At 59.0% G+C, this 57,671-nt stretch carries 42 protein-coding genes (2 of these 42 cut by a window edge); 16 read left to right on the top strand and 26 right to left on the bottom strand.

Features of this window, described 5'->3' with window-relative positions:
• From tssF to QQJ86_RS00855, 10 genes are all read right to left on the bottom strand, one after another.
• Positions 1–1,579: the 5' portion of a type VI secretion system baseplate subunit TssF gene (gene tssF / locus QQJ86_RS00810; protein ID WP_284318991.1), read on the bottom strand. Its footprint begins 305 nt before the window's first position; 1,579 of the gene's 1,884 nt are visible here — the first part of the coding sequence; it begins with the start codon at positions 1,577–1,579; its stop codon lies beyond the left edge, outside the window.
• Complete coding sequence (gene tssE, locus QQJ86_RS00815) at positions 1,579–2,082, bottom strand: type VI secretion system baseplate subunit TssE (RefSeq protein WP_284318992.1); 504 nt, start codon at positions 2,080–2,082, stop codon at positions 1,579–1,581. The genes tssF and tssE overlap by 1 nt, the downstream gene beginning before the upstream one ends.
• 13 nt (positions 2,083–2,095) lie before the next feature.
• Positions 2,096–2,890 (bottom strand): type VI secretion system accessory protein TagJ, encoded by a 795-nt coding sequence (locus tag QQJ86_RS00820; RefSeq protein WP_284319034.1) that lies wholly within the window; start codon positions 2,888–2,890, stop codon positions 2,096–2,098.
• 455 nt (positions 2,891–3,345) lie between these two features.
• The gene (locus tag QQJ86_RS00825; RefSeq protein ID WP_284318993.1) at positions 3,346–3,849 is read right to left on the bottom strand and encodes an Hcp family type VI secretion system effector; all 504 of its coding nucleotides are present in this window, start codon (positions 3,847–3,849) and stop codon (positions 3,346–3,348) included.
• Positions 3,850–3,926: 77 nt separating this feature from the next.
• A complete protein-coding gene (gene tssC / locus QQJ86_RS00830; protein WP_284318994.1) occupies positions 3,927–5,420 on the bottom strand; it encodes a type VI secretion system contractile sheath large subunit in 1,494 nt (497 codons plus the stop codon).
• 6 nt (positions 5,421–5,426) lie between these two features.
• On the bottom strand, positions 5,427–5,930 hold the full coding sequence (tssB, locus tag QQJ86_RS00835; RefSeq protein WP_284318995.1) for a type VI secretion system contractile sheath small subunit: 504 nt from the start codon (positions 5,928–5,930) through the stop codon (positions 5,427–5,429).
• Positions 5,931–6,426: 496 nt separating this feature from the next.
• Positions 6,427–6,990: a hypothetical protein gene (locus QQJ86_RS00840; protein ID WP_284318996.1), complete on the bottom strand. Its 564-nt coding sequence runs from the start codon at positions 6,988–6,990 to the stop codon at positions 6,427–6,429.
• Positions 6,987–7,436: a glycoside hydrolase family 24 protein gene (locus QQJ86_RS00845; RefSeq protein WP_284318997.1), complete on the bottom strand. Its 450-nt coding sequence runs from the start codon at positions 7,434–7,436 to the stop codon at positions 6,987–6,989. Before QQJ86_RS00845 ends, QQJ86_RS00840 begins: the two co-directional genes overlap by 4 nt.
• 214 nt (positions 7,437–7,650) lie before the next feature.
• The gene (locus QQJ86_RS00850) at positions 7,651–7,869 is read right to left on the bottom strand and encodes a hypothetical protein (RefSeq protein ID WP_284318998.1); all 219 of its coding nucleotides are present in this window, start codon (positions 7,867–7,869) and stop codon (positions 7,651–7,653) included.
• 103 nt (positions 7,870–7,972) lie between these two features.
• Entirely contained in the window at positions 7,973–8,236 is a 264-nt protein-coding gene (locus tag QQJ86_RS00855; protein WP_284318999.1) for a metal/formaldehyde-sensitive transcriptional repressor, read from the bottom strand.
• A 49-nt stretch (positions 8,237–8,285) separates the two neighbouring features.
• Here QQJ86_RS00855 and dmeF point away from each other — a divergent pair, with 49 nt between their 5' ends.
• Positions 8,286–9,227, top strand: coding sequence for a CDF family Co(II)/Ni(II) efflux transporter DmeF (gene dmeF, locus QQJ86_RS00860; protein WP_284319000.1), 942 nt, complete (start codon positions 8,286–8,288; stop codon positions 9,225–9,227).
• A gap of 91 nt (positions 9,228–9,318) precedes the next feature.
• Here dmeF and QQJ86_RS00865 read toward each other — a convergent pair whose 3' ends face one another.
• Entirely contained in the window at positions 9,319–9,588 is a 270-nt protein-coding gene (locus QQJ86_RS00865) for a hypothetical protein (protein WP_284319001.1), read from the bottom strand.
• A 425-nt stretch (positions 9,589–10,013) separates the two neighbouring features.
• Here QQJ86_RS00865 and QQJ86_RS00870 point away from each other — a divergent pair, with 425 nt between their 5' ends.
• Positions 10,014–10,538, top strand: coding sequence for an FHA domain-containing protein (locus QQJ86_RS00870; RefSeq protein ID WP_284319002.1), 525 nt, complete (start codon positions 10,014–10,016; stop codon positions 10,536–10,538).
• 10 nt (positions 10,539–10,548) lie between these two features.
• The gene (locus QQJ86_RS00875) at positions 10,549–12,252 is read left to right on the top strand and encodes a protein kinase domain-containing protein (protein ID WP_284319003.1); all 1,704 of its coding nucleotides are present in this window, start codon (positions 10,549–10,551) and stop codon (positions 12,250–12,252) included.
• A 79-nt stretch (positions 12,253–12,331) separates the two neighbouring features.
• On the opposite strand, the gene QQJ86_RS00880 is transcribed toward QQJ86_RS00875, so the two are convergent.
• Complete coding sequence (locus tag QQJ86_RS00880; RefSeq protein ID WP_284319004.1) at positions 12,332–13,261, bottom strand: tetratricopeptide repeat protein; 930 nt, start codon at positions 13,259–13,261, stop codon at positions 12,332–12,334.
• Between the two features lie 570 nt (positions 13,262–13,831).
• On the opposite strand from QQJ86_RS00880, the gene QQJ86_RS00885 reads away from it, so the two are divergent.
• From QQJ86_RS00885 to QQJ86_RS00910, 6 genes are read left to right on the top strand one after another with little or no spacing between them, the layout of a single operon-like run.
• Positions 13,832–14,296 (top strand): type IV pilin protein, encoded by a 465-nt coding sequence (locus QQJ86_RS00885; RefSeq protein WP_284319005.1) that lies wholly within the window; start codon positions 13,832–13,834, stop codon positions 14,294–14,296.
• Positions 14,293–14,898, top strand: coding sequence for a pilus assembly FimT family protein (locus tag QQJ86_RS00890; protein ID WP_284319006.1), 606 nt, complete (start codon positions 14,293–14,295; stop codon positions 14,896–14,898). Before QQJ86_RS00885 ends, QQJ86_RS00890 begins: the two co-directional genes overlap by 4 nt.
• Positions 14,895–15,380: a PilV family protein gene (locus tag QQJ86_RS00895; protein WP_284319007.1), complete on the top strand. Its 486-nt coding sequence runs from the start codon at positions 14,895–14,897 to the stop codon at positions 15,378–15,380. Before QQJ86_RS00890 ends, QQJ86_RS00895 begins: the two co-directional genes overlap by 4 nt.
• The gene (locus QQJ86_RS00900; RefSeq protein WP_284319008.1) at positions 15,370–16,491 is read left to right on the top strand and encodes a PilW family protein; all 1,122 of its coding nucleotides are present in this window, start codon (positions 15,370–15,372) and stop codon (positions 16,489–16,491) included. The genes QQJ86_RS00895 and QQJ86_RS00900 overlap by 11 nt, the downstream gene beginning before the upstream one ends.
• 11 nt (positions 16,492–16,502) lie before the next feature.
• The gene (locus tag QQJ86_RS00905; protein ID WP_284319009.1) at positions 16,503–17,102 is read left to right on the top strand and encodes a pilus assembly PilX family protein; all 600 of its coding nucleotides are present in this window, start codon (positions 16,503–16,505) and stop codon (positions 17,100–17,102) included.
• A 53-nt stretch (positions 17,103–17,155) separates the two neighbouring features.
• Positions 17,156–21,178 (top strand): pilus assembly protein, encoded by a 4,023-nt coding sequence (locus QQJ86_RS00910; RefSeq protein WP_284319010.1) that lies wholly within the window; start codon positions 17,156–17,158, stop codon positions 21,176–21,178.
• A 303-nt stretch (positions 21,179–21,481) separates the two neighbouring features.
• Here the strand turns inward: QQJ86_RS00910 and QQJ86_RS00915 are convergent, their stop codons facing one another.
• From QQJ86_RS00915 to xylA, 7 genes are all read right to left on the bottom strand, one after another.
• A complete protein-coding gene (locus QQJ86_RS00915) occupies positions 21,482–22,222 on the bottom strand; it encodes a GH12 family glycosyl hydrolase domain-containing protein (protein WP_284319011.1) in 741 nt (246 codons plus the stop codon).
• Between the two features lie 858 nt (positions 22,223–23,080).
• On the bottom strand, positions 23,081–24,697 hold the full coding sequence (locus tag QQJ86_RS00920) for a family 43 glycosylhydrolase (RefSeq protein ID WP_284319012.1): 1,617 nt from the start codon (positions 24,695–24,697) through the stop codon (positions 23,081–23,083).
• Between the two features lie 157 nt (positions 24,698–24,854).
• On the bottom strand, positions 24,855–25,997 hold the full coding sequence (locus tag QQJ86_RS00925; protein ID WP_284319013.1) for a sugar ABC transporter permease: 1,143 nt from the start codon (positions 25,995–25,997) through the stop codon (positions 24,855–24,857).
• A gap of 174 nt (positions 25,998–26,171) precedes the next feature.
• Positions 26,172–27,704, bottom strand: a complete 1,533-nt coding sequence (locus tag QQJ86_RS00930; RefSeq protein ID WP_284319014.1) for a xylose ABC transporter ATP-binding protein — start codon at positions 27,702–27,704, stop codon at positions 26,172–26,174.
• 10 nt (positions 27,705–27,714) lie between these two features.
• Positions 27,715–28,716 carry a D-xylose ABC transporter substrate-binding protein gene (gene xylF / locus QQJ86_RS00935; protein WP_284319015.1) on the bottom strand — a complete coding sequence of 334 codons (1,002 nt, stop codon included), beginning with the start codon at positions 28,714–28,716 and terminating at the stop codon, positions 27,715–27,717.
• A gap of 182 nt (positions 28,717–28,898) precedes the next feature.
• Positions 28,899–30,383, bottom strand: a complete 1,485-nt coding sequence (xylB, locus tag QQJ86_RS00940) for a xylulokinase (protein ID WP_284319016.1) — start codon at positions 30,381–30,383, stop codon at positions 28,899–28,901.
• Between the two features lie 8 nt (positions 30,384–30,391).
• On the bottom strand, positions 30,392–31,705 hold the full coding sequence (gene xylA / locus QQJ86_RS00945; RefSeq protein ID WP_284319017.1) for a xylose isomerase: 1,314 nt from the start codon (positions 31,703–31,705) through the stop codon (positions 30,392–30,394).
• Between the two features lie 175 nt (positions 31,706–31,880).
• Here xylA and QQJ86_RS00950 point away from each other — a divergent pair, with 175 nt between their 5' ends.
• On the top strand, positions 31,881–33,062 hold the full coding sequence (locus tag QQJ86_RS00950; protein ID WP_284319018.1) for a XylR family transcriptional regulator: 1,182 nt from the start codon (positions 31,881–31,883) through the stop codon (positions 33,060–33,062).
• Between the two features lie 84 nt (positions 33,063–33,146).
• Here the strand turns inward: QQJ86_RS00950 and QQJ86_RS00955 are convergent, their stop codons facing one another.
• Positions 33,147–34,382 (bottom strand): MFS transporter, encoded by a 1,236-nt coding sequence (locus tag QQJ86_RS00955; RefSeq protein ID WP_284319019.1) that lies wholly within the window; start codon positions 34,380–34,382, stop codon positions 33,147–33,149.
• Between the two features lie 129 nt (positions 34,383–34,511).
• Positions 34,512–35,897 (bottom strand): porin, encoded by a 1,386-nt coding sequence (locus QQJ86_RS00960; protein ID WP_284319020.1) that lies wholly within the window; start codon positions 35,895–35,897, stop codon positions 34,512–34,514.
• 350 nt (positions 35,898–36,247) lie between these two features.
• Between QQJ86_RS00960 and QQJ86_RS00965 the strand changes: the two genes are divergently transcribed.
• Complete coding sequence (locus tag QQJ86_RS00965; protein WP_284319021.1) at positions 36,248–38,905, top strand: PAS-domain containing protein; 2,658 nt, start codon at positions 36,248–36,250, stop codon at positions 38,903–38,905.
• 162 nt (positions 38,906–39,067) lie between these two features.
• Here the strand turns inward: QQJ86_RS00965 and QQJ86_RS00970 are convergent, their stop codons facing one another.
• The 5 genes from QQJ86_RS00970 to QQJ86_RS00990 form a co-directional block, all read right to left on the bottom strand.
• The gene (locus QQJ86_RS00970; RefSeq protein ID WP_284319022.1) at positions 39,068–39,718 is read right to left on the bottom strand and encodes a response regulator; all 651 of its coding nucleotides are present in this window, start codon (positions 39,716–39,718) and stop codon (positions 39,068–39,070) included.
• 235 nt (positions 39,719–39,953) lie between these two features.
• Positions 39,954–42,470, bottom strand: a complete 2,517-nt coding sequence (locus tag QQJ86_RS00975; RefSeq protein WP_284319023.1) for a beta-glucosidase — start codon at positions 42,468–42,470, stop codon at positions 39,954–39,956.
• 191 nt (positions 42,471–42,661) lie between these two features.
• The gene (locus QQJ86_RS00980; protein ID WP_284319024.1) at positions 42,662–44,278 is read right to left on the bottom strand and encodes a DUF5597 domain-containing protein; all 1,617 of its coding nucleotides are present in this window, start codon (positions 44,276–44,278) and stop codon (positions 42,662–42,664) included.
• A gap of 216 nt (positions 44,279–44,494) precedes the next feature.
• Complete coding sequence (locus tag QQJ86_RS00985) at positions 44,495–46,717, bottom strand: WD40/YVTN/BNR-like repeat-containing protein (RefSeq protein ID WP_284319025.1); 2,223 nt, start codon at positions 46,715–46,717, stop codon at positions 44,495–44,497.
• Positions 46,718–46,913: 196 nt separating this feature from the next.
• On the bottom strand, positions 46,914–49,808 hold the full coding sequence (locus QQJ86_RS00990) for a TonB-dependent receptor (RefSeq protein ID WP_423372983.1): 2,895 nt from the start codon (positions 49,806–49,808) through the stop codon (positions 46,914–46,916).
• A 1,563-nt stretch (positions 49,809–51,371) separates the two neighbouring features.
• On the opposite strand from QQJ86_RS00990, the gene QQJ86_RS00995 reads away from it, so the two are divergent.
• From QQJ86_RS00995 to QQJ86_RS01015, 5 genes are all read left to right on the top strand, one after another.
• Positions 51,372–52,472, top strand: a complete 1,101-nt coding sequence (locus QQJ86_RS00995; RefSeq protein WP_284319027.1) for an undecaprenyl/decaprenyl-phosphate alpha-N-acetylglucosaminyl 1-phosphate transferase — start codon at positions 51,372–51,374, stop codon at positions 52,470–52,472.
• Positions 52,473–52,524: 52 nt separating this feature from the next.
• Entirely contained in the window at positions 52,525–53,451 is a 927-nt protein-coding gene (locus QQJ86_RS01000) for a glycosyltransferase family 2 protein (protein ID WP_284319028.1), read from the top strand.
• A gap of 11 nt (positions 53,452–53,462) precedes the next feature.
• Complete coding sequence (locus tag QQJ86_RS01005; protein WP_284319029.1) at positions 53,463–54,521, top strand: EpsG family protein; 1,059 nt, start codon at positions 53,463–53,465, stop codon at positions 54,519–54,521.
• A complete protein-coding gene (locus QQJ86_RS01010) occupies positions 54,518–56,011 on the top strand; it encodes an asparagine synthase-related protein (protein ID WP_284319030.1) in 1,494 nt (497 codons plus the stop codon). Before QQJ86_RS01005 ends, QQJ86_RS01010 begins: the two co-directional genes overlap by 4 nt.
• A 205-nt stretch (positions 56,012–56,216) precedes the next feature.
• A protein-coding gene (locus QQJ86_RS01015; RefSeq protein WP_284319031.1) for an asparagine synthase-related protein crosses the window boundary here: on the top strand, positions 56,217–57,671 show its 5' portion. Its footprint extends 21 nt past the window's final position; the window shows 1,455 of its 1,476 coding nt (coding positions 1–1,455); it begins with the start codon at positions 56,217–56,219; the stop codon falls past the right edge of the window.

Below are 57,671 nucleotides of genomic sequence, written 5' to 3' on the forward strand. Positions count from 1 at the left end.
AGTACAAGGTCAGCATTTCGCGCAAAGCGGCCGCGCCTTCCTCGCCGCCTTCACCTAACAGCGATACGTAATTGAGCTGCAGGTGGCTGAGCAGCCGCCACGCAGTCTCGCCATGTGCAGCGGGCGCGCGAGGCTTGGTGGGACCGGCCACGCAGCGAATGGACGCCACCGGCGCACCGGTTTCCAGCGTGAAATCGGTTCGCGATTTACCCACCGGCATCTGCAGCGGAAGATCGCGATTGGTGCACATCAGCATCATGCCAACTTGCCGCAACTGGGTTGAGTACGGCGCGTCGTTGGCGTCCACCAACGACATGAATATTTCACTGCCAACGTAACTGGATCGTGCCCCCTGCAGCTTCTGCCGCGCGGATAACAATCGTGGTTCGCGCCTCAAGGTATAGAACGCAGCGTTGCCGCTGTGCCACACGCGCTCGTCGCAACCGTAGAAAGGTTGGAACCGTTGTTCGGGCTCCTGCCTGTCGCCAAAGCCTTCCACTTGATGGACGCTGTGCACCTCGAAATCCATCGGCCGCGTGCGATCGGCCAGCACGTGGTATTCGGTTTTGCCTTGTTGCAGATGAATGCGGTCGGCGCGGCGCGGAAACAAATTGATGGCCGGCGTGCAGAACAGGCGGAAATTGCTGGTGTCGACGGCGTTGTGCAGCCGAGTGACACTGCGATCGAAGAAGATCGTGAGATCAAACTCGGTGGCCTGCGAACGTGAGAGCACCTGCTTCAAGCCGGTGAATACGGCGAACAGAAAGCGCTCCGGGCAGGAGAAATATTCCTGCAGCAGGCGATAGCCGCTGAAGGAACGGTCGGAATACGGCAGCAAGGCCTCGTCGTCGGCAAAGCCCTTGTCGCGAATGGCCGATGCATCGAAGTGTTCGACCAGCATGCCGCTTGGACTCGGCATCCGCACCACAAAGCCTTGCGCGTTGCCCAACAGTTGCTCATACAGCCGCTTGGGCAATTCGTCGGCGCCAGCAATGAAGATCGGCAGTTCGTCCATCGCCAGCATGTTGGCTTGTGCGCCGGCGGTGATGACGAATTTCAGGCGCAGGCCAGCGCGCACCGTCTTGCCAGCCGGGATAGGCACACTGGCCGCGGCAATGGCGGCCGGTGTTTCAAAGTATTTGGCTTCAACCAGTTCCAGCGGCCACAGGGTGACATCGTGCGCGGTGCGGTATTCGCAGGCGGTGCGATCGTCGTTGGCGATCAGACTGCGCAACGCGGTATTGCGCGCAACGGTGTAACCGGTAGCCAGCGCACTTTCTTTCGTATCAGGATTCAGCTGCACCACCGCCATCGATGGAATCGGTGCCAGGTAGTGCGGGTAAATCATCTCCATCAGGTGTTGCGTGAACACCGGATACTGCGCGTCGAGCTTCAGCTGGATGCGTGCTGCCAGGAAGGCAAAACCCTCCAGCAGGCGTTCCACATACGGGTCGGCGCACTCGAAGCCTTCCATGCCGAGGCGGCCGGCAATCTTGGGATATTCGCGCGCGAATTCCGCGCCCATCTCCCGGACGTGTTGCAGCTCGCGGTTGTAGTAGCGCAGCAGTCGCGGGTCCATCAGCCAAAGCTCTCCGAAACGTTGAACTTGCCCGTTTCCAGGTCCACTTCAGTCTTGAGATAAAGATTCAACGGAATCGGCTGCGCCCACATCTCCGATTCGATGTTGAACGTAAGCGATTGGTGATCCATGCGCTTGAGATCGGCATTGACCACCACGCGCAAGGTGTTCGCCGTAAGCCGTGGCTCGAACGCCAGGATGGCGTCCCTGATCTGCCGCTGCAGCACTTTGGGATCGACACCTGCCACGGCCGAGCCGGTGAGATCGGGAATGCCAAAATTGAGCACCGAACGAGCCACGTCCGGATAATCGGCCAGTTGGTCGTCCAACCCCAGGTTTACGCAATTGAGCAGCCAGGAGATATCGCGCGCCACGCAATCGCGCAGCCGCGTGGCGGAAATCACGCGCTTCTCGCGGCTCTCTTCCTTTCTCGCCGGTTCGTCATCGGCCAGCCGATCAAGCAATGAGGGCTGCAGGCGTTCCTGGGTGGTCAGCTCGGCCATGTGCAGAGCCCGGTTAGGTATTAAAGGAAATGGTGCGGATATCCAGCAACGGATATTCGCCGGCATCCGTCGCCAGCATGCGCTGGCCGGATCCCACAAAGTATTCGTTGCCGAGGTCAACCCATTCGGTCTTGCGCGCGAGCACTACATCGCTGTCCTGAGCACGCTCCGAACCCGGATAGCGACATGGCACGAAGCCGATTGCTTCACCGCCGTTGCTCCAGGTGATCTGCACTGGCGCCCAAACCTTGTCGCGCAGATCAGTTGGTGCTTCGAACTTCAATTCGCGAATGCGTGCAAACGGAACCCACGAATAGCCGCCGTTGACGACGACTTCCAAACACGGGCCAAAACGTGGATCTGCATCGGCAAGCCACTCGAATGGCACCCCATCGATGTTGCCACTTACCGCTTCGGCTTCTTCGAAGGCTTGATCGCGCAGCGGCAACGCCTGTGCATAACGCCCCTCCCCGATCAGCTTCAGCGACTGCAGCAGCAGCGCGAGCCATTGCGCAGGTTCGCCGATCACCAATGGCGCACGTGCGCCGCTGATCACAGCATTGCGTTCCAACTCACCTTGCAGGGCGCGGCTGTATGCGCCAACCATCAGCGTATTGCCAGGATCCAGTTCGCCGCTCACCTTTAGCTGCGTTTGCGCACGCTCCCACTGCCCCAACAGCGACAGCAGCTGAAACAGAAACACTCGCGCCTTTGCATCGGCTGGATTGCCACGCACCTGCGCGGTCAAACCCTGCAACGCCTCGTCGAGGCGGCCTTCTTTCAGCATGTTTTCGGGAGTCATGTCCAGGAGCCTGTTCACGATCTTTTCGTAGCCCGCGTTGCTTCTGAGCGGGAGCCAGGGAACAGCGCGCGGCGCAGCGCCTGACTGGCTGTCTGGTCAAGCCGCGCGCTGTTCCCTGGCTCCCGCTCAGAAGCAACCCATAGGGCCGCACCCGTTTGAGTGCAGGGCGGCGTCCTCACTCGCTCATGTATCGACATACACCTCACTCGTTCCTCCTTGCCCTGCACTCAAACGGGTGCGGCGCGGGCCACGAAAAGATCGTGAACAGGCTCCTACCCTGCATTCCGGAAGGACAGGGATTTTTGGCGAAGTAAACCCCACTGCCCTCCCATGCATGCAAGGGAGGGTTAGGGTGGCGTTGCTCGAAGCTCGTGGGTAGATCGAGCTTCGCGCAACGCCACATGTCGCCAGCAAAATCCCCGGCAGCTGTTACCGAGGTCAGTACAAAAGCCGGATCAGGCTTAAGCCTTGGCGACCTGCTGCATGTCGAAGGTGAAGTCCTTCGTGCCGCCGTCCTTGCCGCCCTTGTCGTCCTGCGGCTGGAACGAGTACTTGAACTTGCCGAAGTGCAGCGTGACGTTCTCGGTGAGGCGATCCTCGCCACCGCTGCCGCCGGTGGACACGGAGGTGACCAGCACGCCTTCGCTCAGCTCGATGGTGAGGAAGTCGGTCTGCTCGCCGGTGGCGTTGGTCACATACAGTGTGGCCTTTTCAATGCGCGCACCGGTGGCGCAAGCCTGCAACAGAGCGTTGGAGCAACCGTCCACGTACTTGGTGACCGAAATGTCCTGCACGTGAGCCTTGCCGCCACTGGCTGAACCTGCACCGGAGTGCAAATCGCCGGTGTTGCTCACGCCCCACGACCAAGCCAGGATCGGCACTTCGCCCTTGTGCTTCTTGTGATTGGAAGCACCCTTGACCTGAACACTGCCGCCCTCAAACTTGATATGCATGTCGAATGCCATGAAACCTCTCCTCGGTTACCTGATTGATGATGGCTACCGCCACACTGGCGGCTCCTTTTACAGCACTACTTCCTGATTCAAGCCTTCGCCGCCGACGGCAGACGCGAGACCAGGCGCAACGACACGGTCAAACCCTCAAGCTGGTAATGCGGCTTGAGGTAAAACTTCGAACTGTAATAACCAGGCGCGCCTTCGACCTCTTCGACCACCACTTCCGCCGCCGAGAGCGGCTTGCGCGCCTTGGTTTCTTCGCTGGAGTTCTGCGGATCACCATCGATGTACTGGCTGATCCAGTTGGTGAGCCATTTTTCCACCGACTCGCGGGTGCTGAACGAACCGATCTTGTCGCGCACGATGCACTTCAGGTAATGCGCGAAACGGCAGCAGGCGAACATGTACGGCAGGCGCGCAGCCAGTGCCGCATTCGCTGTGGCGTCGGGGTTGTCGTATTCCTCAGGCTTCGCCAACGACTGTGCGCTGATGAAGGCTGCCATGTCGGAGTTCTTGCGATGGACCAGCGGCATCAGGCCCATCTTGTCCAGCTCCGCCGAGCGGCGGTCGGTGATGGCGATTTCGGTGGGGCACTTCATGTCCACGCCACCGTCGTCGGTCGGGAAGGTGTGCACGGGCAAACCTTCCACCGCACCGCCGGATTCGATGCCGCGAATGCGCGAGCACCAACCGTATTCCTTGAATGAGCGGTTGATGTTCACCGCCATCGCGTAGGCGGCGTTTTGCCAGGTGTACTTGGACGAGTCGGCGCCGGTGGTGTCTTCTTCGAAATCGAACTCGTCAATCGGGTTGGTCTTGGCACCGTACGGCAGACGGGCCAGCGTGCGCGGCATGGCCAGGCCGAGGTACTTGGCGTCATCCGATTCGCGCAACGAACGCCATGCGGCGTAATCGGGCGTCGAGAAGATCTTCGCCAGATCACGCGGGTTGGCCAGCTCGTTCCAGTTGTCCATGGCCATTAGCTTGGAATCGGCGGCGGCGATGAACGGTGCATGCGCAGCGGCTGCGACCTGGGAAATGCCGGCCAGCAACTCGACGTCCGGCGGACTGTGATCGAAATAGTAGTCACCGACCAGGCAGCCATACGGCTCGCCGCCCAGCTGACCGTATTCCTCTTCGTAGACCTTCTTGAAGATCGGGCTCTGGTCCCACGCCGTGCCCTTGTAACGCTTGAGCGTTTTGCCAAGTTCCTTCTTGGAGATGTTGAACACGCGGATCTTCAGCAGCTGATCCGTCTCCGTGTTGTTGACCAGGTAATGCAGGCCGCGCCAAGCGCTTTCCAGCTTCTGGAAATCCGGGTGGTGCATGACCAGGTTGAGCTGCTCGCTGATCTTGCGATCCAGCTCGGCGATGTAGGCATTGATGGTTTGGGTGACATCATCAGAAACGATGTCCGCCTTGTTCAACACCTGCTCCGCCAGCGTGCGCACTGCGGATTCCACTTCCTCGCGCGCGCGTTCGCTCTTGGGCTTGAATTCCTTGCTCAGCAGCGCGGCGAAATCGCCGGCTTCAAGGGTCTGTACGGCACCGCCTTGTTCGGCCAGTTTCTCAGTTGCCATGACTGCTTACTCCCCTTCCGGCTTCGGCGCAGATGCCAGCGATTGCAGCAATGCCGGATCGTTGATGGCCTGGGCGATGAGTTTTTCCGCGCCGGCCTTGCCGTCCAGATACGTGCCGAGGTTGGCGAGCTGGGTGCGCGCTTCGAGCAGCTTGGCGACCGCTCCCACCTTGCGCGCGACAGCCGCAGGCGAGAAGTCGTCCATGCTTTCGAAGGTGATATCGACATTGAGGTTGCCTTCACCGGTCAAGGTGTTGGGCACCGCAAAGCTCACGCGCGGCTTCATGGCCTGCAAGCGGCTATCGAAGTTGTCGACATCGATTTCCAGCGCTTTGCGTTCCTCGATCGCTGGCAGTTCGGCGTTGTTGGAGCCGGACAGGTCGGACATGACGCCCATGACAAAAGGCACCTGCACCTTTTTCTGTGCGCCATAGACCTCGACGTCGTATTCGATCTGCACACGAGGCGCGCGATTTCGCGCGATGAATTTCTGACTACTTTGTTTTGCCATACGACGTCTCCTTGTAAAGGATCAAAAACTACAGAGGTACTGCAACATTCGAATCCACCCACCGGGTCCGGCGGTTTACAGCCAAATGACAGACGTGAGTCACCCGACGGAGCAAACTTTGCAACCGACATCCGAGGTGAAACAAAGCGGCTAACGCGGCTCCCCCCGGGGCCTGCATAGCAAAGGAGGACGCACCGTAACCGCCGCAGAGTCATGCGTTACGACGCGTAAAAAAAGAGTCCCTGTTACCCGCCTAAATTTATGCTTAATCACACCAACTGGCAACGCTTATCTGCGCTGTGAAAATCTGGTGAAAACCCGTCGACATTTCCGGCATATTTACGACAACCCCCTGATTAATCACGAATACCTTTTCGAGATTTTGATCTCACCTGACGCGTCTAATCGCCGATGTCTTGCAACGGCGCGCCATCGCCACTAAAGCCCCTGATCACAAGCTTGCCCATGATGAAAACGCATCGATGGAACACCATCATCACTGGTTGGCCGAATCATCAATGCCCTGCAATGGTATGGGCTGGTCCTCGTAGCGCCCGAGACCCATCCGTTTCATCAGCGCCGACATACGCGGTCCGTCATGAGGAAAACCCGCAGTGAGTTCCTTGCCTTGTGGATCGAACAGGCGCCCCCATTCACGCGACGTACCCTCGCAATCGGGGCGCAAATCGCTTTCCGTACAGACATAAGACACATAGATGTATGCCTTGCCGTCGGCAGACATCAGGCACGTCCAACCGCTCACGGCCGCATCCAAAACCTGTGTGTTTTTCAGGAATGGCTGGCGCAATGGACGGCCATCGTGGTGCAACCCAATGGAACCATTCGATCCGGGCCGCTGCATCGTGATGCGCTGCGAAAGCGGCTGGAAGTCCTGGTCTGGCACGTCGAGATACACCGTTTCGACCGTCAGGCTGGCACCACCGCAGCTCAGGTGACCGGTAGCTGTGATTCGTTTGGGCGCCGCAGGTTGAGGACTCGCATGCACGCAACCGGCAGCGAGGATGGCGACCAGAAATATCAGAGAACGTCGCAGCCTCATGACTTGCGCGCTTCATTGGCATACTTGGAAAAGAGCGTTCGTGCCTCATCCATGGTCATTTTCGATTGCGAACCACCGGGTAGCGATGTCCATTCCTTGCGCAGCAGAGGAATCGCCAGATCGATGTCCCCCTGTTGCACGTAACCAAGCGCGTGACGACTGCGTAATTTCTCGACGGCCAGCTTGTCCTGCGATGCCTTGGAAAAATCGGTCACGATGCCGCGCTCCCTCGCTTCTTTCCATGTCGCGTACAGAATCTGATACGCGCCGGCCGCGGTCGAGGTACGTCCCCACGCAGTCACGGCCTTGTTCGGATGCTTGCTGGTATCGGTGAAACGCTGCTGACCGCCGTACAGCAGAAAATAAACGTCGTCGCTATCGGAATGGTGTTCCGCGAAGCGGATCAGCCTTAAAAACGCGGCTACGTAGATGTCATCGTCGGTCATATCATCCCTAACAAACCACCCAGATGCTTTCGTTGCAGACGGTCGACGGCCGAGGCAACAACAGCTGCGCCACATTCCTTACGCAGGATGCGGACTGTACCGACAAACGAAAAAGCAGCGCAAGTACCTACACGCTTGTGCGCCACCTCTCGCCAAATTCAATGCACGACAGTCGACAACTTTGCCCGAGCTGATGCACTGCCGTCCCGAAATACTACGTCTCGGGTACGTAACGATGGTTTTTCACCATGGACGGATCGACCTCAAGCGGTCGCGAGAAATCGGCGACTAGCAAGCCTTCGGAACTGAAGTGTTCGCGCTCGAGGGCTTCCCAGGTAAGCCAGACGTTGGAATGTTCGGAGCCCGAGCCGACGGATGACGAACGAGAGCGGCAGGGATAAACGGTCATGGTGGGCTTGATGCGTGTCTGCATAGGCGTTTCCCATCAACATGAAACACCCGGCCAGTCGGGCCGGACGAAGCATGGAAGTTACCGCGACCTGCGTGTGAATTACCAGCATCCACGGGCACAACACTTATTTAAGGTAGCTCCTGAGCACGGCCACAACCGGCGCAAGTTCTTCCGCCTGTTCCGCGTGATCTATCTGCAGGTGTGAACGCAAATGCCCTTCCAACACTTCCAGGATCAAGCCGTTCACCGCCCCGCGCACGGCTGCAAGCTGCTGCAGCACGGCGCCGCACTCGGCCCCCTCGGTAAGCGCACGCTCGAGCGATTGCACTTGCCCGCCAATGCGGCGAACGCGCGTCAGAAGTTTTTTGTCCTGTTTTACGTGCGACATTTGGCCCCCTCGATATACTGGGGTCCAGTATAAGCCCGGAGAGGGTTCGGTGAACGATACATTCGATCTGGCGCACAGCCACCAATTCAACCAGGGCAACGTTCGCGGGGAAAAACGCACCCGCGCCGTCGTACTGATCACAGCGGCCATGATGGTGGTGGAGATCGTCGGGGGCTATGCGCTGAATTCCATGGCCTTGCTCGCCGACGGCTGGCACATGAGTTCGCATGCCTTGGCGATGGGCATGTCGCTGCTTGCTTACGTGCTGGCCAGACGCTATGCCAATGATCCGCGTTTTACGTTTGGCACGTGGAAAGTGGAAATCCTTGGCGGGTTCAGCAGCGCACTGATGCTGGCGGTGGTGGCAGTGTTGATGCTTTATCAGTCGGTGGAGCGGCTGCTGACGCCCGGACCAATCCATTACGACGAAGCCATCGTCATCGGCGTGCTCGGCTTGATCGTCAACGTGGCATGCGCATGGCTGTTGCGCGACGAGCACGATCATCATGGACATGATCATCACGAACATGGCCATGAACATGCCCACGTGCACCACCACGGTCATCACGATGTGAATCTTCGATCCGCGTATATCCACGTGATCGCCGATGCCGCCACGTCACTGCTTGCTGTGATAGCGCTGCTGGGCGGCAAGTTTTACGGCGCCGCCTGGCTTGATCCGGTGATGGGTGTAGTCGGTTCGTTCCTGGTGGGACGCTGGGCGGTGAGTTTGCTGCGCGAATCAGGACGGATCTTGCTGGATGCGGAAATGGACGCGCCGGTCGTGCAGGAAATTCGCGAAGTCGTGGCGGAACAATTGCCCACCGCGCGAATCTGTGATCTGCACGTGTGGCGCGTCGCACGCGGAAGCTACGCGTGCATCCTGGGCATCGTTACCAACGAACCCGTGTCGCCTGCCGAAGTGCGTGAGCATCTTTCGATTCACGAGGAACTGGTGCACGTGACAGTGGAGATTCAAAAGGCCGCGTAGGTTTGCATCCCAACCGACAAAGGCGTGCGGATATCCCTAAAAAAGCCGCGCAGTCCATTGCGCGGCTTTGTATCCAAACACTACATATCCATTAATGCTTGCCGTGACTCTTGGTGGTATGGCTCTTGCCGTGCGTCGCGCCGGTTACGCCCTTTCCTTTGGCCTTGCTCTGCGCTACATCGCTCACCGCTGGACCTACGCGGGTATCGCTCGACTTCGCCTGGGCGGCTGCGGCCGATACCGTGTCACCGTGGCTATCCCGATTCATTCCACCGCCTGTGCCATGGCCGTGCGATTGCGGCGCAGCAAATGCGCTTGTTGCAAAGCCGAATGCCAGGGCGGCAAGAAGCATGGTACGCATGATGATGCACCTCAGTTGGATGGATACCGCTCAAGCGGCGGACCAACGGTAAGACCAGGAAGCTCGCCGGCAGCTGAATTTTTGAGGCGGCGGCTGAACGTCGGGCAGTCGGGCGTATATGTCAGCGTGGCGTAAGCCTCCCCATCTGTCATCGTGGCCCAAATCGACAGCGATTGGTCCCTTGTTGCTCTTAGTGATGTGCGTCCCATTCCGTTATCTTTTTTTACGCATCATCGGATGCCATGTCTTGTTGCCTAGGAACCAGCAAGTTCATGGCATCCGATGATTTTTACTTTTTTGGTCGTTCCGCTCAGGGGCGTACAGCATTGCGGCAGCGCACAGTCCACCCGCCAGCGGCGGACTGGCCGAATGTTCCATTACCCGCGATTTCGCTATAGTTCGCCCCGCAACAGGGGATTTTTGGGATGTCTATGAATACTGGCCAGCCGCAATCCACAGAGGACGGCAGGCTCCGCGCAGGGCCGCAGGGCACGCAATTGCTGTCCGCCGCGGAAATGCAACAACTGGCTTTGGAAGAAACACTTGCCTCAAATGGCCGGGCTTCCTCGCACAAGCCGGTACTGGAAGGTACCCAGGGCTCGCTCAAGGGCAGCCGCTTCACCTTGCTCCAAGGCCGCCAAACCATCGGCCGGCGCGGTGACAACAACATCGTCGTCAACGATCCCAGCGTGTCGGCCACGCATGCCTGGATCATCAATCAGCACGGCCATTACGTGCTGATGAACACACTTTCCACCAACGGCACCTTCGTCAACGACAAACGCATTCACGAAACGGTGCTGACACATGGCGACCGGGTGCGTTTCGGCCAGGCCGAATTTACCTTCCTGACCCACGAGCAAGGTTCGTCGGCACGACGCTATATATATGTCGCAGCCGCGTTGCTGGGACTGGCCGCGCTGGCGGGTGCCATCTGGTGGATGGTCTAACCGCACGCGCATGAGCCAGGCCACGCCGGCTACGATCGGGCGTTATCGCATCGACGGCATCCTCGGCGAAGGAGCCATGTCGATCGTCTATGCCGGCTTCGACCGGGAAATCCAGCGGCAGGTGGCGATCAAATGCCTGCACGACAATTTCGCCGACGATCCCGACTACCGGAAGCGCTTCCTGGTGGAGGCGCGTGCCGCCGGACACCTTACGCATCCGCACATCGTCACGATCTTCGACACGGGCGAAACGGAGGACGGCCGTCCTTACATTGCCATGGAGAAGTTGTCCGGCGAATCGCTCGCCGACCGCGTGGCATCACAAGGCCTTCCCCCGACATCGGTGGTACTGGAACTGGTCGGCCAGCTCGCGGCGGCATTGCATTACGCGCATTCGCAAGGCGTGATCCATCACGACATCAAGCCCGACAACGTCATGCTGCTCGACGGCTGGCGGCACGTGAAGATCGCGGATTTCGGCATTGCCGAACGCCGCTCACCGCGCGCCCGGCCATCCGGTGCGGCGCTGGGAAAGATCGGCGGCACGCCGAACTATATGTCGCCCGAGCGTTTGCGCGGCGAGCGCGCCGGCGCCAGCAGCGATCTGTTTTCGTTGGGCGTGGTGCTGTTCTGGCTGGTCACCGGCCGGCTTCCATGGACCTATTCCGGTGACGTGCAACGCTTTCTGAGGCAACGCCAGCGGCTGCCCGAACCACCGATCAAGCCGCACGACCCGTCTACACCGCCGATCCTGATCGACATCATCCGCACGCTGATGGCACCGTTGCCGGATGCGCGTTATCAATCCGGCGCCGAAGTGGCGGAAGACTTGCGCCTGGCGCGACGCAGTTATGAGCGATCGCGTGAAGAACTGCCCCACCCTCGCCTGCAATCGTTGGGACTGCGCTGGGCGAGCGTGCTTGGCGCCACCGTGGTAGCGGTCCTGCTGCTCGGCATGTTGGCCATTTACGGCAAGCAGCACGTGGCCGTTACCGGTCTAGCGGAGGACTTCGGCAGTTCACTGGGACAGATCATTGCGCGCAGCGCTGCCGAAAACATCGTCATGGGCGACCATGCCGGTACACGCGCACTGGTGCAAGACATGGCGCGCAACGAACAGCTCGATTACCTCGCCATTGCCGATCGCGACGGCAAGATCATCGCCAGCACCCAGACTGGCGAAAACGATCAGATCTTGCCTGCAGCAACGGGCGACGCGCAGCAACAGATGCTCAATGGCATCACCAGCTACCGCGCGCGCCTGGAAGGCACGCATGGTTTGCAAAACACACTCGTGTTCGACGTGCCAGTGCGATATCAAGCCAAGGTCGTGGGTCGCTTACGACTTGGTGTGAGCCAGGTGCCCTTGCAAGCTGCGCAACACACAACCATTGGCGTCATCGCCTTGGTATTGCTGACAACCCTGGCGTCGGTGCTCGTTGCCGCTTACTGGCTTTTCCGGCAGTTACGCGGCTCGCTTGATCTGCTCGTTGCATCACTGCTGCGCGTCGCGCGCGGTGATTATCAACATCGCATCCGCATCGTTCGCCGCGACGAACTGGGCCGGTTGTTCGCTGCATTCAATCTGATGGGCGAAACGCTTGGCACGCATCGCGATGCGCACGCCGCACCTGAAGTGGTTCACAAGCACGAGCCAGTGAAAGCGCAACCGACGCAGTTGCTGGTTGTGCCAAGCGCGGATGAAAAAGCGTGAAGCTTGTAGGCTGGGATGCCAATCCCAGCATCGCGATCTATGTATGCACGGCAAGGTTGGGGTTTGCACCCCAACCTACTTAATACTGTTGCAGCCGTTGCTTGAGCTCCAACGCCCGCGTGCGATAAACAACCGCCGGCTCGTACCCCGGATCAACCACCAGGATGCGATTCCACAACGCAATCGCCTGGTCCAGATGCTGATCCAGATAAAACACCATGGCCTGCTGATGCGAATTGGCCACCCAAGCCCGGCTTAAGGCCGCGAAGGTAGGGTCCGAAGACTTCAGCTGCGGATTCAAGGTCAGCGCCTGATCGAACAACGCCAGCGCCTGGTCATGATGCCCTTGCCGATACAGGGCAATGCTTTGGTTTTCCAACTGCTGCGCGCGCAGCGTTGGCGGTACAACCACCGGTGCTACGGGTTCGGCGAGAACTGCTGCAGGAGCGCCACTAGGACTGGAAGATGGCGTAGGCGTCGCTGCAACCTCGGCACCATTCGATGACGCGGGCATCTGCAAGGTGGAGCCCACGCGGATCAAGGCGGGATTGGTCGAACCGTTGTAGCGCGCAAGTACCAGGAACAGATTCGGGTCGCCCAGATATTTGGCGGCCAACGTGCTGTACGACTCTCCCGACTGCACCACGTGCGGACTGGATACCGTGCCGAGCGCCTGTTTCGGGTCTTCGGTCAGCTGACGCAAAAAGAACTGCGCGGAGCGATCATTCGGATGATCCTGCAGATACTGCCGCAGCGCCTTCTCACCTTCCGCGTAGTGACCGTTTTGCAAATCGCGGTTGATGATCGCCGAGAGCGACAACCGTGACGAGGTTTCGCCGGAGACGGTTTCCGAGGTGGCAGATGTCGCACCGTGTACAGTGGTGGACGGTTCGCTACCCTTCGGCTTAAAGCTCACCTTTGCGCAACCACCCAACAAAACCACGCCTAGCAAACCGACTGCCATCGCCCAGGCGCGCACTGAGATAAAGCGAGCTTCCCTATAAATCATTGATCTTCCGTCACCCTGTTCAGACGCTGATTTGCCCCGCCGCACGAGCGACTGGGTTGCACAAATTAAGCCAGTCCCCGAACTCCTGCAAACCTAGTCCGGGACAAGGCTAGGATGCGTGAAGGCGGAATCATGGCTATCGGCGGCCAGGCGGGCCACTTGAGAACCCGCACCACGCCCAACCCCTTACCGAAAAATGAAGCAGTTCGCATAGGTTGAAGTGCAAACCCCAACCTACGTGACTGCACAAACCTGTCCGCAGCATCGCACTCACAGCTATCAATGGCCTTTCGTGCCAAGCGCGCAGCGTGCTATCGCCGAATCGAATGCAGGACAAATTCCACACAGGCCATGTGCAGCAGATCGCGACAACATCGCATTGTCCTGAATTGACAAAGAGTTTGTCCCTTCCAGCGATAGATGCTGCGCCTGCAAAACCGCATGATCAGAACACCATTCGCGAAAGAACGGATGGTGCAGACATCAGACGGATCATTCGAGCGCGCTTGCGCTCTTTCGACGCGACTTTCCGGAGCTTTGCACAGGCTCCAAACCGTACAGGGGCGGTCCATGGGCACACGACGCACGCACCGCGCGCAGGCAACAGGTTTTACCTTGATCGAGCTGATGATCGTAGTGGCGATCATCGCCATTCTTGCGGCGATTGCCATACCGACCTATATGAACTACATCACGCGCGGGAAGCTGACCGATGCGCAGAACATGCTGAGTTCGCTGCGCGTGCAGATGGAGCAGTTCTATCAAGACAACCGCCAGTACGCCAGCACCTCCAGTGCGACAGTCTGCGGCGTATTCAGTCCCACCGCGCCCACGTCGAAGTACTTTACTTATAGCTGCACGCTAAACGGCACGACCGGCTACGTCATCACGGCAACCGGCGACACCGGCACCACCGTCGCCAACTTCAGCTTCACCATCGATAACAACAACACCCGCGCCACCACCAGTGACAATGGCTGGTATACCGGCTCGATGACCAATTGCTGGGTCACCGCCAAGGGAACCTGCCAGTGACAACGTCAGGCCAGCGCGGCGTAAGCCTGATCGAGCTGATGGTCACCGTGACTATCTTGGCGATTCTCCTCGTGCTGGGTATTCCAAGCTTCCAGCAATGGACGTTGAACACGCGCATACGCACTGTCAGTGAATCCATCCAGAACGGTTTGCGGCTGGCACGCAATGAAGCTGCGCAGCAGGCTGCCTATGTACGTTTTCAGTTGAACTCCGCCGGCAACTGGCAGGTATGCGTGCTGCCTTCGAGTTCGGCCAGCGCATCGGACTGCAGCAACGCATCCAGTGTCGTGCAAACCTGGAACTCAACCGATGTCGGCAGCAGCGTGCAAGTGGGCGCTTCCACAGCCGTCAATAATGTCGCGGCTGGCACATTCGGTAACGCCACGATTACGGGCGGCGTGCCAGCAGGCATTACCTTCAATGCGTTGGGACGGCCGACGGCCTATGGCAGCAGCTCAGTGCTGCGCATCGATGTCACCGCCGCGCAGGCTTCCATGCAAGCCACCAGCCGGCGATTGGTGACCCTTATCTCGACCGGCGGCATGGTCAACATGTGCGACCCCGCCTTCCTCATGAAAAACAATCCGATGGGGTGCCCATGAAATCCGTGCACAAGCATGTGCGCATAGCCCTGACGCAACGAGGCATCGTGCTGATCGATGCGTTGGTGGCGATCGTGATCTTTTCTGTCGGCATTCTTGGCATGGTGGCGCTGCAGGGCTCAGCCATCGAAATGACCGGCTCTTCCAACTATCGCATCAACGCGGCGTTGCTGACCGACCAGGTCATCGCCCAGATGTGGGCTACCACGCCCTCTCAGTTGGCCACGCTGTACCAAGGCAAGCAGGGTAGCGGCGGCACCAGTTACGTGACCTGGTTTACCAACGCCGATTGCTCCACCAAACCATCCGTGACCGGCTGCCTACCTGGCATCAAGACCAACCCGCCCACGATCACTGTCACTCCAGAGACCTTCTCCGATTCCAGCAATACGCAATACCTGGTGACGGTCACCCTCTATTGGCAAGCCCCCAGCGACAACAGCGTGCATCAATATGTATCCACGACAGCCATTGGCCCGTAAGCGCCCGCATCAACAAGGCTTTTCGCTGATCGAGCTGATGGTGGGCTTGGTGGTAAGCATGCTCTGCATGCTGGCGATCATGGCGGCCTTTGCGGTGTACGAAGGCAAGAAGCGCACGACTACCACCACCAACGACGCTCAACAGAATGGCAGCTATGCCATGTACGTGTTGGAACGTCAGTTGCGTACTGCCGGTGCAAGCATCGTGCAGGGTTACAACTATGGCGTGTGGGGTTGTCCGGTCACGGCGTACACGAACGGAACGCAAACCTTGCCGATCTCTGGCGCCCTGCCCGCGCCGTTTAAATCGTCCGGCTGGCCTGCCAGCACACTGCTGATGCCCGTGCTCATTGCCTATGGTGGCGGCAGCACACCGGACACCATCGGTGTGGTAGGTGGCAACCCGGCCATGCAGGTGTTCAAGATTCCGGTCACCAGTGTTCCCTCTACCAACAGCGTGGCGGTGAGCAACAGTTTGGGGATTCTTAGCGGTGACTACGTACTAGGCGTGCTCTCCAATGGTAACTGCGCGCTGGCGCATGTTCCGGCGGCAACACCGACCACGCAGGTGGCTGGCACCACCTTTACGCTCGACACTACGAACAGCCCGCCGAATGGTTTGCAGACCGCAAACTATCTGTTCGATTTCGGCTCCTCGCCGGCGTTTACCTTGTTCGGCATCGATACGTCCTCGCTCAACCTAGTGTCGTATGACTTGCTGCAGCGCCCGGTGAACGGCAATGCCGCCGCAGTCACGCCGCTGGCTGAAGGCGTCGTGCAAATGAAGGCGTTGTACGGCGTGCAACAAGCAGGTTCCAGCTCGGTGCAATGGGTGCAACCAACCGGCACCTGGTCGATCGCGACGCTGACCGCCAGCGCCAGCGCAGCGTCCAATGCGATGAAACAGATCAAGGCCATTCGTGTAGCCATCGTGGTGCAAAGCCGGCTACCGGAGCGCAGTACCGACTATACGAGCGGCCAGCCCACGCTGACCTTGTTCCCGGATCTTCCGAGCGTGCAATACATCGTCACCACCAGCACGCAGTACCGCTACAAGGTGTACGACACCACCATTCCGGTGCGCAACGCACTGGTTGCCAAGTACTACTAGGCCGGTACGCCATGAACATCTTTCCTATTTCATTGGTTTCGCGTTTTCGGCAACACGGCATGATCTCCACACTGATGGCGCTGATCGTGCTGGTGGTGTCATTACTTGCAGCCATGGCGCTGATGCGTTCGGTGGATACCAGCAACACCGTCGCCGGCAGCCTCACCTTTCGCCAGGCTGCGCTGCAAGAAGCCGAGCAGGCTTATGTGGATGCTCAGCAGAAGATCACCTTCAGCCAGCCCACCAGCGACAACGACAAGGCCAGTCTCGGTTATTACGCGGAACCGCAACCGGCGACGGCGCGCTCTGCCGGCGACATACCCAATGTGCTGGTGAACCTGGACACCGGCAACGTCGGCACGGTGGCCAAACAGAACACCAACGACGATGACATTTATTACGTCGTGGAACGGCTGTGCCAAAGCTCAGGGACCGCTACCGCGGCCAATTGCATTGTGGCGGGGGCATCAGCGCTGGGCGGTGACTCCTCCAATCAGACGTCGGATCAATTGACACCGTTCAACAACGGCTTCAGCGCCCCGTTCCGCCTGACCGTGCGTGTGAACGGCAGGAAGGGAACGGTCGCTTACGTGCAAAGCATCCTGCGCTGAAGTCGCTCACCTATATGTCCCCACGTAAGCCCTCTCATTCTTCGGAAACGGCCATGCTCAAGTCTCTCAAGCATTTTCGTCTCAACGGCAAACTGCTCGCAGGCATGATGGCCTTGACGGCATGTGGCAACGTGATGGCGGGTAGCACCACGTTGTCGGATATTCCGGTTTACAGCACGTCCAACGTGCCGGCCAATCTGATGCTGGCACTATCGGTGGAATACCCCACCGGCACGGTAGGCGCCTATACGAACTCTTCGGGCTACTCGTCCAGCAACACGTACATCGGTTATTTCGATCCGACCAAGTGCTACGACTATGACAGCAATACGGGTGCGGGCTATTTCGTTCCGGTGAATACGTCTGGGCCGGTGTGCACCGGGCACTGGAGCGGCAATATGCTCAATTGGGCCTTGATGACCGCGCTGGATGAGTTCCGCCAAGCACTGACCGGTGGCAACCGCTCCATCGATAACAACGGCCTCACAGTGCTGTTGCGCTCCAACCTCAACGCCACGCAGAGTTCCACTTCGAATTTTCCGGTCAAGTGGCTCGGCGTGAACGGCCGGTTCTCCAACGTATCGCCATCTACCGTGATCGGCGACACCAATTATGCTTCGTTGGGTCTGGTCTACCTGAGATCGGCTGGGCAAGGTACCACTTTTATCATTTCCAACAACAAGTCCCTCAACAATAGCGGCACAAACAGCGACGGCGTACCGAACATAGCGACAACCTATAACGCAGCCGTGCAGGTATGCGTTCCCGGCATGCTGGAGAGCAATTGCAATGCCGCGCATCAGTCGAGCGACTATGTCGGCGCGGGGATGTACAACAAGCCGGAAGGACTGATCCAACAGAACTACACCAAAGTGCGCGTGGGTGCCACGGCGTACGTATTCCAGGATGGCTATCTGCATCCGAATGGTGTGGTACGCGCGATGCTGCGCGACAACGGCCCGACCTCCTATAACGGCTATGGCGCGCGTCAAACCAATTCCTATACGGAATGGAATCCCAAAACCGGCATTTTCAATACCAATCCGGATGCTGCCGACTCGGTCTACGGCTCCGCGCCCGGCAGCGTGGCCTTCACCCAAAGCGGTGCGATCAATTACCTCAACAACTTCGGCTACAACGGGACTTACGAGTTGCACGACACCGTGGCCGATCTGTACTGGGCCACGCTCGCCTATTACATGCAAGTACCGCTGGATGCCAGCTATACCACTGGCTTGAGCCAGAGCAACAGTGTGGATCCGACCTTCCCGGCGTTTAGCGGCATGCCGGCCAACTCGTCGAACCATCCCACCGTCAACGACCCGATCCAGTACACGTGCCAGAACAATGCCATCGTAGTGATTGGCGACTCGCACACGTGGTACGACACTCGCGTGCCCTCCTCCGCACCGGCAAGCAACAATGGTTCGCCGGGCACACCGCTTGGCGCCATGAACGCGGGCGGCACTGTCGCGACATCACTGGATGCCTCCAGCTACGTCACCAAGCTCGGCAATCTGCCGCTAGTCGAGGCGCAAGGCAGCACGCCTGCTTCGAATACGATGGCGCAATATCTCAACACCTCCTCGCTAGGCACCATGTTGGAAGTGAGCGATACCGGCGCCGCCACGTACAACCTGGCAGGCCTAGCTTATTACGCGCACATCAACGACATCCGCAACGATCTCAGCGGCAACCAGAAAATCACCAGCTACGTCGTCGACGTGTTGGAACCCGGCACCTACGACGGCAGTGCTAACGACCCAACCTTCAATCCGTCAGCCCTCGGTTCCGGCGCCGGCCCTAACATGTACTGGCTGGCAGCCAAGTACGGCGGATTCAATGACGTGAACGGTGACGGCGTTCCCGCCAACATCCTCACGTGGCACACCAACAACACGACGGCGACGGCACAGAATCTGCGTCCGGACAACTATCTGCCGGGCAACCAGGCCAATCTGATCCAGAGCGGCTTGCAGGCGATCTTCAACAATATTGCGTCCACTGTGTCGCAGACGGGTTCGGGGCTGACAGTCTCCTCCACGCGCGTACTCTCCAACGTCGCTGCCAACGTCGCACCGTATTACGCGCCGGCTGCGGGTTTTCCCGCCTACGCCACGGATTACACGCCGGTAGCCTGGACGGGCGACGTGATAGGTTTTGTGGGTACCACCGATTCGACCGGCGCAGTCACCACGGTCGCCGGTACCACACCTTGGCATGCGCAATTGCAATTGGACACGCTGACCCAGACCACCTCCAACTCCACCATCGTCGGTTGGAACACGGGCCGCCGCGTCGTTACCTGGAATGGCAGCACTGGCGTGCCGTTCCGCTACAGCAGCCTGTCCTCCAGTGAGCAGTCGGCCATGAATACCAGCGGCAATGGCGCAGCGCTGGTGAATTACCTGCGTGGTGACAAGAGTAACGAGGGCACGCTGTTCCGCGTGCGCAGCCATATCCTGGGCGACATCGTCGATTCCGCTGCGGCGCTGGTGCAAGGTGCGCTGTCACCGTCCTACACAGAAACCAACAACCCCGGCTACACCGCGTTCTCCAACAACGTTGCCAGTCGCGAGCCGATGATCTATGTCGGCGCCAACGACGGCATGCTGCATGCGTTTGAGGCGGATTTCCAAGGCGCCACCAGCACTAACGCTGTAACCGGTGGCGGCAGCGAACTGTTTGCCTATGTGCCTAGCCTGCTCTACAACGGCCCCAACAGCACGCCGCTGGTGGATGGCTTGCCTGCGCTCGCCAATCTCAACGGCGTATCGGCCAACAACTTCTATCACCACTATTACGTAGACGCCACGCCGCAGGTGGCGGATGTGGACTTCACCTATGTCGGCACCGGCAACAGTGCACCTAGCACATCCACCACCACCGCGGATTGGCACACCTTGCTTGTGGGCGGGCTGGGTAAAGGCGGTAAAGGCATCTACGCGCTGGACGTAACCCAAGTGCCGCAGGCGATCGATACCACCAGCAGCGCCACGGTAGAGACCACGCAAGCCGGCAAGGTGTTGTGGGAATTCACCGATGCAGACATGGGCTACAGCTACGGCACGCCACTGATCATCAAGACCCGTAAATACGGCTGGGTCGTCGCCATGACGTCCGGTTACAACAATACGGGCGGCAAGCTGGCAGGCCACGGCATTCTCTACATCTTGAATGCCAAGACCGGTGCTCTCCTGCAAAAGATCGATACCGGCGTGGGCAGCGCCACTAATCCAGCGGGCCTTGCGCAGGCCGCTGCATATACACAGGACGTAACGGACGGCACCGTCGATCAGATTTATGCCGGCGATCTGCTGGGTGATGTGTGGCGTTTCGATTTGACCGAGGGCGCGCTGGATTCTTCGGGTGCACTCACTGGCAACTATCCTGCGCCGACGCTGTTCGCCCAGCTCACCGATCCGTCGGGCAACCCGCAGCCAATTACCACGCAGCCGCGCGTGGAAGTCAGCCTCAGCTCGGATGGACTCAGCACGCTTCGCTGGGTGTTCGTGGGCACCGGCCAGTTCTTGGACATCACCGATCTCACTACTACCCAGCAGCAGACGATGTATGCGCTGCGCGATGGCTCCAACACCACGCCATCCACCAGTAATCTGCCGCTGACACGCGACGCATTGACCGCAGTGACTGATCTCACGCAGGGCGTTTCCATTGGCGATAACGGGCTGGGCTGGTACTACGATCTGACTGGCAGTGCGGGCGGCGCGAATGGCGGCACGGAACGTATCGTGGTGAACCCTGCCGCGACGGCTGGCTTGAACGTAGTGGCCTGGGCCACAGTGATCCCGTCCAGCAATCCCTGCTCATTGCAGGGTGCGGTGTATGCCACCAACTACGCCGGGCAATCTGTACTGACCGATAGCAGCGGAGCGTTGATGAAATACATCACGACCACGGCAGCCCCCACTGGCTTGCAACTCGTGCAAACCGCGAGCGGCGCTGCTGCCGTGGGGTATAGCGGCTCGGACGGCACCAACAAGCTCAAGAATACCAATTCAGCCCCTCCGAAGAATCAAGTTAACCGCGTGCATTGGCGCGAGGTCCTCAACTGAGGTTGGCCCAACCGAACAAGGATTTGACCCCTGCCGCCATGGGCATGGCGGCAGGATTTGGCCAGACTGCAGTGGCATCCCCGCACGATGCTGTCTAGGCGCGACGTTCCCAGTGTCGACCTGCCAATCAGTAGCGATACGTGGCATGCACAACGGCTCACTTCCTCCCTTTGTGACCGTTGTCCAACTCGCGGCGTCGGAGATGTATCCGCCCACATCTCCGACGCCGTTTTTTTTGCGTGATGATCGCTCCCCCTCCGCCAACCTGTGATCAAGGATGGGGAGAGGGAACTGCTCAGCGGATTACTGCGCGTTGACCTGGAACCACGTGGTCGACACCCAACCGTTACCGCGCACGATCTCGCAGCCGGCTTCCACTACGTCCAGGTACATCGACTTGCTGAAGCTGGCGCGGCCTACCAGCTTGTTGAAGAAGTGCATGATGTCGATGTTGGCGCTGCCGCTGGTCGGCAAGCTAGCGGGCACGCTGCTGCGCTGGGGCAAGAAGGTGTAGACGTAGTAGCCCGCTGCGGAGTTGTCGCCGTACCACAAGTCGTAGGTGACGCCGTTTTCGGTGATCACGCCGGTGGCGATGGGCTGGCCGATCGGGTAGGAGTTGTTACCCGCCCAGATCATCACTTCCAATTGCGGCGTGGACTTCTGGTTGTCGTTGCGCAGGAACATGTCATAGGCGAAATCCCCAGCCATGTTGCTGCCGCCAGATGCATACGAGAACGCCGCCGGAATGGTGCTGGCTGACGATATTTGTTTGGGGAACAACGTATCGCCGGTGGGATTCCAGCCGTAGTGCCAACCGCGGATACTCGCCGGATACCCGTAAAGGCTGTTGCTGGAGAAATTGAATGAGGCCGTCCATTGCGGATATTGGCCGGAGGAAGGGCTCCAGGAAATGTTGCTGTCGTTGAAATTGTTGTCCCACGCGAAATACGGCGAATAAAGGTTATAAGACCCCGCCTGAGCGGCGCTGTTAATCCCTACGAAAAGCAGTACACCGGTAACCAGCGAAGCAAGCGTCTTCTTCATGTTTATTCTCCCGATGCGATAAAAGAACGGCCTGCAAGGCGCAGCCGTACCCCTGGGGAGGCGTTATCCCCTGACGAATTTCTGGATTGACAACTCCCCTTCCCTCCACGCAGCAACATGCGCGTGGAGCATTGCTATCGATAATGGCGCGCGTTTACTACGTCAAATTGAAAATCGCAGATATGCGTTTGAACATTCAATTTCATAAGAAGCCGTTTTTGTTTTAGCAAAAATCGACCGGGCATCATCACAAAATATCCACGTGCATCGACAAGCTACTCTTCACTGCATATCCACGATGACTGTCATCACATTCACTACATTGCACTTCATGACATGCCGGTTACGTAGGTCACCATGAAAATATGCATTCCCTCACAGCCGTCATTCCCGCGAAAGCGGAGGCGCTTTTCAACAGCGAAGCTGGTCAATCCATCTTGCCCTGATACATCCTTGAAAATGGATTCCCGCTTTCGCGGGAATGACGGCCATGAGGCAAGGTGAAACGCAGCCACACCTATCGACAGGCATAAAAAAAACGCCGGCGAAACGATCCCGTTTCGCCGGCGCCGTTCAAGCAAGGCACCAGGGGTTGGTATGCGCTTACTTGTACTCATCGATCCACTTTTGTTCTGGGGTGGATGACGCGTTGAAAAGATTAAAGCTTGAAGCGCCCGCTTTGGAGAGCCAGAGTGGCCCAACAAACTGTACGAATGGGCCAAATGCATATGCATGGAGATAAGGTTCTTTCTCGTCGCCCCGGCGAAGGCCGGGGCCTAGTGACTTTGATGGTTGACAAGTCGCTGGGTCCCGGCCTTCGCCGGGACGACGAATCAGTAAGATTGAGCGAATCGCACTTCAGCCGATGGCGTGATAAGTGAAATCTCTAATGCGAATGCCACCCTTCTTTGCGCTGTAAATGCCAAACTTCAAACTCAGAAAACCGCCAAACACATTGTGGTGCATGCCCGATACTTCCATGCGCAGGCCATGCAGCACCCAGGTTTTTCCACCGTCGTGCGAGTAGTGATAAGTCACGACGTTGTTGTCGTTCGTCAGCCGGATGCGCACGCTGGAAGTGACCATCGGCTGCTGCATCCAGGCCAGCTCGTCGGCGTATTCAAAGGTTTTCATGTGCTCCGGCGTGAAGCCCACGCCCACGAAAGCCTTATGGTTATAGAACAGCAGCACGCCGCCTTCGGCGCCATCGAGCAAATCGAGGGTAACTTCCGCGACATAAGCGCGATCGCCTGCCAGGCACGTCAGTGGTGAGCTGTCCGCAGGCGATTGGCCTTTGGCGGCCAAATACAACGCACCTTTTTCGTGACGCACCCGCTGCATGTCTTCGGCCGCAGGCTGATGCAGGCTCCATTGCACACCGAACTTGTTGCGGGTGAAGTCATCCGATAATGCAAAGCCAGATGTACTGCTCTTGCCGCCTTTGGGCTTCGGCAAGGGCTTGGAAAGATCGCCACCCTTGGCGCGGAACCAGCCATCGCTGGTCCATTCCATCGGTTCCAGCAGCGTCTGGCGTCCCAGCGTGCGGAACCCGTTCTCATAGCCGTGATACACCATCCACCAATCACCAGCTGGGCCTTCCACCAGCGAAGCGTGCCCGCGCGACCACCACGGTTCTGCCGCGCTGGTAGTGCGCACCAGCGGATTGTGCGGACAGTGTTCCCATGGACCATGGATGGATTTGGAACGCGCTGCAATCACCATGTGGCTGGTCGGCGGTCCGGCCGTGCCGCCTACGGCGGTAATCAAGTAAAACCATTCGCCGTGACGCAGAAGCTTCGGGCCTTCGGGGGCGAAATCTTCCACGACCCAATCGTCCGGATAACGCCATGGACTGTATGCCGGCTCCAGCGGACCGTCGGCAGCGAGGCCGTCATCGGTAAGACGAAACTTGCGAATGCCGTTGACGAACAAATAGCGCTTGCCGTCCTCGCCCACGATGTGGCCAGGGTCGATGCAACCGGTGACCTTCAAATCAATAGGATCGCTCCACGGCCCTTTGATGTGGTCCGCCCAGATCACATAGATGGACCAACCCTTCCCCTGCGCGGCCGCGGGAATGTAAATGAAGTAGCGGTCGTTGTGTTTGCACAGATCGACGGCGAAGACAGTGCCAATAGGTTTGGTCAGCGCTGCCGTCACGGGTGACCAGTTCACCAGATCCGTCGAATGCCAGATCACGATGCCTGGAGAGGCATCGAAGGGCGTGAACGTCATGTAGTAATCGCTGCCATCTTTGAGGATGGTGGGATCGGGGTGATCGCCTGCGACGATGGGGTTGAGGTAGGTGCCGTTGCCGAGGTCGGCTTTGCGTTGGCCTTCCACGCCATGTGCCCACGTAAGCTGCCTTGTTTCTACCGAACACGAAGCAGAGGTGCTCGATTTCGCGACAAAAGGCGCTGCAACGGCGCCAGTTACCAGCATTTTGAAGGTATTGCGGCGGGATGTATCCACCATGTTTGCGACGCTCCCCATTCCTCGCCGGACGTCATTCCCGCGAAAGCGGGAATCCATCTTCGCCTTTTGCATCAAAGCAGAGTGGATTCCCGCTTTCGCGAGAATGACGCTCGGCAAAAATAACGCTCTCGAAAATGTGTGTGACTGTAACCAAGCGCTAGTCGCGCTTCGTTCCCGACAACACATCCACCCACACGGCAATCACCAGGATCGAACCCTTCACGATCAACTGCCAGTAGTTGTCGACATCCATCATCGACATGCCGTTATCGAGGCTTGCCATCACGAGTGCACCGATCAGCGCGCCATGCACCGTACCGGCGCCGCCGCGCATGGAAGCACCGCCGATAAAGCACGCTGCGATCGCATCAAGCTCACCATTGGTGCCCGCAGAAGGCGAACCGGCGGCCAGGCGAGCGGTGTTGATGATGCCCGCGAACGCACACATCAGGCCCATCAGTGCGAACACCACCATCTTCACACCGGCGACATCGATACCGGAAAGGCGGCTCGCTTCCATATTGCCGCCCACCGCATAGATATGCCGGCCGAATACCGTCTGCGTGCCGACATAGGTGAAGATCGCCAGCAGCGCGAGCAGGATCATCACCGGCAGCGGTACGCCGTTGTAACGATTGAGCATCACCAGAAAACCAGCCATTACTGCACCGATGGCAACTAGCTTGAGCGCATCACGCCAAGCTGCCGACTGCGGAATCGACAGCGCTGCACGACGCCTGCGCCGCGCCACCGTCATGACGACCAGTGCGAAGAAGATGATCGCTGCCAGCCAGCTCGATAGCGTCTGGTTCACATAGCCTTGTGCGAGATACACCATGTCCGCTGGCACCGGCGCAATGGTGGCGCCATGCGTAATGCCCTGCAGCACACCGCGAAAGGCCAGCATGCCGCCCAAGCCAACGATGAACGACGGCACGCGCAACCGCGTGACGATGAAACCGTTGAGCAGGCCCGCAACAAGACCAAGCAGCAGCACGGCCACCACCGTGGGCCACGATCCCCATTGCAGATTCACTGTCATGACCGCCGCGATACCGCCAAGCAGGCCAAGCAACGAACCTACGGACAGATCAATCTCGCCAGCGATGATCACGAACACCATGCCGCAAGCGAGCATGCCGGTGATCGACGTCTGGCGCAGCAGATTGGAAAGATTGCGTGAGCTTATGAAAGCGCCGTCGGTGGCGATGTGGAAGAAGATCCAGATGACTGCCAAGGCCAGCAGCAGCGCAAGGATCTTGTAGCGGACGAATAGTGCTCGGAATTCTTGTGCACGCATGTGGAAGTTTGTTCCGTTGTACAGCCTGGGATCACGAAAATGCTTGGTTTCACCTGGACGTCATTCCCGCGAAAGCGGGAATCCATGTTGCTCTCATAGGAAGGGCAACAATGGATTCCCGCTTTCGCGGGAATGACGACGAGGCAAGATTGCGCATTCCCTAACCATAAATACCTACGCCCTCTTCGCCTGCGGAATCGCCGCCGCCAGCACCTGTTCCTGCGTAAGCCCGTCGTTCGGCAGATCCGCGCACAAACGCCCCTCGCCCATCACCAGCACGCGGTCGCTCGTCCCCAGAATCTCCGGCAATTCGGACGACACCAGGATGATTGAAATGCCCTCTTTCGCCAGCTCAAAGATCAGGCGATAGATATCCACCTTGGCGCCAACATCCACGCCGCGAGTGGGTTCGTCGAGAATCAGAATGCGCGGCCGCGTCAGCAACATGCGTGAGAACAGCGCCTTCTGCTGGTTGCCACCGGACAAGTTGGCAATGGGCAACGACGCGCTCGATGCCTTGATATGCATGCTGGCGATCTGCGCCTCGGCCACGCTCCATTCGCGCCCGCTGTCCACGTGACCCGCGCTTGCGTAGTGTTGCAAGGTCGCCAGGGTGATGTTCTGGTCTACACCCAGCATCGGCACGATGCCGTAGCGCTTGCGATCTTCCGATACGAGACCCATGCCGACACGAATCGCGTCACGCGGCGAACGGATACGCAACGGTTTGCCGTCCATATACAGCTCGACCTGGCTGCGCCCCGGATAGGCACCGAAGATGGCGCTCACCAACTCGGTACGACCAGCACCAACCAGGCCGGCAATCCCTAAGATCTCGCCGCGCCGCAGGGAGAACGAAACATCCTTCACGCGCTGGCGCGATGGATCGGAAACGTCGTAGCAGGTGACGTGCCTGGCTTCGAACACCACCTCGCCGATCTCGTGCTCGACCCTGGGATAGAGCGTTTCCAGCCTGCGCCCCACCATCATCGCGATGATGCTGTCCTCATCCAGCTCGCTCATCGGCTTGGTGGCAACGTGCTTACCGTCGCGGATCACGCTGACCGTGTCGCAGATGCGCGCGACTTCATCCAGCTTGTGCGAGATGTAGATGCACGCGATGCCGCGCTGCTTGAGCCGCTCGATGATGCCTAGCAGCACCTCGATTTCCTTCGAGGACAGCGACGAAGTCGGCTCATCGAAGATCAGCAAACGTGCATCCTTCGCCAGCGCCTTGGCGATTTCGAACAATTGCTGATGGCCGCCGCCGAATGCCTTCACGGGCAGCGACAGATTCACATCGTCCAGCTGCAGTTCCTTGAGCAAGGCATGGGCACGCGCGTACATCGCTTCGTAATCCATGCGCCTGCCCGGCAAGGTCAGCTCGTTGCCGAGAAACAGGTTCTCGACTACGGAAAGCTCAGGCACCAGCATCAGCTCCTGATGGATGATGACGATGCCGGCCTGCTCGCTGTCGCGCACCGAACGTGCATGCAACGGCTTGCCCTGCCAATGGATCTCGCCTTCCCACGTGCCATAGGGGTAAACGCCCGACAGCACTTTCATCAAGGTGGATTTGCCGGCGCCGTTTTCGCCGCACAGCCCCAGGCATTCGCCCGGACGCACCTGCAGATCGATACCGTCCAACGCACGCACGCCGCCGAACGATTTACGGATGCCCCGCATGTCGAACAGGTAATCGCTCATGGCCGGTCGCTCAGTTGCCGTAGATTTGGGCGTGGGTGTAGAAGCCGTCGCGAATCACGACATCCACGTTTTGCTTTGTAAGCAGAATGGGATCGAGCAGAACCGTGTCGACGTCCTTGGTGCCGTTGTTCAACCTGGTGGTGTATGTCGGCTTTTCGTCACGCACCAGTTCCACCGAGAGTTGCGCGGCTTGCGTGGCGATCTGTTTGATGGGCTTGTACACCGTCATGGCCTGCGTGCCGTCGATCACGCGCTTGACTGCGGCCAGATCCGCATCCTGCCCGGAGACCGGCACCTTACCGGCCAAACCTTGCGCAGCCAGCGCCTGCACCGCGCCGCCGGCCGTACCGTCATTGGACGCCACCACACCCTGGATGTTGTTGGCATTTGCAGTCAACGCATCTTCGACGATGCGCAAAGCCTTGGACGCATCCCAGTCCGGTGTCCATTGCTGCCCCACGATCTTGATAGCGCCACGGTCGATCGCCGGTTGCAGCACTTTCATCTGGCCTTGGCGAATGATCTTGGCGTTGTTGTCGGTCGGCGAACCACCGAGCATGAAGTAGTTGCCGTTGGGTGCTTTGTTCAACACACCTTGCGCCTGCAATTCCCCTACGCGCTCGTTGTCGAAGGTGATGTAGGCATCGACGTCCGCGTTGAGAATCAGGCGGTCATAGGAAACCACCTTGATGCCGTTGCGCCGCGCTTCGGCCACGACGTTGCTGAGCACCTTGGAGTTGAACGGCACGATCACCAGCACGTCGACTTCGCGTGCAATCAGGTTTTCCAGTTGGGCCACCTGACGCGCTTCACTGGCGTCGGCGGATTGCACGTAGACCTTGGCGCCGAGTTTGTTTGCTGCAGCTACAAAGTAGTCGCGATCGTGCGCCCAGCGTTCAAGGCGGAGATCGTCGATGGAGAAGCCGATGACGGGGTGGTCTTTGCTGGCGTGGGCGGGAGCCGTGCAGAACGTCGATATGGTCAAAGCTAGACTTATACCGAGCACTCTCATGGCCGTCATTCCCGCGAAAGCGGGAATCCATTTTGCTCTTGGATGAAAGGCGAAGATGGATTCCCGCTTTCGCGGGAATGACGGCAAATAAGCTTTGAGCAAGAAATTTAAATTACGCTTCGACCAACCCCTCACCCCAACCCTCTCCCCGAGGGGGAGAGGGAGTTGGAAAGCACGCCTCGTCATACCGCCCCCTCTGCGCGATAAACGCCAGCAAGCTGACGATACAACGCGCGAAACTTGGGCTGGCGCCGCTCGCGGTAATACATATGCCGTGACGGATTCGGCTCACGCACCGCCGTCACTTCCGGCATACCACACACGTCAGCCAACGTAGCACCCGGCTCCGCTGCAAGATGCGCCAATCGCGCAGCGCCAAGCGCAGCGCCCACTTCACCACCTGCACGCAAGGTCAACGGCCTGCCAATGATGTCCGCCAACATCTGCGTCCAATACGCGCTGCGCGAACCGCCACCGATGACGGTGATGTCGTCGGCATGCAAACCCGCCGCATCTACCGCTTCGATACCGTCCAGCAAACCGAGGCCAACGCCTTCCAGCGTGGCGTTAGCCAGATCCGCGCGCAGGGTGTCCGCACGCAAACCGGTGAAAGCCCCGCAGGCATGCACGTCATTGTGTGGCGTGCGTTCGCCGCTGAGATAAGGCAGGAATACCGGTCCATCGTTGCGCATGCCGGCGCGCTCAGCATCGGCAAGCATCGCGGGCACGTCGGTATAACCACCTAAGTTCGCGGTGAAATCCAGACAGCTTGCGGCACTGAGCATCACCGACATCAGATGCCAGGTGCCCGGCAACGCATGGCAGAAACTGTGCACCGCCTGTTCGGGGCGCGCGAGATAGCCGTCTGATACCGCGAAATACACGCCCGAGGTACCCAGCGACAACATCGCCTGTTTGTGTCGCACGATGCCCACGCCCACTGCACCCGCAGCGTTGTCACCGCCACCTGCAGCGACAGGCACACGCTGCATGCCCCAGCGATCGGCCAGCGCTTGGCTGAGATAGCCGGTAACTGCGTTGCCTTCGTACACCGCAGGCATCGCATCCGGCGATAAGCCGGTGGCCTCAAGCATGGGCGTGCTCCAGCCGCGTTCGGCCACGTTCAACCACAGCGTGCCGGCAGCATCGGAGGCATCCGTGGCGTATTCGCCGGTAAGGCACAGCCGCAAATAGTCCTTGGGCAAAAGCACTTTGGCGATGCGTTCAAATACAGCAGGTTCGTGCTCACGCAGCCACAGCAATTTAGGTGCGGTGAAGCCGGGCATGGCGAGGTTGCCGGTGATCTCACGAAACGCCGGCCAGCTTTCCATTTCACGACATTGTTCGTCGCAGCGGCCATCGTTCCAAAGAATGGCCGGCCGCAGCACGCGATCGGCCTTGTCCAGCACCGTGGCGCCGTGCATTTGTCCACTCAGGCCAATACCGGCGACCTGGCGAGGCGTGATACCTGCCCTGCTCGCCTCGGCCAGCACGTGTTCGATCGCCGATTGCGCAGCGTGCCACCATGCGTGTGGATCCTGCTCGGACCAGCGCGGCTGCGGATTGGACACGGTCAGCGCCTGCGACGCGGTAGCGCGCACCTTGCCGGCAGCGTCGATCAAGACGGCCTTGATGGCCGAGGTACCCAGATCTATCCCTAGGAACATGCAGCCGCTCAGCTGTAGATGTACGCGTTGACCAGGTTTTCCAGATATTCCTGTTGCCCGGAAACATGCGACGGGTGCAGATCGCGCTTGGTGGCTTCCTGCGCCAGGGATTCAAGCGTGTAGCCGCCTTCCAGAATCTGCTTGCCGAACGGTGCGTCCCAACCCGCATAACGCTGGGCTTTGAATTCGGCCAGTGCGTCGCGCTCGATCATTTTCGCTGCACGCTCCAGCGCCAACGCTAACGTGTCGATGGCGCCGATATGGCCATGGAACAAATCGGCTGGATCACTGCTCTGACGGCGCACCTTGGTATCGAAGTTGAAGCCGCCGGTGGTAAAGCCACCATTGCGCAGGATTTCGTACATCACCAGCGTCATTTCTTCCACGCTGTTGGGGAACTGGTCGGTATCCCAGCCGTTCTGCGGATCGCCGCGATTGGCGTCGATGCTGCCGAACACGCCCAAGGAAATCGACGTGGCTACTTCGTGATGGAAGGAATGACCGGCGAGCGTGGCGTGATTGGCCTCCAGGTTCACCTTGATTTCCTTTTCCAGGCCGAACTCTTTCAGGAAACCGAAGACCGTGGCGGTGTCGTAGTCGTATTGATGCTTGGTGGGTTCTTGCGGCTTGGGTTCGATCAGGATCGTGCCCTTGAAGCCAATCTTGTGCTTGTGCTCCACCACCATCTGGAAGAAGCGGCCGAGCTGTGCTCGTTCGCGACGCAGGTCGGTGTTGAGCAACGTGTCGTAGCCTTCGCGACCACCCCAAAGCACGTAATTGGCGCCGCCCAGGCGATGGGTGGCGGCCATGGCATGGAACACCTGCGTAGCCGCGCAGGCAAACACTTCTGGCTGCGGGTTGCTGGCCGCACCCGCGGCATAACGCGGATGGCTGAACAGGTTGGCCGTGCCCCACAGCAGCTTCACGCCGGTTTCGGCCTGCTTGGCTTCCAGCACGTCGACCATGGCGGAAAAATTGCTCACGTACTGGACGAGGCTGTCGCCTTCCGGTGCCACGTCGGTGTCGTGGAAGGTATAGAACGGCGTGCCCAGGCGATGGAAGAAATCGAACGCGGCATCGGCCTTCTCTTTCGCGCGCTGCATCGCGTCGCCGCTTGCATGCCATGGGCGGCCGAAGGTGCCGTTGCCGAACATGTCAGTACCCGGCCACACGAAGTTGTGCCAGTAGCACACGGCCAGCCGCAGATGCTCGTCCATGCGTTTGCCCAGCACCAGGCGGGCCGGATCATAGTGGCGAAACACCAGGGCGCTGGGGTTCGCGCCGGCCTGGCTGATGGGGGGAATACGCTCGAAATAACTCATGGGAAGCTCCTGAACCAGACCCTGGATGCTGCAGTTGGCATCCCAGGGTGGCAATTGCGAAATCCACCAGCAGCGCTAGATTTTTCTTTGTCGCGTTGCGTCATGTGCCTGATCCTGCGAACTGTTAGCGTCGCGTTTACGGCACACGCCGTTGTATCTGGTCTGCTGTCCGCTTATGACAAAGCCACACCGCATCGCGCTGCTCTTCAATGCCAACAAGGTGTACGACCGGCAGGTGATCGCCGGCATCGGCCAATATCTCACTTCCACCCGCGTAAAGTGGGATTTATTCATGGAAGAGGATTTCCGCAGCCGCACGGTGGGCATCCATCAGTGGCGCGGTGACGGCATCATTGCCGACTTCGACGATCCGGTGGTATGCGAGTCGCTAGCCTCCATGCCTATTCCAGTGGTCGCCGTGGGCGGCTCCTACGCGGACGAAGCGCAGTACCCGCAAAACATTCCCTACGTAGCCACCGACAACCACAAGCTGGTGCGGCTGGCCTATGACCACTTGATCGAACAGGGTCTGCAGCGCTTTGCCTTCTACGGCCTGCCACCCAGCCCTGGCAACCGCTGGGCGCACGAACGTGAAATGGCGTTCCTGCAAATGGTGCGCGCGGATGGGATGGAAGGCATCGTCTATCGCGGTTCCTCCACCAGCGCCGGCGGCTGGGGCCGCGCGCAGGAAGACCTGGTGGAATGGGTGCGCTCGCTGCCAAGGCCGATCGGCATCGTCGCCACGACCGACGCACGCGCACGGCATTTGTTGCAGGCGTGCATCGTGGCGGACGTACCGATTCCCGAACAAATCGCCATTGTCGGCATCGACAACGATCCCATCGCGCAATTGCTATGCCGCATCCCGCTCACTTCGGTGATCCAAGGTGCGGAAGAAATGGGCCGCATGGCTGCGCAAGTGTTGCATCAGATGCTGCACGGCGGTGACTGTTCAACCACTCGCGTACTGGTGCCACCGGTTGGCATCAATGTGCAGGCCACCAGCTTGCACCAGCCGCTGAAGAGCGCCTATGTCATGCGCGCCAAGCACTACATTCGCCAGTACGCGTGCTTGGGCATCAAGACCGAACAGGTGGCCGACTATGTGGGCATCTCGCGCACGCTGCTGGAAGAACACTTCAAGCGCGAACTGAAGCAATCAGTGCATCAGACCATTCTCGAGCACAAGCTGGAGATGGCACGCAGCATGTTGGCCGATCCATCCATTCCGCTTACCGATGTAGCGGTGCGCAGCGGCTTCACGTCGCTGCAATACATGTACGCGGTGTTCCGTCGCGAGTTCAATTGCACGCCGCGGCAGTACATGGAGAATGCAAGAGAGAGCGTGCGTCACTAAACGCACGCTCTCTCTTCTTCCTTAGTGAGCCCGTAGGTTGGGTTACCCCCGGATCAAGTCCGGGGCAACCCAACCTACACTAGATCATGTAGCAGGGGCAGTTTCTACGGCACGCGCTTCCGCCATCGCTACACCACGCGCCTCCGGCCCGAACATCATTAGCAACATCAGCGCCACGGCAACAGTGCTCGCCACCAACAGCAGCGCATAACCATAATCCTGCCCATGCCGCTGTGCGATTTCCGCTTGCAGCACCGGATTGATCGCCGCGAGGAAATTGCCGAGCTGATAGACGAAGCCAGGGAACGTGCCTCGAATTTCCGCCGGCGACAGCTCATTGAGATGCGCGGGCACCACGCCCCAAGCGCCCTGCACGCCGAACTGCATCACGAACGCGGCTGCGCACAGCATGTACACGTCGCGGCTATGCGACCATGGATATACCGCCAGCAAAGCCAATGCACAGGCCAGCATGATGGCGCGACGCCGGCCGATCTTCTGGCTCAACATCCCGAAAAACAATCCACCCAGGATGGCCGCCACGTTATAGACCAGCACGATGTTGGTCAGCGTCGCATGCGGCAACCCTAACTGCTTGGCCAGGAACAGCTTGGGATAAATGTCTTGGGTGCCATGCGAGAAGAAGTTGAAAGCAGTCATCATCGCAATCGCGTAGACAGTCAGCTTCGCATTCGCCTTCACGATCTGCAGCAAGGAACTCCGCGGCCGCTGTTGCATCACCTCGAACGCGGGGCTTTCGTGGATCTTGGCGTTGATGAAAATCACCAACAATGCTGGCGCGGCGCCCACGAAAAACATGCCTCGCCAGCCGAGCGTTTCATAGCAAAGCCCGAACAGCAACGTGGCAAGGAAATAACCGGTCGGATAACCCGCCTGTAGCAAACCCGATACCCAACCGCGCCAGCGGGCCGGAATCGTCTCCATCACCAGCGAACTGCCTACGCCCCATTCGCCGCCCATGGCGATGCCGAACAAAGTGCGGATCACAAGGAACGATACATATGACCACGCCAGGCCGCTGACGAACTCGAACAGCGAGTAAAGCAGGATCACCAGCATCAGCGTGGGCTTGCGTCCGAAACGATCCGCCATGCGGCCGAATAGGAAGGCACCCACCGCACGTGAAGCCAGCGTCAGCGTGATCGCCAGCGTGATGCTGGTAATGCTGACACCAAAGGTCTTGGCGACTTCGTCGAACGTGAAGATCAGGATGAAGAAATCGAACGCATCCAGCGTCCAGCCCAGGAACGCGGCGAGAACGGTGTTGCGCGCTCGCGCGATGTCTACTGCGGAAGTCATAAGAGGTTCCTGCCGTTTACAAATCAGAAGTGCTGCAAGCCATGATCACTTCGATGCATCCCCTCTGCCGGCCGTCATTCCCGCTTTCGCGGGAATGACGGCCGGCAGAGGGGAGGCATCGAGGAAATGCTAGAAAGCAAACCGCACACCCACCGTCGGATCAAACGAAGCACGCTGCAAATAACCGCTACCCATGCCGTCGTAAACCTTCGACCACTGCACACCGCCATACACATCGAAGTGCCGACCAAACCGCTGATCGAGCACCAGCGACAGCGCGTCGTAATGGCCGCTGCATTGCGGTGAGCTGGCATCCGAACAGCTCACCTTCGCGTAACTGCTCTGCATCGCACGGTAGTAAGCACCGAAGAAATCGAGCGACGGTGTCACCGCATAACGCATGCCGACCCAAGCCACTTCGAAGATCTTCGGTCGCGGAAAGGCGCTGTTGCTAGGAATGATGAAATAGCCGCCAATGGTCTGACTGCCGATGGGCAGCGGCGAGGATGGATTGACGTAACGAATATGTTCGTAGGCGCCGAAGAACTTCGCCCTGCCCGCATCGTATTCGCCGAGGAACGAGTAGGAGGTGTTGTCCGACACCGTACCCGGTAGCGTCTTGTCGGCCGGCAAGCCATACGTGGACGAACCCGGCTTGGTCAAAGCGGCCACTTGCGCCGCGGTCAACGAACCACCCACTGAGATGGCGTCGTTTTTGTGCGCAAGCACGCCATCGAACGACCACGGACCTTGTTTGATGCCGAGATCCACCTGGTACGCGGTGCCCCTTGAGCTGGACAGCTCCCGCGCATTGCCGAACTGATAGAGCGCGCCACCATGAAATATGCCGTTGGCATAGGTGTATTTCAGCGTACCGTCGAGCAAGCGGTCTTCGGTATCACCCGTACCTGCGGTGGCACCGAAAAAACCGACGTACGAAAACGCGAGCGAACAGCTCAGCGGATCGTATTTGCATACCGCATCATTGAGCAGCGTGCTCTGGCGACCGAAAGTAAGCGTGCCGTAATGCGGCGATTCGATGCCAATGAAAGCCTTGCCGTTGAACGCCTGGCCGGCGCGCGTGGAATCACCATAGGATTTCTGCTCCGCCAACGGCACACCGTTGTTCCTGGCGATCGAACGCAAACCGTCGAACAGCGTCATCGACGCGGGCAGAAAACCCGTATCGAACTGGAACACGCCCGACCATCCCGCTCCCAGCGGTTCGCGCCCCTTGAGGCCGATGGTCGAGATGCTCATGCCATTGGAAGCCAGCGAGGTATTCGACTTGTTGCTGGCCTTGATCAGGAAGTTGTTGACGTTAGTGGCGGCCCCGTCGCTGAACGCGCTGCCATGGCTTTGGTAGGAAACGCCGACGTCGACCGTACCGTACAGCGTGATGCCGTACATGGTGAGGCCATCGGTGTTGCCGGGTTCATTACCGGCCCATGATGTCGTAGACGCCAAGGCGCAGGCCATCGCCAGCGCGCTGATGCTGTATTTTGTTTTTGGCATGAAGCTCTCTCCCCACTGCAACGCGTGCCGATGCCCCATGAGCATCGGGCTGTATGGTTGTCCCCGGGGAACAGCATGCCGCGTGTTCGTGCGGCGATGAATAACACCATGCGGTTAGGACGTTTCGACTAATACTTTCCGGCTAGTTTCCAACTAGCCGATGATCGCCCCTCTCCCCTGTGGGGAGAGGGCTAGGGTGAGGGGGCAATCTTGCCGAATAGTCGACTGTTCGCTTTCCGAAGTAAGGACAACGCACCGCATCCACCATGGGTATCATGGCAAGCGCAGCCCCTCACCCCAGCCCTCTCCCCGAAGGGGAGAGGGAGCACATCACTGTAGGCAACGACTTCATGCCAGGGCATCAACAAAAAGCGCTGAAAATCGCCCTGCTGCTTGCCCTCATCGCAGCCATTGCGGGAAGCACCTTGGCCGCCGCCTGGTATGCGCGACAACGCGCTCTGGAACAGCTTTCCGCCCAAGCCTTGAATCAACTACAGGTGCGTGCGTTGGCCTTGCAGCGTCTGATTGATCGCTACCGCGTCCTGCCAACGGTATTGGCGCTCGACCCGGAATTGCGCCACGCCTTGTCATCCCCTGCCTCCGCCATCGACGTCGATGCACTCGATCGCAAACTGACGCAGGCGAATGGCGCCACGCACGTATCCACGCTCACCCTGATCAATCGCCAAGGCGTGGCCATCGCAGCCAGCAACTGGAATGAGCCTTCCAGCAATGTGGGCCTCGATTATGCGTTCCGCCCCTATTTCCAGCAGGCGATGCAGCATGATCAGGGCACGTTCTACGGCATTGGCATTTCCACCAACCTTCCTGGTTATTTCATCTCTGAAGCGCTGCATGACGATCAACGCCAGCGCATCGGCGTAATCGTGATCAAGATTCCGCTCGATACGCTTGAGCAGGAATGGGTGAACAGCGGCGATACCGTGTTACTGAGCGATGCGAACGAAGTCGTCTTTCTCAGTAGTCAACGGGCGTGGATCTATCGGCCGCTGACACCACTCGGACCGAACATCGAATCCTCATTGGCGCGAACTCGCCAATATGGCAACAGCCTGTTGCCGTCGGCGGCGTTCCGTAACGTGCAGTCGCTTGGTTCGGGTGGCCAACTGGTTCATGTCGACCGTCCAGGCATGCCGCATGACGTCGTGTGGCAGTCAATGCAGTTGCCCGCGCAACAATGGACGCTGCACCTGCTGCGCGATGCACATCCGGCAACCATCGCGGCTTATCGCAGCGCCGTGCTCGCACTGAGCATCTGGTTGCCCGTCATCTTGCTTGCCTTGTTTCTGCAGCAGCGGCTGCGAGCCGCACAACTTCACACGCGCAGTCGTCGCGATCTGGAGCGGCTGATTTCGCATTACGCCAGCGCGCTGCGTTCCGAAGAGGACAGCCTGGTACACGCCGCCTTGCAGGCCATGGCAGGACATCCGGAAGTACTCGAACGCTTGCCGCAAGGTGTCAGCGTGATCGACGCGCAGCTACGCCTGGTGGCCTGGAATGCCCGCTATGCCGAGCTGTTCGGTTATCCGGAGACGTTGCTGAAGGCAAGGCAGCCGGTAGAAGAATTGTTCCGCTACAACGCCCGCCGCGGCCTGCTCGGCCCCGGCGACATGGACGAAGCCATCCAGCGCCGTCTCAACTATTTGCGCCGGGGTAGTCCGCACATGGTCGAACGCGAGCGCCCCGACGGCAGCCTGCTCGAAATTCGCGGACGCCCGCTGCCCGGCGGCGGCTTCGTTACCAGTTATGCGGATATCGCCTTATACAAAGAAGCCGCGCGCGAGCTGCGTACGTTGACCAGCACACTCGAGCACCGCATCGAAAAAAGCACACAGGATCTACGCGCGGCCACCACGGAAGCCGAGCGGGCCAATCGCAACAAAACCCGCTACGTCGCCGCAGCGGTACACGATCTGCTGCAACCATTGAATGCCGCGCGCCTGTTTGCCGGTTCGCTGAAAAGCGCAAGCGCATCCGCAACAGATCCAGCTTTGCTGGAAAGAATCGAACGTTCGCTGCAGGCCCTGGACAGCCAGCTCACCAGCATGCTCGATCTCGCGCGCTTGGATGCGGGAGCCATCTCGCCGGATCTGCATGTATTTGCCTTGGCGCCCATGTTGCAGGAACTGGCTGGCCAGTTTGGCATCATGGCGCAGGCCAAGGGCCTGCGCTTGTCGTTCGTCAACACCTCGGCATGGGTGCGCAGCAATCCTGCGTTGCTGCAACGCGCGGTGCAGAATTTTCTTTCCAATGCGGTGCACTACACACCCAACGGACGCATCCTGCTTGGTTGCCGCCGCACCAAACACGCATTGCGCATCGAGGTGTGGGATACCGGCATTGGCATTCCGGAGGACCGGCGACACGTCATTTTTCAGGAGTTCCGGCGCCTGGATACCGCTGTCGATGCGGACGAACGCAGTGCGGGCCTGGGGCTGTCCATCGTCGAACGTATCGCAAACCTGCTCGGTCACTCCCTGCATGTGCGGTCGTGGCCGGGGCATGGCAGCGTATTCGGTATCGAGATCGAACTCGCAAAACCGGCCATCGCAGGGCACGCAGACAACGATGATAGCAGCAGCGATTCGTTGCTCAAAAATCGTAATGTTTGGCTGATCCAGGAAAACGCACATCTGCGGCACAAGGCGGTGTCGCTGCTGCAAAGCTGGGGATGCAAGGTGGCTGAATGGCCGAAGGTTGATGACGCGCTCACACATGCGGGTGCGTCGACGGCACCTGACTTGATCTTGGTGGATGGTCAGTGGGAGCCGATCCTCGCGTTTCTCAAAACCGACGTGTGGCTGCGCAGACCACCCATGGTCGCCTTCCTTGGCAAGGAGGAAAGCAGCTTGCAAAGCGTGCTGCGCGAAGCTGGTGTGCATACCACCACGCTGCCGTTGTCAGCTGCACGCTTGCGTGCAGTGATGACGCAATTGCTGCTTGCCCAAGACCAAGCCCCTCTCCCTTCGGGAGAAGGGTTGGGGTGAGGGTACGATCAACGCGCGATCGCGACGACTCGCGCAAGAGGTTGGCATCACGCTTCGCCCGAACCCTCACCCGCCTCTCGGCACCCCCGATCGAGTCAAGGGCAGGCTCCTCTCCCGTGGGGAGAGGGACTCACTCGGGAAAATCAGCCTAAAACGTGCACATCACGGCGCGTCGCCGCCTTCTTCCAGATCCAGCGATTTAACCAGCACCGCCGCCTGCGTGCGGGAGCGGCAATCGAGCTTGGACAACACCGCCGTCACGTGAATCTTCACCGTGTTCTCGGCCAACCCGAGCCGATCGGCGATCTGCTTGTTCAACAGGCCTTCCGCCATCAGCATCAATACCCGGAACTGCTGCGGCGTAAGTTGCGCGAAGCGCGCAGCGAGTGCCGCATCCTGCTCGCTGCGTTCTGCTCGAGAAGATTCGAACCACACTCCACCGTCCAGTACGCGCTGCACGGCTTTGTTCAAATCTTCGACCGGTGCTGCTTTCGGCACAAAACCGGCTGCACCGAACTGTTGTGCGCGGCGCACAGTGCGCGGGCGGTCATCGGAAGAAATCACCAGCACCGGCAGATCCAACCGCTCCGCGCGCAGCCACAGCAAGGAGGAAAAGCCGATCGCGCCGGGCATGGTCAGATCCAGCAGCACCAGATCGATGTCAGACTCTGTGGCGAGGCAGGCTTCGAGCGTGCTCTGGCTGGACACTTCCAGCACGCGGCATCCGCTAATCGCCGCATTGAGCGCGTGCACGATCGCCGAGCGGAACATCGGGTGATCGTCGGCGACGAGAATGGTTGGCGTGTCGCTCATGTGCTTAGGTCATTGGCTGTGCAAGGACACTAACGTGCGAAGCACAAGGCGGCAAGTACGCCTCTTTATCCCCTCTCCCCTCCGGGGAGAGGGTTAGGGTGAGGGGTCACGGCTTGCAGGAAAACACAATGGTGCGCGCTGATTTTGCTTAGGCTTTTTACGCGCAAACAAAGATTGGGCAAGGCTGCCCCTCACCCCAACCCTCTCCCCGAAGGGGAGAGGGAGCAGTCGCTAGCTAGCGTGTCAACGTTAGCTCCGCCTCCAGCGATATGCTATTGGATGCATCACCCACATACACCTTGAACAAACCTGGATCGACCTGCCAATCGTGGCGGCTTACGTCGTAATAAGCGAACGCGCGGCGATCAAGCTGCAAAGTCACGTGTTGCGTCTGCCCCGGCTTCAGGCGCACCTTGCGGAATGCCTTCAGCTCACGCGCTGGACGCGCCACCTTGGCGGAAGGATCACCCACATACACTTGCGCCACTTCAGCGCCTTCGCGCTTGCCGATGTTGGTGACGTCGAACGAAATCTCCACGTGATCCGGAGCCACGGTCTTCGTCGCAAGATTCGCGAAACGGAAGTTCGTGTACGACAAACCATAGCCGAACGAAAACAGCGGCTGCGCCTTGTCAGGATGACTGGTGTACCAGCGATAGCCCAGGAACACGCCTTCGCCGTAGGTCACGGAAGGATTCGTGCCCGGTGCGTGCGACGGCGCGTCGTACCAGTCGTGGGTGGGATTGTCGGACCACTGCCGTTCAAAGCTGATCGGCAATTTACCTTCCGGCGAATGCTGGCCGAACAACACCTGCGCGATGGCCGCACCGCCCTCCTGCCCTGGATACCAGTTCTGCAGCAGCGCAGGCACCTTGTCGAGCCAGCCGTCGGTGGCATAGCCGCCGCCGGATGTCACCGTCACGACCGTCTTGGCATTGGCTGCGGCAATCGCTTCGATCAATGCCTCCTGCCCCCACGGCAACTGGAATGTGCGGTCGTAGGCTTCGCTTTCGGAACTGGGATCGAAACCGACCGCGACGACCGCCGCATCGGCCATGGCGGCCATCTTCTTTGCATCCTGCGAAATCAGATCGTCGATCGCGACGACGCCGAAACCCATGCGGCTGTAAGCGACGTCGGGCTTGTAATCGAGGCGAATCGTCACCGCCTGGTTCGCATGCAACGCCAGCGTGGCATACAACGGTGCCTGGCCTTCGCGATGCGGCTGGGTGATCACTGGTTTGCCGTCGACGTAGAGCGTATAGGTGTCTTCGCTCGCTGCAGCGGTAAGGAACAGGTATTTGCCGTCATGTTTGGGCATGAAGCGTCCGCTCCAGCGAATGCTTTGCCGCTGCGTGGCGTGCTCGGTCCACAGTTCCGGCTTCCACAGATCGACCTGCGCATCCACTGTGCTGCTTGCGGGTTTGCCCTGGAAGTCGTCGTTGACAAAGGTTTCCTTGAGCAGGCCCGATTTTCCATCTGACGTACTGAAAGTGGATTTTTTGAACACATCCATCGCAGACGGCAAACCGCGGCTGTACAGCACGCGCACCTTGTCGCCCGCCACATGCGTGATGCCGGTGAGCACGCTTTGCGCCTGGAACACGTCTATATGCGAACTGCCACCCGCGCTGCTGATAGCGGGATCGGCATTCGGACCGATCACGGCGACCGTTTTTACCGAAGCGTCGAACGGCAGCACGTGGCGATCATTCTTTAGCAGCACCAGGCCTTCAAGCGCGTTCTTCAGCGCCACTTGGTCGTTCTGCACGCTGTACAGCGGCAGCGACAGATCTTTCTGCGGGCGATCCAGGAAGCCGAAGCGCACGGCCGTGCGCAAAATGCGGCGAACCTTGTCGTCGAGCATCGCCTGCGACAGCTTGCCATTGCGCAGATTCGCCAGGATCAAGTCCGGCTTCATCGCATCCGGCGCCGGCATCTCCAGATCAAGGCCGGCATTGAATGCTTTCAGGCCATCGTGCGTAGCGCCCCAGTCCGACATGAATATGCCGTCGAAGCCCCACTCCTTCTTGAGGATGTCGTAGCTGATCGCGCGACTCTCCGCGAGATAATCGCCGTTGACGAGGTTGTAGCTGCTCATCACCGCACCGACATGCCCCTGCTTCACCGCCATTTCGAACGCGGGCAGATAGATTTCGCGCAGCGTGCGCTCATCGATATGCGTATCGAGATGACGACGGTCGTATTCGGAATTGTTGGCAGCGAAGTGCTTCACCGTCGCCACTACTCCCTCACTTTGCACGCCTTCGATCAACCCGACCGCCATGCTGCCGGCCAGCAGCGGATCTTCACCGAGGTATTCCATATTGCGGCCGTTCTGCGGCGCTCGATACATGTTCACGCCCGGCCCGAGCAGAAAATGCACGCCACGCGCGCGTGCATCGCGCCCCATTGCAGCACCAACATCCTTGGCCAGATCCGGGTCCCATGATGCCGCGAGTCCGATGCCGGCCATGTATGCGGTGGAAGGTCCGGGTGCGCGTACGCCATACGGGCCATCGGACATGATCAACGCCGGCAGGCCAATCTGTGGCTCGGTGTGAACGGAGAAATTGTCCACGCCACCGAGCAGCTCTACTTTTTGTTCCAAAGTGAGCTTGGCGAGCATGGCGTCGACTTGTTGGTCGATGGCGGTGTTGCTTGGTGTGGGCGTGATGGCGTATGCCGCACCACAAATGCCAAGTGCAACGAATAGCGAAAAAGTAAGACGTTTCAGGAGCCGGTTTTGCATGAAGCGTAAAGTTCCTTGTTGAACGCGAAGCCTAACTCCGCCTTGTCGTCATTCCCGCGAAAGCGGGAATCCATCTTGCTCTTGCGCGGAAAGGCGAAAAATGGATTCCCGCTTTCGCGGGAATGACGGCCATGGGGAATGGAGATCGTTGATCGAATTTTGTAGATACTTGTTCCGCCTGAAAAAGCAAGTCACTGATACGTCGCCAACTTCACATGCAATACCTGCGGCCTATCAGTGAAGTTCAACCCATAATCCGTCTGATCCCCATTCCACAACCGCATGAAATTCCAGCGACCCTGTTGGTCGTAGCGTCCCTCTTCCACCCGTTCAAGCAGGAAGTGCTCGTGTTCCTTGCCTTTGCCAGGCATGAAGTCGACACGTGCGAAGTAGCCCGTGACGAGGTATTCGTTTTTGCCAAGCTGTGCGATCAACACGCCACCCTTGGGCGGTGTATTGCCAGGTGGCGGCGTGCCTGTACCGAACGACGGCAGACCATAAGAAATCGTGGCGCGCCAATCGCCAAGATCCAGCACCTGACTATGCGCATGCTCAGGTTCGGAAGCGCCCCATACCTTGCCGGCAAAGCCCAACGTTGCAATCAGTTCACCCATCGGACGCAACAGGCGATTGTTCATCGCGAACGGCTCGAATGCGTCCGCATCCGTGTTCTTCGAACCGAGTGGCCAGTTGGAATAGCCGGTGTAGTCGATGCCGAACGGCACAAAACCCAAACCTTGCTTGCCCAGGGTGGCGAAGATGTAGCGTGCGTAAGCCTGGTCGTTGCCGGTCTCGGTGACGATCAGCGGGTTGTCGGGCCGCGCATAGCGGTCAAGCACCGCCGTGTAGTAGTCGTAGTCGCGGTGATAGATATCTGGTCCTTGCACCTCCAAAGCTGGCGCAGCAACTTTCCAGATGAACATCACGTTGTCAGTGGGACCGCCAGTCGGATAGCTACCCGGCGGACCAGGATGCAACGGATCGCGCAGCGCTGCGTTTGCGTACATCGGCAGCGGATACACCGCCTTGCCCGCCGCAGCGACTTCGCCGATGAAATGGGAGACCTCCCACGCATGGAAATATTCGGCCGCGTCCTTGCCGAATACCTGAATCCACGTGCCGGCTTTCTTATTGACCGCCTTCACCAGTGCGGCGGGCACCTGCCCTGCGAACGCTTGATTGGCGGCCTGCGAATAATCGCGATCCGTACCGTACGTACCGGATTCGTTCTCCACCTGCACCATGATCGTGGTGTGTTGCGCGCCGTCAACTTGGCGCAGATGCGTCATGAACTGCACGAAGGCCTTGCGATCCGCCTCCAGCGTGGCGGCATTGAGCGGCGAGAGCGAATCCAGCCATTTGCCGTCACGCGTTACCACACGTGGAAAACGCTTGTTGTCCAGCTTCACCCAGGAAGGCGCGTAGTTCGGACCGGTGTTCTTCCAGGTACCAAACCACAGCAGCACCAGACGCACCTTGTGCTCGCGCGCCTGGCTAAGCAGCGTATCGAGAAAAGTAAAATCGAAATGACCTTCGGAGGGCTCGATCTGCTCCCAGGCGATCGGCACCATCACCGTGTTGGCTTCGACATGTTCGATCGCTGGCCATACCTGATCCAGCATGGCTGGCCAGTTACTGGAATTGTTGACCTGTGCGCCGAGCAACAGGAACGGCTTGCCGTCGACCAGGAAAACATGCCGCCCATCCTTGGTGACAATGCGCGGCATGTCGCTCGGTGCTTCTGCACCGGATGATGGCATCGACAAGCCGATGGCGAACAAGACGGCGAGGAACAGCCAGAGGGACATGACTCGACGGCGTAGTGTAGTTTGCGGCTGCCTCATCAAATCACTCCTACTGCGTTTGCGCACACGTTTTTATTTTGCGAGATATGTCCATCTAATTGGACGTCATTCCCGCGAAAGCGGGAATCCATCTTCACCCTCTGCATCAGAGCAACATGGGTTCCCGCTTTCGCGGGAATGACGTCCAGGAACAACCACGCATCTGGCAAATAACATCCTTCATGGCCTCTTCTTCTCCACCGGATCGCCATAGAACACACCGCGTCCGCTCGTCGCAAAATACACACGCCCGAACACGCGCGGATCGCCGGTAACGAGTCGCTGGCCACCATAACGATGCGCATCATCATCGATACGCAGCCAATGCGCGCCATCATCGGTCGATCGATAAAGTCCATAGACACCGGCATATTCACCGGCCGCAAATACGGTGGGCAACGAACTGCCTGGTGCCGATTTGCCGAAACCGAAATCGCGGGTGTTGGCGAGTTGACCCATTTGTGTCAAAGCACTGCCGTCATCGTGCACACGCAACAGGCCCAGGCCAAGGCCGCTTACGTACACCACGCCAGCGGCGTCGGGCCCAGCGCGCATCTGCATGATGCTTCCGTGCTTCAACCGTTCGCCCAGCGCACCTGTGATGGGTCGGAAGTGCTCTCCACCATCGCGGCTCACGAAGACTTGGCGCGCAAGGCTGTCGTAAGCGTAAAAGCGCTTCGGATCAATGCGATCGCTGAGTACGTGCGCGCGTGGCGACAGCCCTTGCACGGGAATCCAGTGTTTGCCGAAATCGCGCGTAAGAGATGCGTTCGGCGCGTCACGCGGAAACCAAAGCACGGCCGAACCATCCGCCGCCACTGCGATACTGCCAGCGCCCTGCCCTGCTTGCGCCGGCTCGCTGGCAAATGTGTGCCAATGCGCACCACCATCCTTCGAGTAAGCCACACGAGTGGCCTGACCAAACGGTTTGCGTAGAAAGCCGCTGCGTACGATCAGCGATGGGTCGTTCTGCGCAAAGTCGATGCTTTCGCTATTCGCATAGCGCGGCGGCGTGGCAAATTGCAGCGGCGCCACGTCCAGATCATCGTGCTTGTAGCCGTCCAGATCGCCAAGGGCACTTAGCAAATGCGCGCCTTGTGGTGGACTGATCAGATCCAACGCCACGGTTTCTTCCAGGCCGCGATCCTGAAATTGCCAATGCACGGCGCCACCATGATCGGCATGACGCATGTCGGTGGACATCCAAACGCCATAGCCGGTGACGAACCACACACGATCTGCGTCATGTGGATCGATGGCGATCGAGGCGAGCCAGTGCGGCGTGTGCTCGCGCGCCCAGACCGGATCGCTGTAGTCGAACTGCGAGCGTGCAAAAATTTCCTGCCAGTGGCGACCCCCATCGGTGCTGCGAAACAGCTCGTCCTTAGGTATGTAATGCGCAAAGGTGGCGGTCATCACCACATTCGGGTCGCGAGGATCGACCACCACTGCGCCCCAACCATAACCACTCGGCGTTCCGGTAATGTGCGGTAATGGCGTGATATCCGTCCAGCGTTGTGTCGCAGGCTCGTATTTCCACACGGCTCCGTCGTTCATGCGGTCGGGACCGGGCTCATCGCCATAACTCAGGTAATACGCGCCGTCACCCGCACGCACCATGTGATTGGGTCGCAAGCCGGTGGGCTGCCCTGATACGGGATTCCAGGTGCGTCCGCCGTCAATGGAACAAAACAGGCTGGCTTCCTTGGTGGATACACCGGCATAGAGCGTGCTGGAAGGTTTGCCAGGCGAACCGCTGGTCGGATCAAACACGACGAACACGATGCCAATTGCCTGCTGCCGCCAACCCTTTGCACTGGCCGACGGAGACGTGGCAACTGCGGGAAAGCTGTCGACGCGTGTCCAATGCGCGCCGTAATCACCGCTACGCCACAGACCTGCGTCACGCGAACCAAGAAATAGAATGCGGCCATCGTTAGGATCGACCGCGAGTCGCTCGCCGTCGCCGCGTCCCAATTCATTGCCCCCCATCTTGAACGGCAAGTCTGCACGCTGGAAATGCGCACCGCGATCGGTCGAACGCAGCACGGCCGCGTTACCTACGCGAGGATCGTTGTAAGTGCCGGAGAGTAGATAGAGACGATGGGAATCCCGTGGATCAACAGCAAGACTGTCGATGCCGAGCAGATTGTTGTCTGCTGCGCTCACCCAATCGGTGAGCGCAGTCCAGCGCATGGATGATTGATCCCAGCGATATGCACCGCCGACATCGGTACGTGCGTAGAGCAATTCCGGCGCGGATGGGTGATAGACAAGTCCGCTGACGAAACCGCCGCCGCCGATGCGGACGCTGGTGAAATGGTAGGGAGCGGTTGGTTCGCTGGCGTGAAGGTGGAGCGCGAAGAGCAGCGAGCCGACAGCGATGCAAATTGACTTGATCATCCCAGCAAAGCCTGTGCTTGCCACATTGCTATTCCGGTCACACCCGAATAGCAACGTGAGGGTTCGTCGTGAAGTTGGCCAATGATCCCAACTTCAGATCGGGTGAGTGGCAGGCTCCTCTCCCCGCTGGGAAAGGGAGAAGGAGCCAAAGCGAGTCCCTCCCTCTTCCCGAGAGAGGGAACTACGCCCCGCCACATCAGAAGGTCGCCCGGAGCACCAACTCGTAACGGCGATCGGCGGTGAACCAGCTGCGCTGATATTCACGGTAGTCAACGATCCCGTTGCCGTAGCTGGTCGGGCCCATCCACACGCGCGTCGTAGCGTTGGTGAGGTTGTTCGCTTGCAGCCCCACCTGCACGTTCGAGTTGATCTTGTAGAACACCGAAGCGTCGAGCTGGCCGTACTGGCCAGACCAAGTCGGCAGATGCGTGCTGGCATCGCTGGTGGTGAGCAGATAACGCGAGCGCCAGTTCCATGCCAAGCGCGCCGACCACGGACCGCGCTCGTACATGCCGGTGAAGTTGTAGCTGCGCTTGGATAGGCCCACCAGCGGCAAGGCCACACCGGTCACCACCGCATTGGTGTACGGGGTGGTGGCGCTGTTCACGCCGCCAGTGCTGCTAACGAAAGTGGCATTGGCCTGCACGCCAAAACCCTTCATCCAGCCGGGGAGGAAATCGAAAAACTGGTTGTAGCCCACTTCAGCGCCGCGGATCAGGCCGCGCCCGATGTTGTAGGGACGCGTGATATCGAACACCTGGCCGTTATAGGTTTCAGGCTTCGTTTCCTGGGCGATGTAGTTGTTGATGTCCTTGTAGAACGCCGTGCCGTACAGCAGACCGGTGGGCGCGAAGTACCACTCCAGTGCGGTATCGAACTGGGTGGCGCGCATCGGCTTGAGGTCAGGATTGCCAGCCAGACCGTTCCACTGCACCACTTGGGTGTTGTTCGAATTGAGCGTGTAGCCCAACTGCACGAAGGACTGCATCTGGCTGAAGTCCGGACGCGTCACCGCCTTCGATGCAGCGATACGCCATTGCAGATCATCGGTCAGCTTGAAGCGCAAGTTCAGGCTAGGCAGCGCGTCCTGATAGTGGTTGCGAGCGCTCAGCGGAGTGTAGCCACCGTTCCAAATCGCCTTCTCAGCAGCCGACACGCCCGTGCTGCTGAGGTTGATATCCTGCACGACACCGGTGGTATCCACGTCGGTGCGGACCAAGCGCACGCCGATGTTGCCGTCGAACGGAATACCTAGCGCCGTCTCGTTGCCGAAGTACAACACGCCATACGCGGCCTTAGTCTTCTCGCCCTGATTATTGAGGTCAGCCGGTGTGATCTGCACCGGGCTCCAACCCCAGGACACACCGAGCGGGTGCAGGTAGCTGTAGGCCGAAGAATAGTTCTCCACCAGCGAAGCGCTGGGAAAGTACAGCGGGGTCGGAATCTTTACGCTGCCGCGGAAGAAATTCGAGAACGAATACAGCGTCGCGTTAGTCGGATAGTAGCTGACGCTAGCCACGGTGCTTGGCGTATTCACCGAAGCCCAGCTGTCGGTGATCACGCCCCAGTTGTAACCGGTGCTGACGTTGTCTTCAGTGCGGTCGGTGGCGCGTACGCCAACCTTGAAATACTTCAGCCAGTTGCTGTCATCGAAGTCGTATTCCAGATCCAGACGAGCGGCGCGTTCCATGCCGACTTCGTTCTCGCGGTGATCCATGGCCGCGGACCAGAAATAGTTGGCCGGGTTGGAGGTGTAACTGGAAGGATTGACCGTCACAGAAGGCATGCCGCCACTTCCGTTGACGTTCAAATCCAAGCCTGGCAGATAGGTCGCCTGGAAAACGGTGAAGTCCAATTCATTGCTGGTGGATTTCACGAACTGCACGTCACCACTCAACATCATGTGGTCGTTGAGGTTGTACTTGAAGGCGGTGGACCAGTCGTTGGTGGTGGTGGTCTGTGTCTGGTAGCGCGTATCCGTGTCGAAACGCACGCCACCGTTGCTCAGGTTGTTGCTCCAAGCACTGGAAGTCAGCGCGCCGCTCTGGAACACGCCCTGGTCGTTGTAATTAAAGGTGGTGCCGCTGGCGGGATCGATAGAGCCGGTGGTGTCACTGAAGATCGCACCGTGCTCGAGCCAGCTCATGTCGTAGCGGGAATGGATGAACTGGGTAGAGAACTCCAGATCATTGGTCGGGCGCCACTGCAAGGCGGCGGCGATACCGATGCGGCGGCGCTGAAAGTCCAACGTGCGCCAGTCTGCACCGCCCGGTACGTACACCGTGTTGAAGCCGCTGCCGGCCGTCGCCGCCGAATCGGTGCGCATCGAATAGGGTTCAACCTGGATGCCGTCGGTACGCGTGGCCAGCTCGGAGTAGGAGACATCGAGCAGCGCGCCGAATTCACCAAGACTCTCCGTCTTCCAGCGATTGCTGTAGAGGAACGAGGCCGAGGGCTTGCTCTTCTTCGACAGATCGCCTTCGTTGACACCGGTTGAAAAACCAACCACTTGGCCCGGCGAATCGAACGGCATGCGCGTGCGCAGGTTCACCGTGCCGCCGATGCCGCCTTCGATCAGCTCCGCATTCGGGTTCTTGTATACGTCCACGCCGGCCATCAGTTCGGCCGGCACGTCCTCGAAACTTAGCGCACGACCACTGTTGGAGGAGAAACTGTCGCGACCGTTGAGCAAGGACTTCACCTGGGAAAGGCCACGAATGGACACACCGCTGCCTTCGGCAGACGGATGATCCGGATCGTTGGGCGAGATGAAGTGATCAATGGTCACGCCGCTGATACGCTGCAGCGTTTCGGTCACGCTGCGATCGGGCAAGGCGTTGATGTCCACCGCGGTGACCGAATCCACGATTTGGTCGGCGTTCTGCTTCAGATCCTGCGCAGACTGCACGCTGGCGCGGATGCCGGTGACAGTAACGGTTGCCAGTTCTTTCGCATCCTTTTTCTTCTTCGCCGTAGCGTCCGGCTGACCGCTCGCCGTGTTCGGCTGCGCAACCGTGCTGCCCGTGCCGGAAGCGGTTGCCGCATCCTGAGCATGCACGTCGACAGCACCGTACGTGAAGGCCAATCCCATCGCCACTGCTACGGCCAGCTTGGCGCTGACGACAGACTTGGAACGCACTGAACGTACAACGCCGTGCATTTCGGATGCTTGCACTTTCCCGATCATGAGCAATGTTCTCCCCGCAGTTACCCGTGCCGGCAGGACCACGCCTGTCAGCTGTTCTTGTCATTTCGGGCCACCGGCCCGACTGGTGCATCTCCGGCAGACTCCCCTATTTCGTTATCTGCCACTTCACAGATGCTTGATGTGGATGCTGCGGCTTAGTCTTTTGTCGGGCAATTACGAAATTGATGGTAGGAGATAATGTTTCTTCATTTGCGGTTGCCACATTGCATCGATCTAAATGCTTATTGAGGCTGATTTTTTGGGGCACGCCAGAGGAAACCACCGCGCAAGGTGAGTGACATTCGTAGGCTGGGTTAGCGCAGCGTAACCCAGCACATTCGCGCAGTATTGTTGGGTGACGCTGCGGTAACCCGACCTGCGAACTGATTAGCGTCTCGCCTCAGCTTGGCCTGTCGTGGTGTTGGGGGATTGCCTGCGGCGCTTTCGGACCCTAAAGGGCCCGAGTCACTTTTCTTTGCTGGCCCAAAGAAAAGTAACCCAAAGAAATGGCCTAAAAGGCTCACAGCATGGGTAAGGGAAAAGCCTGAACGCCTATGGCTAGATCGAAGGTTGCTCGCCCATGGTTCTACACCGCCGCTATACCGCGAGGCGGCGAGGCACTGAGGGCTTAAAGCGCGCCTGCCCAGAAACTGAGCTTTGCCGAGGTCTGCCCGATCTGCTTTAAGTCCTCAGGGCCTCGACGCCTCGCGGCATAGCGGCGCAGTGGAAGCTTGGCCCGTCAACGATCAAGGCATGGCGTCATCGTTCAAGCTTGTAACTGGCACACGCCATGAGCTCTTCAGGCCATTTCTTTGGGTTACTTTTCTTTGGGCCAGCAAAGAAAAGTGACTCGGGCCCTTTAGGGTCCGAAAGCGCCGCAGGCAATGCCACAACAAACGAAATGCAACATCACCGTCAAGATGATCATCACCAATCAGCAAGATGATCGAGTTCACACGCGCAGGAAAAACGCGCTCGCAAGCAAGTCATGCGCACCGCAGACACATCCCCGCAATCAAGCGCGCAACGTCATCACGACAACAAAACACTCGCAACAACGTCGCCATACACGCCACGCACACATCACTGCACACACATCAACATTCATGAACACAACATGCATTGCACGTTAAAGATCCACATCACACACACACTTCGTCCGTCACGATCAAAGAGCAAAAACACAAAGCACAACGCGCCAAACCATTCACATCACAATCACCTTCAAATGAATTTTCGCTATCACAATCTTGAATGAAATTTTGCGATACGAAGCACGTTTCTTAACGCCGCATACACCACGCAAACCATAGGATCGCTCACCAAGCACTAGCAACAAGTTGCGCAGTAATCGCGAGGGAAGCAGGGGCCGTCGCGCTACATGTGAAAGTCGTGTAGTCGGGAGAGTCCATGCAGTACCGGATGCTAATTTCGTGTGTCATCGCCGTATTGTCTTCTGCAGCCGCCATGATTCTGCTGTACCACCACGCAGAATCGATCGGACTCGTTGATCGACCTGACGAACGTAAGCGGCACGTTGGCAACATTCCTCTTATCGGTGGCCTTTCTGCATTCTTCGGGGTCATCGTCAGCGTGTGTTTCGAAGGGCAGACCCTTCTATTCACCAATGCACTGCTTGGCACAGGTGCCGTACTTGCACTGACAGGTGCGATGGATGATCGTTTCGACCTCAGCGTACGCACTCGCCTGCTCATACAGACAGGTGCAGTGCTCACCATGGTCTACTGCACAGGCGTATACGTGCATACGCTTGGGCGTCTGTTCGGCCAGGACCTTGAACTAGGTATTGCCGGCATTCCGTTGACGCTGGTTGCCGTGGTCGGTCTGCTCAATGCCTTCAACATGATGGATGGCATCGACGGCCTGGCTGGCATGCTCACTTTGGTGAGCATTGGCGCCATCAACGTATTCCAGGGTTTTTCGCAATGGCATAGCTGCATTCTTCTACTGCTGCTTGCCGCCGCTTTGATCCCTGATCTCGCTGCCAACCTGGAATTCGTCGGCCGCAAAGTCTTTCTTGGCGACGCCGGCAGCGTGATGATCGGCTACTTCCTCGCGTGGACGCTGATTCAACTCAGCCAACCGCCCCACCCACATCTATCTACGGTAGACGTGTTGTGGTGTGTCGCGCTGCCCGTGCTGGATACGCTGGCGGTGATGGTACGCCGCATGAGCGAAGGCAAATCGCCGTTCAAGCCTGATCGTGGACATATCCATCACATCCTGCTGAGCGCCGGTTTCAATGCGCATACCACGCTGGTGTTGTTGGTGGGCCTGGCCATGGCATTGGTCTTCATGGGCACGCTGACACGCAACCTGGCGCCAGGCAGCAACTTGCTCACGTTCGGCGCACTCACCCTCATCTACGTTGCGTTGACCGGACGCGTCTATCGCGCACAGCAGGCACGCAAGCTGGCCGACGCCATCGAACAACCACTGGCACAAACACTGCCGCTGGTCGCGCAGCTTCATCTGTCCGCGTTGACCAGTTATCAGGACGACGACGACGAAGCCGAGCAGGAGACCGCGGAATCATCCGAGCAATGACGACTCCCCAAGACCATCACGATGATCGAGCTAAAAACAGGACGTGATCGCCATGAGTCGAACTGACACTGTGATGAGCAAGACTGGGCAACCGAAAGCTATCGAGGAACAGATCGATAGCGAACTTCACAACGCACCGATCCATGGCGGCGACATCGCCGCTGTGAGTGTGGTCGTGCCATGTTTTCGCTGTGCCCACACCATCGGCCAGGCCGTGGCATCGGTGGCAGCGCAGATAGTTCGTCCAGCTGAAGTGCTGCTGGTGGACGACGGCAGCGGTGACGGTACGCTCGAACGCTTGTGGAGTGTGGCGCGCGTTTATCCTACCGGCTGGGTCAAAGTCATCGCCATGCCGCGTAACGCGGGCCCCTCGGCGGCACGTAATCGCGGCTGGGAGCAAGCCAGTCAACCTTGGATCGCCTTTCTCGACGCTGACGATAGCTGGCATCCACAAAAACTGAAGCTGCAGATGGAGGCGCTGGCGAACGATCCGCACATCGACCTGATTGCGCACGACATGAACGTGCAGTCCCGTTCGGCTCCGGCGCCTGCCCTGCGTGATCCGCTCAAGGTTCGTGTCTTTCCGCGCCGTTTGCTGATGCTTCGCAGCCCCTTCCCTACAGCTTCGATCATGCTGCGGCGCGATCTTCCTTTCCGCTTCGACGAAGCGCGTCGGCGTGCGGAAGATTTCATGCTGTGGGCGCAGATTCTGCTGTCCGGCTACCGCTGCGCCAAGCTCAACCAGGTGCTCGCTTCATGGCACAAACCGCCGTTCGGAGCAGGCGGACTCAGCGGCGATCTGGTCGCGATGTATGAAGCCGCAGGCGACGTGCGCAAAACCCTGCACCAACGTGGCCTGCTCAGTGGGTGGCAGCGGCGGCTTGGCGATGCCTTCAGCCTGATGCGCTACGCACGGCGGCGCGTGATTACCTTCAAACGACGCCACGACGACTGGCTGCCAGCCCGACGCAACGCTTGAGTGAATTCTCCATGACGACACCCGCAACACCCTATCTCCACTATTCCTCGACGTCGAATATCACGACGAATGCGCGGGTCATGCTGAGCATGATGTTCATCGGCGCTGCCTGTCTGTTCGTCGACCTTGTGGTGGGCTTGCGTGGCATCGATGTGGGTTCCGATACATACGTGTATGCGGAGGTCTTCCAGCAACTGCGCGGCAACCTGGTGGAAACGCGTTTCGAGCCAGGCTTCCTGCTGATCACACGTCTGATGAGCCTCGCCGGTTTCAACGTGCATACCTATCAATGCGTGCTGTTCGGACTGCTCTTGCTGATGGCAATCGTCGCCGCACGCCACTATTTCGATTATCTTGGCGGTGAGCGCGGGCGCATGACCTTCGTAATCGCGAGTCTGGCGTTCCTGTTCATTTCGCCGATGTTCGTGAACGCTTCGATCAATGCTGTGCGCCAAGGCCTGGCCTCATTACCGGTGTTCATCGCCCTTCTGGCTTTTCATCAACGCCAGTGGCGGTCGTTCTTCATATGGGGCGTGATCGCTACCAGCTTTCACTACTCCTCCCTGGTCTATCTGGCGTTTGCACCGCTGCTTCTAGTCAATCTCAAGCTACTTCGCATAGCCGCCCTGCTGGCATTCATTGCGTACTGCACCGGCGTGACCATGATTGTGGTGCGTGCAGCCGTACCCGCACTGTACAACGCCGTAATGGATTACAGCCTTGCGTCCAAATACAAGGCGGGCGTTCGCATCGATTTTGCGGTGTTTTCGACCTTTTGGTATGCACTGCCGTTCATGCTGTCGGGCTTGATACGCGAGCCTTTCAGCACGCGCCTGAAGGACAGCACGGCGGTGTATCTGGTGATGTTGCTGCCGTTCTTTGCACTGGGATGGGGCAACTTCTCCAACCGCTATCTTCTGTCTGCGTATATGGCGATCTCACTCATGGTCGCCGCAATTTTTTTCCATAGCCGTCTGTCGGTACTGCGCAATCCCATCTTACTGCGTGGTGGCTTGATGATTTCCTGCGCGGTGTTCTATTACTACGTCATCAATCAGGTGCTGGTATGAGCGCGTCGGCCAGCGATCTATCCAGTGCATCGCTTGAGGCCATCAAGCGAATCCAGATCACTACTTCGCCCAATGCTGGCGAAGTGGATCTCTCCCCGCTGTACGATCATGGCCGGGATTTTGCCTCGTTTGATCTGGTATCGATCGCCGACATCCTGCGCAATGCTTCCGTCTATCCACCGCACACCATCTATCGCGATGTAAAAGTCGCCGCGACGGGGTTCGATCCAACACAGGATTTGCATGACCATCCGTGCTTCCATTTCCCGTTCCAGTCGGAACTGGCTACGTCACGTCCTCCTGCGGATGCCATCGACGAGCATGCGCTGCTGCGAACCTACCATCACCTGTTGTGCGAAGCGGTTGCGCGCTCGACCAGCAGTATGCGATCGCCCTGGCTCATGCAAAGCGGCGGCAAAGATTCCACCTCGATGGCGATCGCGCTGGCCGATGTGCGGCCTGATACGACCTGCCTGACCTATTTGGGCGGCAATGAAGAGAACGAAGTGGCGTCCGCACGCTTCGTCGCGCAGCAACTTGGCCTTCGCCATGAAGTGCTGGTCTGCGATCCGGGCCGTGCCTACGACCGCTATCTGGCCGTGTTGCCGCATATACCGCTGCTCACTGCGGATTTTGCTGCGCTGTCCTACGTGGACCTCGCCACCGAAGTGAGCTTGAGCCATGGTGACGGCCTTATCGATGCATTGGGTTCGGATCAGTATTTTGGCGTACCGCTGCATGGGCACGACCGTGTCCTGGCATGGCTGGCGCGCGATCTGCATGTTCCGCAGCGCGTGTTCCAGTCGCACCTGGTAAGCCGTAGCTTCAAGCTCTGCTTCTTGCTGGCCACGTTGCAAATGAACAAGTTCGAACGCTATTTCCCCGGTTCGCGCTTCAGCGACGTTGAGGTGGATACGCTATTTGGCTGGGATATTTCGACCTGCTCGCGTCGCCGCATGGAAACTTTCCGTGCCGACATCGACGCAGCCGCCTCGCAGGAGGCCGTACGCAGGTTGTCGCTGGTCATCGGTGAATCATCTCATCTGATCAAGGGCATGAATGCAGCGCATGCGCTATCGCTGCACTTGGCGTATCCGTACGCCGATCCGAAGTTCCGCGACTGGATTTTTCATCACGTTCCCACTGAGCGCCTGATCAGCCCGGACGGCGTGAACAAGGTGCTGATGCGCCAATACATTGCCCAGCGCTTCGAACAACTGCCCTATGTGAAAACCAAAGGTTGTTTCCGCTTCAACCTGCGAGGCCTTGCCAGGCAACGCTTCGATCAGGTCTACGCCTTCGCCGAGCAAATGCAGATATTGCTGCCCGGCGTGCCGCATTGGCTGGAAACGTATCGTGATCGGCTTGAGAACAAGTATTTCGCGTCCAAATTCTATTTACTCGCCATGATTTTGCCGTGGTTATTGAGCCGCATGCACACGGCCACGGCTTCCGAACACACCGCCGTCGAAGAGAGGGTGGTGTTGTGACAAGGAAGATCCTACTCAGGCAAGTACAAGCGTCACCACGCGAATGCAGCAACATCCGCTTCACCAAGACGCTGCCTATCAGCAAGCTCCGTTTCGCGCCTTTGCGCTCCATGGTTGAAGCAGAAAAAGCTTCACGGCCACGTGGAATCTGCCCATCAGGCATCTGCTATCGGGCCATGCACCTGGTGACTTTATGACATCCGCCATGCTCCCCCAAAAAAAACACGATACGCTCGCACCAGCACAGATCCAGCTCAACGCTTCACCCTATCAGGAGGAAGTGGACTTCTCCCCACTCGACCGGCTCGAGCGCGGTGAAGCATCGCTTGATCCTGTATCGATTGCCGACCTGCTGCGCAATACATTCGTCTACCCGCCGCACACCATCTACCGGAACGCAAAGGTTGCCTCATCGGGTTTCGACCCCTTGCAGGACATGCATGACAACCCTCGCTTCCATTACCCCTTTCAATCAGCTCTCGCGCCGCCGCGGCCAGCGCCCGACGCCGTCGACGACGACACGCTAGTGAAGACTTACCATCGCTTGCTATGCGAGGCTGCCGCGCGCGCTACCGCAAGAATGCGCGCGCCGTGGTTTTTTCAGAGTGGCGGCAAGGACTCCACCTCGATGGCGATCGCGCTCGCCGATGTACGCCCGGACACCACCTGCCTGACTTATCTGGGCGGCCGCGAGGAAAACGAAGTAGCGTCAGCACGTTTCGTCGCACGCAAGCTTGGCTTACGTCACGAGGCGCTGGTGTGTGATCCGGGGCGCGCCTATGACCGATATCTCGCGATGCTGCCGCGCATGCCCTTGCTTACCGCCGACTTTGCCGTGCTCTCTTATGCCGATCTGGCAACGGAGGTGCGCCAACGGCATGGCGACGGCATCATCGATGCGATCGGTGCGGATGAATATTTCGGAACGCCGGTGCACAGCAAGGAGCGCATTCTTGCGCTGCTGGCGCGCAGCCTCCGCCTTCCGCAAGCACTGTTCAGGCCTAGATGGGTAAACCGCAGCTTCGAGCTTTGCTTCATCCTTGCGACGTTGCAGATGGACGAGTTCGAGCGTTATTTCCCCGGCTCACGCTTCAATAATGCCGAAGTGGATGATTTGTTCGGCTGGAACATTTCCGCGAACTCGCGGCAGCGTCTGGAAACGTTCCGCGCCGACATCGACGCTGCGGCATCCATGGAAGCCCAGCGCCGTCTCTCGCTCATCATTGTGGGTTCGGCACACGTAGCCAAGGGCATATACACCGCGAGAGCAATGTCGATGTGGCTCGCTCAGCCCTACCTCGATCCGGATTTACGCGACTGGGTTTTCAACGAAGTTCCCGACGAGCTCTTGATCAGTCCCAGTGGTGTAAACAAAGTGCTGATGCGCAAGCACATCGCTCAGCACTTCCAGGAGCTGCCCTACGTAAAAGCCAAGGGCTGTTTCCGTTTCGATTTGCGCGGTCTGGCCAAGCAGCGCTTCGATCAGGTGTACGCCTTTGCCGAGCAGACGCGCAGCGTGTTGCCCGGCGCGTCGAAGTGGCTGGAAACGCATCGCGATCGGCTGGACAACAAATTTTTCGCCTCAAAGTTCTACCTACTCGCCGTCACCTTGCCATGGGTACTGAGCCGCATGCATAGCGTGCCCCATTCGACTATTCGC

The organism is Dyella acidisoli, from assembly GCF_030160295.1.
Classification (GTDB): Bacteria; Pseudomonadota; Gammaproteobacteria; order Xanthomonadales; family Rhodanobacteraceae; genus Dyella_B; species Dyella_B acidisoli.

Excerpts from the sequence above, each read along its gene's own strand:
- tssE (WP_284318992.1), bottom strand. The coding sequence starts at position 2,082 with ATGGCCGAGCTGACCACCCAGGAACGCCTGCAGCCCTCATTGCTTGAT.
- QQJ86_RS00825 (WP_284318993.1), bottom strand. The coding sequence starts at position 3,849 with ATGGCATTCGACATGCATATCAAGTTTGAGGGCGGCAGTGTTCAGGTC.
- tssC (WP_284318994.1), bottom strand. The coding sequence starts at position 5,420 with ATGGCAACTGAGAAACTGGCCGAACAAGGCGGTGCCGTACAGACCCTT.
- tssB (WP_284318995.1), bottom strand. The coding sequence starts at position 5,930 with ATGGCAAAACAAAGTAGTCAGAAATTCATCGCGCGAAATCGCGCGCCT.
- QQJ86_RS00840 (WP_284318996.1), bottom strand. The coding sequence starts at position 6,990 with ATGAGGCTGCGACGTTCTCTGATATTTCTGGTCGCCATCCTCGCTGCC.
- QQJ86_RS00845 (WP_284318997.1), bottom strand. The coding sequence starts at position 7,436 with ATGACCGACGATGACATCTACGTAGCCGCGTTTTTAAGGCTGATCCGC.
- QQJ86_RS00850 (WP_284318998.1), bottom strand. The coding sequence starts at position 7,869 with ATGCAGACACGCATCAAGCCCACCATGACCGTTTATCCCTGCCGCTCT.
- QQJ86_RS00855 (WP_284318999.1), bottom strand. The coding sequence starts at position 8,236 with ATGTCGCACGTAAAACAGGACAAAAAACTTCTGACGCGCGTTCGCCGC.
- QQJ86_RS00865 (WP_284319001.1), bottom strand. The coding sequence starts at position 9,588 with ATGCGTACCATGCTTCTTGCCGCCCTGGCATTCGGCTTTGCAACAAGC.
- QQJ86_RS00870 (WP_284319002.1), top strand. The coding sequence starts at position 10,014 with ATGTCTATGAATACTGGCCAGCCGCAATCCACAGAGGACGGCAGGCTC.
- QQJ86_RS00875 (WP_284319003.1), top strand. The coding sequence starts at position 10,549 with ATGAGCCAGGCCACGCCGGCTACGATCGGGCGTTATCGCATCGACGGC.
- QQJ86_RS00880 (WP_284319004.1), bottom strand. The coding sequence starts at position 13,261 with ATGATTTATAGGGAAGCTCGCTTTATCTCAGTGCGCGCCTGGGCGATG.
- QQJ86_RS00885 (WP_284319005.1), top strand. The coding sequence starts at position 13,832 with ATGGGCACACGACGCACGCACCGCGCGCAGGCAACAGGTTTTACCTTG.
- QQJ86_RS00895 (WP_284319007.1), top strand. The coding sequence starts at position 14,895 with ATGAAATCCGTGCACAAGCATGTGCGCATAGCCCTGACGCAACGAGGC.
- QQJ86_RS00905 (WP_284319009.1), top strand. The coding sequence starts at position 16,503 with ATGAACATCTTTCCTATTTCATTGGTTTCGCGTTTTCGGCAACACGGC.
- QQJ86_RS00910 (WP_284319010.1), top strand. The coding sequence starts at position 17,156 with ATGCTCAAGTCTCTCAAGCATTTTCGTCTCAACGGCAAACTGCTCGCA.
- QQJ86_RS00915 (WP_284319011.1), bottom strand. The coding sequence starts at position 22,222 with ATGAAGAAGACGCTTGCTTCGCTGGTTACCGGTGTACTGCTTTTCGTA.
- QQJ86_RS00920 (WP_284319012.1), bottom strand. The coding sequence starts at position 24,697 with ATGGTGGATACATCCCGCCGCAATACCTTCAAAATGCTGGTAACTGGC.
- QQJ86_RS00925 (WP_284319013.1), bottom strand. The coding sequence starts at position 25,997 with ATGCGTGCACAAGAATTCCGAGCACTATTCGTCCGCTACAAGATCCTT.
- QQJ86_RS00930 (WP_284319014.1), bottom strand. The coding sequence starts at position 27,704 with ATGAGCGATTACCTGTTCGACATGCGGGGCATCCGTAAATCGTTCGGC.
- xylF (WP_284319015.1), bottom strand. The coding sequence starts at position 28,716 with ATGAGAGTGCTCGGTATAAGTCTAGCTTTGACCATATCGACGTTCTGC.
- xylB (WP_284319016.1), bottom strand. The coding sequence starts at position 30,383 with ATGTTCCTAGGGATAGATCTGGGTACCTCGGCCATCAAGGCCGTCTTG.
- xylA (WP_284319017.1), bottom strand. The coding sequence starts at position 31,705 with ATGAGTTATTTCGAGCGTATTCCCCCCATCAGCCAGGCCGGCGCGAAC.
- QQJ86_RS00950 (WP_284319018.1), top strand. The coding sequence starts at position 31,881 with ATGACAAAGCCACACCGCATCGCGCTGCTCTTCAATGCCAACAAGGTG.
- QQJ86_RS00955 (WP_284319019.1), bottom strand. The coding sequence starts at position 34,382 with ATGACTTCCGCAGTAGACATCGCGCGAGCGCGCAACACCGTTCTCGCC.
- QQJ86_RS00960 (WP_284319020.1), bottom strand. The coding sequence starts at position 35,897 with ATGCCAAAAACAAAATACAGCATCAGCGCGCTGGCGATGGCCTGCGCC.
- QQJ86_RS00965 (WP_284319021.1), top strand. The coding sequence starts at position 36,248 with ATGCCAGGGCATCAACAAAAAGCGCTGAAAATCGCCCTGCTGCTTGCC.
- QQJ86_RS00970 (WP_284319022.1), bottom strand. The coding sequence starts at position 39,718 with ATGAGCGACACGCCAACCATTCTCGTCGCCGACGATCACCCGATGTTC.
- QQJ86_RS00975 (WP_284319023.1), bottom strand. The coding sequence starts at position 42,470 with ATGCAAAACCGGCTCCTGAAACGTCTTACTTTTTCGCTATTCGTTGCA.
- QQJ86_RS00980 (WP_284319024.1), bottom strand. The coding sequence starts at position 44,278 with ATGTCCCTCTGGCTGTTCCTCGCCGTCTTGTTCGCCATCGGCTTGTCG.
- QQJ86_RS00985 (WP_284319025.1), bottom strand. The coding sequence starts at position 46,717 with ATGATCAAGTCAATTTGCATCGCTGTCGGCTCGCTGCTCTTCGCGCTC.
- QQJ86_RS00990 (WP_423372983.1), bottom strand. The coding sequence starts at position 49,808 with ATGGGATTGGCCTTCACGTACGGTGCTGTCGACGTGCATGCTCAGGAT.
- QQJ86_RS00995 (WP_284319027.1), top strand. The coding sequence starts at position 51,372 with ATGATTCTGCTGTACCACCACGCAGAATCGATCGGACTCGTTGATCGA.
- QQJ86_RS01000 (WP_284319028.1), top strand. The coding sequence starts at position 52,525 with ATGAGTCGAACTGACACTGTGATGAGCAAGACTGGGCAACCGAAAGCT.
- QQJ86_RS01005 (WP_284319029.1), top strand. The coding sequence starts at position 53,463 with ATGACGACACCCGCAACACCCTATCTCCACTATTCCTCGACGTCGAAT.
- QQJ86_RS01010 (WP_284319030.1), top strand. The coding sequence starts at position 54,518 with ATGAGCGCGTCGGCCAGCGATCTATCCAGTGCATCGCTTGAGGCCATC.